57 protein-coding genes, 1 tRNA gene, 1 pseudogene and 1 riboswitch are annotated in these 55,757 nt (G+C 63.1%); of the genes and pseudogenes, 21 read left to right on the forward strand and 38 right to left on the reverse strand.

Translation table 11 applies throughout. From position 1 onward, the window contains the following. Positions 1-409: molybdopterin-dependent oxidoreductase (locus AC1D0I_RS23180; RefSeq protein WP_477397998.1), on the forward strand; the 409-nt coding region annotated here is incomplete at its 5' end. A gap of 57 nt (positions 410-466) precedes the next feature. Here the strand turns inward: AC1D0I_RS23180 and AC1D0I_RS23185 are convergent. Beyond that, on the reverse strand, positions 467-1,468 hold the full coding sequence (locus AC1D0I_RS23185; protein ID WP_477398000.1) for a hypothetical protein: 1,002 nt from the start codon (positions 1,466-1,468) through the stop codon (positions 467-469). Positions 1,469-1,758: 290 nt separating this feature from the next. Then, positions 1,759-1,845, forward strand: a riboswitch (glycine riboswitch). Positions 1,846-1,994: 149 nt separating this feature from the next. Here AC1D0I_RS23185 and gcvT point away from each other — a divergent pair. Genes gcvT through gcvP form a run of 3 tightly spaced genes read left to right on the forward strand, consistent with a single transcriptional unit; the run spans position 1,995 to position 6,297 of the window. Further along, on the forward strand, positions 1,995-3,095 hold the full coding sequence (gcvT, locus tag AC1D0I_RS23190; protein ID WP_477398002.1) for a glycine cleavage system aminomethyltransferase GcvT: 1,101 nt from the start codon (positions 1,995-1,997) through the stop codon (positions 3,093-3,095). A 5-nt stretch (positions 3,096-3,100) separates the two neighbouring features. Further along, complete coding sequence (gene gcvH, locus AC1D0I_RS23195) at positions 3,101-3,469, forward strand: glycine cleavage system protein GcvH (protein ID WP_095088133.1); 369 nt, start codon at positions 3,101-3,103, stop codon at positions 3,467-3,469. A 17-nt stretch (positions 3,470-3,486) separates the two neighbouring features. Further along, positions 3,487-6,297: an aminomethyl-transferring glycine dehydrogenase gene (gene gcvP, locus AC1D0I_RS23200; protein ID WP_477398004.1), complete on the forward strand. Its 2,811-nt coding sequence runs from the start codon at positions 3,487-3,489 to the stop codon at positions 6,295-6,297. Here gcvP and AC1D0I_RS23205 read toward each other — a convergent pair whose 3' ends face one another. The 9 genes from AC1D0I_RS23205 to cpaB form a co-directional block, all read right to left on the reverse strand. After that, entirely contained in the window at positions 6,298-7,473 is a 1,176-nt protein-coding gene (locus tag AC1D0I_RS23205) for a GGDEF domain-containing protein (RefSeq protein WP_477398006.1), read from the reverse strand. 279 nt (positions 7,474-7,752) lie between these two features. Beyond that, complete coding sequence (locus tag AC1D0I_RS23210; protein ID WP_477398008.1) at positions 7,753-8,223, reverse strand: tetratricopeptide repeat protein; 471 nt, start codon at positions 8,221-8,223, stop codon at positions 7,753-7,755. Between the two features lie 200 nt (positions 8,224-8,423). Continuing rightward, positions 8,424-9,389, reverse strand: coding sequence for a type II secretion system F family protein (locus AC1D0I_RS23215; RefSeq protein WP_477398010.1), 966 nt, complete (start codon positions 9,387-9,389; stop codon positions 8,424-8,426). 1 nt (position 9,390) lies between these two features. Then, the gene (locus AC1D0I_RS23220) at positions 9,391-10,356 is read right to left on the reverse strand and encodes a type II secretion system F family protein (RefSeq protein WP_477398012.1); all 966 of its coding nucleotides are present in this window, start codon (positions 10,354-10,356) and stop codon (positions 9,391-9,393) included. A gap of 4 nt (positions 10,357-10,360) precedes the next feature. Then, positions 10,361-11,782: a CpaF family protein gene (locus tag AC1D0I_RS23225; RefSeq protein ID WP_477227357.1), complete on the reverse strand. Its 1,422-nt coding sequence runs from the start codon at positions 11,780-11,782 to the stop codon at positions 10,361-10,363. Next, the gene (locus AC1D0I_RS23230; protein WP_457151890.1) at positions 11,779-12,993 is read right to left on the reverse strand and encodes a CpaE/TadZ family protein; all 1,215 of its coding nucleotides are present in this window, start codon (positions 12,991-12,993) and stop codon (positions 11,779-11,781) included. Before AC1D0I_RS23230 ends, AC1D0I_RS23225 begins: the two co-directional genes overlap by 4 nt. Before the next feature lie 32 nt (positions 12,994-13,025). After that, positions 13,026-13,295: a hypothetical protein gene (locus tag AC1D0I_RS23235; protein ID WP_457151891.1), complete on the reverse strand. Its 270-nt coding sequence runs from the start codon at positions 13,293-13,295 to the stop codon at positions 13,026-13,028. A 4-nt stretch (positions 13,296-13,299) separates the two neighbouring features. After that, positions 13,300-14,745: a type II and III secretion system protein family protein gene (locus AC1D0I_RS23240; protein ID WP_457151892.1), complete on the reverse strand. Its 1,446-nt coding sequence runs from the start codon at positions 14,743-14,745 to the stop codon at positions 13,300-13,302. 32 nt (positions 14,746-14,777) lie between these two features. Further along, complete coding sequence (gene cpaB, locus AC1D0I_RS23245) at positions 14,778-15,704, reverse strand: Flp pilus assembly protein CpaB (RefSeq protein ID WP_245331172.1); 927 nt, start codon at positions 15,702-15,704, stop codon at positions 14,778-14,780. A 237-nt stretch (positions 15,705-15,941) separates the two neighbouring features. On the opposite strand from cpaB, the gene parE reads away from it, so the two are divergent. Together parE and AC1D0I_RS23255 are read left to right on the forward strand one after the other, a co-directional pair. Next, positions 15,942-17,996: a DNA topoisomerase IV subunit B gene (gene parE, locus AC1D0I_RS23250; RefSeq protein ID WP_457151893.1), complete on the forward strand. Its 2,055-nt coding sequence runs from the start codon at positions 15,942-15,944 to the stop codon at positions 17,994-17,996. A 44-nt stretch (positions 17,997-18,040) separates the two neighbouring features. Continuing rightward, entirely contained in the window at positions 18,041-20,107 is a 2,067-nt protein-coding gene (locus tag AC1D0I_RS23255) for an FUSC family protein (protein ID WP_477398014.1), read from the forward strand. Here AC1D0I_RS23255 and AC1D0I_RS23260 read toward each other — a convergent pair. Further along, on the reverse strand, positions 20,104-21,225 hold the full coding sequence (locus tag AC1D0I_RS23260; RefSeq protein ID WP_477398016.1) for a DUF2336 domain-containing protein: 1,122 nt from the start codon (positions 21,223-21,225) through the stop codon (positions 20,104-20,106). The two genes, AC1D0I_RS23255 and AC1D0I_RS23260, sit on opposite strands and share 4 nt — an antisense overlap. Positions 21,226-21,377: 152 nt before the next feature. Here AC1D0I_RS23260 and AC1D0I_RS23265 point away from each other — a divergent pair, with 152 nt between their 5' ends. Next, entirely contained in the window at positions 21,378-21,830 is a 453-nt protein-coding gene (locus tag AC1D0I_RS23265) for a MaoC family dehydratase (protein WP_477398018.1), read from the forward strand. Then, on the forward strand, positions 21,830-22,711 hold the full coding sequence (locus tag AC1D0I_RS23270; protein WP_477398020.1) for an HpcH/HpaI aldolase/citrate lyase family protein: 882 nt from the start codon (positions 21,830-21,832) through the stop codon (positions 22,709-22,711). The genes AC1D0I_RS23265 and AC1D0I_RS23270 overlap by 1 nt, the downstream gene beginning before the upstream one ends. Here AC1D0I_RS23270 and AC1D0I_RS23275 read toward each other — a convergent pair. Together AC1D0I_RS23275 and AC1D0I_RS23280 are read right to left on the reverse strand one after the other, a co-directional pair. Next, positions 22,708-23,316 carry a flavin reductase family protein gene (locus tag AC1D0I_RS23275; RefSeq protein WP_477398022.1) on the reverse strand — a complete coding sequence of 203 codons (609 nt, stop codon included), beginning with the start codon at positions 23,314-23,316 and terminating at the stop codon, positions 22,708-22,710. The genes AC1D0I_RS23270 and AC1D0I_RS23275 overlap by 4 nt on opposite strands. 1 nt (position 23,317) lies before the next feature. Further along, positions 23,318-23,902, reverse strand: a complete 585-nt coding sequence (locus AC1D0I_RS23280; RefSeq protein WP_477398024.1) for a nitroreductase family protein — start codon at positions 23,900-23,902, stop codon at positions 23,318-23,320. Positions 23,903-24,059: 157 nt separating this feature from the next. Between AC1D0I_RS23280 and AC1D0I_RS23285 the strand changes: the two genes are divergently transcribed. Continuing rightward, positions 24,060-25,025: a hypothetical protein gene (locus AC1D0I_RS23285; protein ID WP_477398026.1), complete on the forward strand. Its 966-nt coding sequence runs from the start codon at positions 24,060-24,062 to the stop codon at positions 25,023-25,025. 24 nt (positions 25,026-25,049) lie between these two features. Here the strand turns inward: AC1D0I_RS23285 and AC1D0I_RS23290 are convergent, their stop codons facing one another. Together AC1D0I_RS23290 and thrS are read right to left on the reverse strand one after the other, a co-directional pair. Beyond that, positions 25,050-25,988, reverse strand: a complete 939-nt coding sequence (locus tag AC1D0I_RS23290) for a lysophospholipid acyltransferase family protein (protein ID WP_095087860.1) — start codon at positions 25,986-25,988, stop codon at positions 25,050-25,052. A gap of 84 nt (positions 25,989-26,072) precedes the next feature. Beyond that, on the reverse strand, positions 26,073-28,049 hold the full coding sequence (gene thrS, locus AC1D0I_RS23295; protein WP_477303846.1) for a threonine--tRNA ligase: 1,977 nt from the start codon (positions 28,047-28,049) through the stop codon (positions 26,073-26,075). 248 nt (positions 28,050-28,297) lie between these two features. Here thrS and AC1D0I_RS23300 point away from each other — a divergent pair, with 248 nt between their 5' ends. Continuing rightward, on the forward strand, positions 28,298-29,146 hold the full coding sequence (locus AC1D0I_RS23300; RefSeq protein ID WP_477303848.1) for an SAM-dependent methyltransferase: 849 nt from the start codon (positions 28,298-28,300) through the stop codon (positions 29,144-29,146). On the opposite strand, the pseudogene AC1D0I_RS23305 reads toward AC1D0I_RS23300, so the two are convergent. The 3 genes and pseudogenes from AC1D0I_RS23305 to AC1D0I_RS23315 form a co-directional block, all read right to left on the reverse strand. Continuing rightward, positions 29,124-29,342 (reverse strand): annotated as a pseudogene (locus AC1D0I_RS23305) (class D beta-lactamase); the annotation flags it as partial. The gene AC1D0I_RS23300 and the pseudogene AC1D0I_RS23305 overlap by 23 nt on opposite strands. Positions 29,343-29,475: 133 nt before the next feature. Continuing rightward, entirely contained in the window at positions 29,476-29,844 is a 369-nt protein-coding gene (gene yidD, locus AC1D0I_RS23310; RefSeq protein ID WP_477303850.1) for a membrane protein insertion efficiency factor YidD, read from the reverse strand. Between the two features lie 164 nt (positions 29,845-30,008). Then, positions 30,009-30,167 carry a hypothetical protein gene (locus AC1D0I_RS23315; protein ID WP_477398028.1) on the reverse strand — a complete coding sequence of 53 codons (159 nt, stop codon included), beginning with the start codon at positions 30,165-30,167 and terminating at the stop codon, positions 30,009-30,011. Positions 30,168-30,259: 92 nt separating this feature from the next. Here AC1D0I_RS23315 and AC1D0I_RS23320 point away from each other — a divergent pair, with 92 nt between their 5' ends. Further along, positions 30,260-31,156: a LysR substrate-binding domain-containing protein gene (locus AC1D0I_RS23320; protein WP_477303852.1), complete on the forward strand. Its 897-nt coding sequence runs from the start codon at positions 30,260-30,262 to the stop codon at positions 31,154-31,156. A gap of 6 nt (positions 31,157-31,162) precedes the next feature. On the opposite strand, the gene AC1D0I_RS23325 is transcribed toward AC1D0I_RS23320, so the two are convergent. Further along, entirely contained in the window at positions 31,163-31,609 is a 447-nt protein-coding gene (locus AC1D0I_RS23325; protein ID WP_477303854.1) for an iron-sulfur cluster assembly scaffold protein, read from the reverse strand. A gap of 238 nt (positions 31,610-31,847) precedes the next feature. Here AC1D0I_RS23325 and folE point away from each other — a divergent pair, with 238 nt between their 5' ends. The 3 genes from folE to AC1D0I_RS23340 all read left to right on the forward strand — a co-directional run bounded on the left by folE (position 31,848) and on the right by AC1D0I_RS23340 (position 34,035). Next, positions 31,848-32,483, forward strand: coding sequence for a GTP cyclohydrolase I FolE (folE, locus tag AC1D0I_RS23330; RefSeq protein ID WP_477227371.1), 636 nt, complete (start codon positions 31,848-31,850; stop codon positions 32,481-32,483). A 34-nt stretch (positions 32,484-32,517) separates the two neighbouring features. Beyond that, positions 32,518-32,979: a phosphoribosyl-AMP cyclohydrolase gene (hisI, locus tag AC1D0I_RS23335; protein WP_095087844.1), complete on the forward strand. Its 462-nt coding sequence runs from the start codon at positions 32,518-32,520 to the stop codon at positions 32,977-32,979. 84 nt (positions 32,980-33,063) lie between these two features. Continuing rightward, positions 33,064-34,035, forward strand: coding sequence for a patatin family protein (locus AC1D0I_RS23340; RefSeq protein ID WP_477303856.1), 972 nt, complete (start codon positions 33,064-33,066; stop codon positions 34,033-34,035). Positions 34,036-34,143: 108 nt separating this feature from the next. Here the strand turns inward: AC1D0I_RS23340 and recJ are convergent, their stop codons facing one another. From recJ to AC1D0I_RS23380, 8 genes are all read right to left on the reverse strand, one after another. Beyond that, the gene (gene recJ, locus AC1D0I_RS23345) at positions 34,144-35,928 is read right to left on the reverse strand and encodes a single-stranded-DNA-specific exonuclease RecJ (protein ID WP_477398030.1); all 1,785 of its coding nucleotides are present in this window, start codon (positions 35,926-35,928) and stop codon (positions 34,144-34,146) included. Positions 35,929-36,081: 153 nt separating this feature from the next. Next, the gene (locus tag AC1D0I_RS23350) at positions 36,082-36,306 is read right to left on the reverse strand and encodes a DUF6434 domain-containing protein (RefSeq protein ID WP_095087842.1); all 225 of its coding nucleotides are present in this window, start codon (positions 36,304-36,306) and stop codon (positions 36,082-36,084) included. 96 nt (positions 36,307-36,402) lie between these two features. Beyond that, entirely contained in the window at positions 36,403-37,386 is a 984-nt protein-coding gene (gene glpX, locus AC1D0I_RS23355; protein ID WP_477398032.1) for a class II fructose-bisphosphatase, read from the reverse strand. Positions 37,387-37,588: 202 nt separating this feature from the next. Continuing rightward, a complete protein-coding gene (locus AC1D0I_RS23360) occupies positions 37,589-37,756 on the reverse strand; it encodes a Thivi_2564 family membrane protein (protein WP_477398034.1) in 168 nt (55 codons plus the stop codon). Positions 37,757-37,819: 63 nt separating this feature from the next. Further along, complete coding sequence (locus tag AC1D0I_RS23365) at positions 37,820-38,176, reverse strand: hypothetical protein (protein ID WP_477398036.1); 357 nt, start codon at positions 38,174-38,176, stop codon at positions 37,820-37,822. 137 nt (positions 38,177-38,313) lie between these two features. Further along, positions 38,314-39,627: a homoserine dehydrogenase gene (locus AC1D0I_RS23370; RefSeq protein WP_477398038.1), complete on the reverse strand. Its 1,314-nt coding sequence runs from the start codon at positions 39,625-39,627 to the stop codon at positions 38,314-38,316. A gap of 46 nt (positions 39,628-39,673) precedes the next feature. Further along, positions 39,674-40,891, reverse strand: a complete 1,218-nt coding sequence (locus tag AC1D0I_RS23375) for an LL-diaminopimelate aminotransferase (RefSeq protein ID WP_184873813.1) — start codon at positions 40,889-40,891, stop codon at positions 39,674-39,676. Between the two features lie 59 nt (positions 40,892-40,950). Next, entirely contained in the window at positions 40,951-41,211 is a 261-nt protein-coding gene (locus AC1D0I_RS23380; protein WP_477398040.1) for a hypothetical protein, read from the reverse strand. 215 nt (positions 41,212-41,426) lie between these two features. Between AC1D0I_RS23380 and AC1D0I_RS23385 the strand changes: the two genes are divergently transcribed. The 4 genes from AC1D0I_RS23385 (at position 41,427) to AC1D0I_RS23400 (ending at position 45,801) form a co-directional block, all read left to right on the forward strand. Further along, entirely contained in the window at positions 41,427-43,262 is a 1,836-nt protein-coding gene (locus AC1D0I_RS23385) for a PHA/PHB synthase family protein (protein ID WP_477398042.1), read from the forward strand. A gap of 213 nt (positions 43,263-43,475) precedes the next feature. Then, complete coding sequence (locus AC1D0I_RS23390) at positions 43,476-44,726, forward strand: YcbK family protein (protein ID WP_457151857.1); 1,251 nt, start codon at positions 43,476-43,478, stop codon at positions 44,724-44,726. Positions 44,727-45,021: 295 nt separating this feature from the next. Next, positions 45,022-45,096 (forward strand) — tRNA-Glu (locus AC1D0I_RS23395). Between the two features lie 273 nt (positions 45,097-45,369). Next, positions 45,370-45,801, forward strand: a complete 432-nt coding sequence (locus AC1D0I_RS23400; protein WP_477398044.1) for a pyridoxamine 5'-phosphate oxidase family protein — start codon at positions 45,370-45,372, stop codon at positions 45,799-45,801. A gap of 82 nt (positions 45,802-45,883) precedes the next feature. On the opposite strand, the gene AC1D0I_RS23405 is transcribed toward AC1D0I_RS23400, so the two are convergent. From AC1D0I_RS23405 to AC1D0I_RS23445, 9 genes are all read right to left on the reverse strand, one after another. Beyond that, entirely contained in the window at positions 45,884-46,168 is a 285-nt protein-coding gene (locus AC1D0I_RS23405) for a hypothetical protein (RefSeq protein WP_477398046.1), read from the reverse strand. A 76-nt stretch (positions 46,169-46,244) separates the two neighbouring features. Continuing rightward, positions 46,245-46,403, reverse strand: a complete 159-nt coding sequence (locus tag AC1D0I_RS23410; RefSeq protein ID WP_477398048.1) for a hypothetical protein — start codon at positions 46,401-46,403, stop codon at positions 46,245-46,247. Positions 46,404-46,435: 32 nt separating this feature from the next. Next, entirely contained in the window at positions 46,436-46,840 is a 405-nt protein-coding gene (locus AC1D0I_RS23415) for a TadE/TadG family type IV pilus assembly protein (protein WP_095087747.1), read from the reverse strand. Further along, the gene (locus AC1D0I_RS23420) at positions 46,830-47,270 is read right to left on the reverse strand and encodes a TadE/TadG family type IV pilus assembly protein (protein ID WP_477398050.1); all 441 of its coding nucleotides are present in this window, start codon (positions 47,268-47,270) and stop codon (positions 46,830-46,832) included. Before AC1D0I_RS23420 ends, AC1D0I_RS23415 begins: the two co-directional genes overlap by 11 nt. A gap of 5 nt (positions 47,271-47,275) precedes the next feature. Then, positions 47,276-48,505, reverse strand: a complete 1,230-nt coding sequence (locus tag AC1D0I_RS23425; RefSeq protein ID WP_477398052.1) for a pilus assembly protein TadG-related protein — start codon at positions 48,503-48,505, stop codon at positions 47,276-47,278. A 225-nt stretch (positions 48,506-48,730) separates the two neighbouring features. Then, complete coding sequence (locus AC1D0I_RS23430; RefSeq protein WP_477398054.1) at positions 48,731-49,117, reverse strand: DUF6074 family protein; 387 nt, start codon at positions 49,115-49,117, stop codon at positions 48,731-48,733. A gap of 66 nt (positions 49,118-49,183) precedes the next feature. Continuing rightward, positions 49,184-49,480 (reverse strand): DUF982 domain-containing protein, encoded by a 297-nt coding sequence (locus tag AC1D0I_RS23435; RefSeq protein ID WP_457155586.1) that lies wholly within the window; start codon positions 49,478-49,480, stop codon positions 49,184-49,186. Between the two features lie 135 nt (positions 49,481-49,615). After that, complete coding sequence (locus AC1D0I_RS23440) at positions 49,616-49,855, reverse strand: hypothetical protein (RefSeq protein ID WP_477398056.1); 240 nt, start codon at positions 49,853-49,855, stop codon at positions 49,616-49,618. 112 nt (positions 49,856-49,967) lie between these two features. Continuing rightward, entirely contained in the window at positions 49,968-50,390 is a 423-nt protein-coding gene (locus AC1D0I_RS23445) for a hypothetical protein (RefSeq protein ID WP_477398058.1), read from the reverse strand. 199 nt (positions 50,391-50,589) lie between these two features. Between AC1D0I_RS23445 and map the strand changes: the two genes are divergently transcribed. The 3 genes from map (at position 50,590) to AC1D0I_RS23460 (ending at position 53,364) form a co-directional block, all read left to right on the forward strand. Beyond that, complete coding sequence (map, locus tag AC1D0I_RS23450) at positions 50,590-51,417, forward strand: type I methionyl aminopeptidase (protein WP_095087741.1); 828 nt, start codon at positions 50,590-50,592, stop codon at positions 51,415-51,417. A 47-nt stretch (positions 51,418-51,464) separates the two neighbouring features. Continuing rightward, positions 51,465-52,223, forward strand: a complete 759-nt coding sequence (radC, locus tag AC1D0I_RS23455) for a RadC family protein (protein WP_477398060.1) — start codon at positions 51,465-51,467, stop codon at positions 52,221-52,223. A gap of 418 nt (positions 52,224-52,641) precedes the next feature. After that, the gene (locus AC1D0I_RS23460; RefSeq protein ID WP_477398062.1) at positions 52,642-53,364 is read left to right on the forward strand and encodes a hypothetical protein; all 723 of its coding nucleotides are present in this window, start codon (positions 52,642-52,644) and stop codon (positions 53,362-53,364) included. Between the two features lie 80 nt (positions 53,365-53,444). On the opposite strand, the gene AC1D0I_RS23465 is transcribed toward AC1D0I_RS23460, so the two are convergent. Together AC1D0I_RS23465 and AC1D0I_RS23470 are read right to left on the reverse strand one after the other, a co-directional pair. Next, a complete protein-coding gene (locus AC1D0I_RS23465) occupies positions 53,445-54,305 on the reverse strand; it encodes an NmrA family NAD(P)-binding protein (RefSeq protein ID WP_477398064.1) in 861 nt (286 codons plus the stop codon). A 31-nt stretch (positions 54,306-54,336) separates the two neighbouring features. Further along, positions 54,337-55,623: a serine hydrolase domain-containing protein gene (locus AC1D0I_RS23470; protein ID WP_477398066.1), complete on the reverse strand. Its 1,287-nt coding sequence runs from the start codon at positions 55,621-55,623 to the stop codon at positions 54,337-54,339. Positions 55,624-55,757: the final 134 nt, after the last annotated feature.

Here is a 55,757-nt window from a genome sequence, read left to right on the forward strand (position 1 = left end):
GCTCACCCGCCAAGATTGCGTCGAAGGCTGGATCTGCATCGCCAAATGGACAGGCACGCCGCTGTCGCTGGAGCTCGACCAGGCAGTGGTCAAGCCGCAGGCGCGCTACGTCATGTTCCATTGCCTCGACACGATCGACCGCAGCCTCTCCGGCGACATCAAGTATTACGGCACCATCGACCTGATCGATGCCCGCCATCCGCAGACGATCCTTGCCTATGGCCTGAACGGCAAGCCGCTGCCGGTCGAGAACGGCGCGCCGCTGCGGGCCCGCGTCGAGCGTCAGCTCGGCTACAAGATGCCGAAATATCTCTACAAGATCGAGCTGGTCGACGGCTTCGCCAATGTCGGCGGCGGCAGGGGCGGCTATTGGGAAGACAATGGCTACGACTGGTACGGTGGAATCTGAACCGCACACCGCAAAATAATGATCGGCCCGGGGGCGTAGCGAGCGCTGCCCGCCGGTTCAGGCAACCTTGTCGAGCAACGGCTTAAGCGCCGGGTGAATCTCCGGTGACGCGTGCTTGATCAGCGTCAGCAGCGCACGTTCGTTCTCATACAAAGGCCTGCCTACCCCGATGTGCTCGATCAGCCAGCCGGCTTCGCCGGCATCGATCGTCTCGGCGCGGCGGGCCAGGGCCTCGGCCGCCCTGTTCTTGGCTTCCCACTCGGCTTCGATGTCGCTGGGGGAGCGATAGGCCTCCATGATGCCGGCGAGGCCACCGGAGACCATGCGGCTGAAGAAGCCGCCGATTTCCGGATCGGCGTGCTCGAGGAAGGCGTCACGGCGCAGCGCCACATCGCGTGTCGGTGCCTCATAGCCGGCCGAGCACATGACGAAATTGGCGATCGCCTTGACGAACAGATCGTTCCAGGACGGATCGTTTTGTCCTTGAGCAGTGCGCTCGTTGATCTTGAACAGCACCTCGGCCTCTGGGCGGGTAATGGCGATGTTGCCGTCGCCGCCATGGGCGTGGAGGATCCGGCGCAGCAGCTCGATCTCCGCCTTGGCGATCAGTCCGGGAACCAACGCACCACCGAGCATCAACGGCCCTTTGCCGTCGATGACGGCGTGGGCGACCTGCTCCAGCGCATAGACGCAAAGCTGGCTCGGCGACGATCTTGCTTCTTCCAGCACATGGACCAGCAACTCGAGTTCGGTTCGGCTGTCGACCATGCCGTCACGCGAAATCGTGCGGATCAGCCAGTCGGCATTGTCCTGCGAGATGTAGCCGGACGGCTTCTCCTGGTGGACGATGTAGTCGGTGACGGCCTCGACAAAGAACGGAGGCCATTCCTGGCACTTGTCCTTGGCCGTGGCGTCCAGCGCGAATAGCGCCTCGGCCTCGCCGCGCGTCACCACGCCGTCGCCGAACACTTCATGGCGCAACATGGCCACGTCTTCCCCGGTGATGCGGCTTTTCGAGGCCAGCCCCGCCACCGGCGCGCTCATGATCAATTCGCCCATTTGTCGTCCCCGTCCGCTGCCGGCAAGCGCCTGCCCAAAAGCCTCACCGCCGCCACGATATCAGCAGTGTCTTGAAAAACCGGCAAACGGCGTGGTTAGCGAACACTTGTCAGCCAATGCATGTCACCCAAAAGTGTGCTGCGGTTTTGGGAAAACGACATGCATCAACACAAGTAGCCAAAGCTCATCGCCTGAATCCGTTTCGGCGCGACGCGCTTTAGACGTCGCTGACAGGTGACAATGTGTCGTCGACAGGCTATGGATGACGAGTCGAGGGCTCTTGCGAGTCCTACCTGTTTGCGGGAGAGAACAGCGAAAGCTGTCGCCGAAGGGGAAATCGCCCGAAATCTCTCAGGCAAAAGAACCGTAGACGGGAAAGACACTCTGGAAAGTCGGGGCTTGCCCCCGCGCCGAAGGTGTAAGCGCCGCTGACAGAGTTCCGGTTGCGCGAGTCTCTCAGGCTTCAGACAGAGGGGCACGGACTGGTCGCCATTCGCGACCGATTGCGTGCGACTCTGGAGGTGACATGACGGGCGACGACACCAAACACCTTCCCCTCGAAGATATCCACGTGGCCGCTGGTGCGCGCTTCGGCGCCTTTGCCGGCTGGTCGATGCCGCTGACCTATCCGGCCGGCGTCATGAAGGAGCATCTTCACACCCGCGAGCATGCCGGCCTGTTCGACATCTCGCATATGAAGCTGTTCGAGGTCAGTGGGCCGGAGGCGGTTGCGCTACTCAACCGCGCTTGTCCCCTGGATGCCGGCGCGCTCGAAATCTCGCAGTCCAAACTGTCCTTCTTCCTCACTGAGGCAGGCGGCATCCTGGACGACCTGATCGTCACCCGGCTCGGCGATACCAGGTTCATGGTGGTCGCCAACGCCGGTAACGCCGTGGCCGACGAAAAGCATTTGCGGGCGCTTGCCGCGGATTTTGACGTCAAGGTCGAGCCGCTCGACCGTGTCTTCCTGGCTATCCAGGGCGCTGAAGCCTGGGCTGCCCTTTCCCGCGCCGGCATCGAGACCGGCTCGCTGCTGTTCATGCATGGTGTCGAACCGCGGCAGAACTGGTTCATGAGCCGCTCCGGCTATACCGGCGAGGACGGTTTCGAGATCGGCCTGCCGGAGGCCGATGCGCGCGACCTCGTCGCAAAATTGCTCAGCGATGAACGCGTACTGTGGATCGGCCTCGCCGCGCGCGACAGCCTGCGGCTGGAGGCCGGGCTCTGCCTGCACGGCCAGGACATCACGCCGGAGACCGACCCGGCCAGCGCCGGATTGATGTGGGCGATCCCGAAAGAAATCCGCGCTACCGGCGCTTTCATCGGCGCCGACGCCCTGCGCGCCGCCATCGAACGAGGAGCCGCGCAAAAGCGGGTCGGGCTGAAGCCCGAGGGCCGCCAGCCTGTGCGCGCCGGCGCCGCGCTCTTTGATGCCGACGGCAATCCTGCCGGCCATGTCACATCGGGCGGCTTCGGCCCCTCGGCCGGTCATCCGGTCGCCATGGGATATGTCGCAACGCCACTGGCAAAGCCCGGCACACGGGTTTTCGCCGATGTGCGCGGCACGAAGATCCCAGTCGATATCAGTTCCCTGCCCTTCACACCGCATCGCTACCGCAAAGGATGAATCCGATGGCAACAACCTATTTCACCGAAGATCACGAATGGCTCCGCGTCGAGGGCGGCATCGCCACCGTCGGCATCACCGACTACGCCCAGGAGCAGCTCGGTGACCTCGTCTTCGTCGAACTGCCCGAGACGGGAAAGAAGCTGGCCAAGGGCGATACCGCCGTGGTGGTCGAATCCGTCAAGGCGGCCTCCGACGTCTATGCGCCCGTCGACGGCGAGATCACCGAGGCCAACGGGACGCTGTCGTCGGATCCGTCGCTGGTGAATTCGGCGGCGACCGGTGCCGGCTGGCTGTGGAAGATGAAGCTCGCCGACGAAAGCCAGCTCGCCGGCCTCATGGATGAGGCCGCCTATAAAGCCCATATCGGTTGACATCAGGATCTCGACACATGACCGCAGCACCCTACCCCTTCATGGCCCGCCACATCGGCCCGGGCGTCAACGACACCAGAGCAATGCTCGCCGTCATCGGCGTTCCCTCGATCGAGACGCTGATCAGCCAGGCCGTGCCGAGATCGATCCGCCTCGACCAGCCGCTCGCCTTGCCAGCTCCGGCCAGCGAAGCGGAAGCGCTGGCCGAACTGTCGGCGATCATGGCGAAAAATACGGTGCTGAAGAGCTTCATCGGCGCCGGCTACCACGGCGTCCACGTGCCACCGGTCATCCAGCGCAACCTGTTCGAGAACCCAGCCTGGTACACGGCCTACACGCCCTACCAGGCGGAGATCAGCCAGGGCCGGCTCGAAATGCTGTTCAATTTCCAGACGCTGGTCGCCGAATTGACTGGCCTGCCGGTGGCGTCGGCCTCGCTGCTCGATGAAGCAACGGCGGTCGCCGAAGCGGTCGGCATCGCCTTGCGCCATCACCGCGACAAGCGCACCAAGGTGGCACTTGCCGGCACGCCGCATCCGCAGACGCTGGACGTGGTGCGCACCCGCGCCGAACCGCTCGGCATCGAGATCGACGGCGAGGCGATCGACGACAACACCGCCGCCCTGCTTGTCTCCTGGCCGGACACGTTCGGCGTCTATGGCGACCACAAGGCGGCGATCGACAAGGCACGCGCCACCGGCGCGCTGGTCGTGTTCATCGCCGACCCGCTCGGCCTGACGCTGACCGACGCGCCGGCAAAGCTCGGCGCCGACATTGCCGTCGGTCCGATGCAGCGTTTTGGCGTACCGATGGGCTTTGGCGGCCCGCACGCCGCCTATTGCGCCGTCGCCGACAGGCTGACGCGCTTGATGCCCGGCCGCCTGGTCGGCCAGTCGACCGACAGCAAGGGCCGGCCCGGCTACCGGCTTGCCTTGCAGACACGCGAACAGCATATCCGCCGCGACAAGGCGACCTCCAACATCTGCACCGCGCAGGCGCTGCTGGCCAACATGGCGACCGCCTATGCCATCTGGCACGGCCCCGCCGGGCTGCAGGCGATTGCCGGGCGCATTCACGCGCTGGCCAACCGCCTGGCAGGCGGCCTCGAAGCGGCAGGCGTGTCGGTGATCGGCGCCAGCCGCTTCGATACGGTGACGGTGGAGGCGAAGGGCAAGGCGGCGCAGATAGCCGCTGCGGCCGAAAAGACCGGCCGGCTGCTGCGCGTCGTCGATGCCGACCATATCGGCATCAGCTTCGACGAGACCTCGACCGACGCCGATCTCGACGCAATCGCGGCATTGTTCGGCGCCAAGGCTGGTCCCTCGGCCGACAGCACGGTGCCGGGAAAGCCGCGCGGCAAGGAGTTTCTGACGCAACCTGTGTTCCACGAGAACAAGTCGGAAACCGAGATGATGCGCTTCCTGCGCCGGCTGGCCGACAAGGATCTGGCGCTCGACCGCACCATGATCCCGCTGGGCTCCTGCACCATGAAGCTCAACGCCGCCGCCGAGATGATGCCGGTGAGTTGGCCAAGCGTCGCCAACCTGCATCCGTTCGCGCCGGCCAGCCATTCGGCCGGCTACCGCGCCATGGCCGGCGAACTGGAAGGCTGGCTGTCTGAGATCACCGGTTTCGACGCGGTCAGCCTGCAGCCCAATGCCGGCAGCCAGGGCGAGTATGCCGGATTGCTTGCCATCCGCGCCTATCACCGCTCGCGCGGCGAAGGCCATCGCACCATCTGCCTTATCCCATCTTCCGCACATGGCACCAATCCTGCGAGCGCGGCGATGGCCGGCATGAGCGTCGTCGTCGTGCGCTGCCTGGAGGATGGCAATATCGACATGGACGATATGAGGGCCAAGGCCAATGAGCATTCCAAGAACCTCGCGGCGCTGATGTTCACCTATCCCTCGACGCATGGCGTGTATGAGGAAGGCGCGCGCCATCTCTGCGCCCTCATCCATGAGCATGGTGGACAGGTCTATTTCGACGGCGCCAACCTCAACGCGCTGGTCGGCCTCGCTCGCCCCGGCGACATCGGCGCCGATGTCTGCCACATGAACCTGCACAAGACCTTCTGCATTCCGCATGGTGGCGGCGGCCCAGGTGTCGGCCCGATCGGCGTAAGGGCGCACCTAAAACCCTATCTGCCGGGTCATGTCACCGAAGGCTCGGCGCATGCCGTGTCGGCCGCCCCCTTCGGCAGTGCTTCCATCCTGCCGATCACCTGGATGTACATCCGCATGATGGGCGGTTCCGGCCTGAAGCAGGCGACCGAGACGGCGATCGTTTCGGCAAACTACGTGGCGACGCGGCTCGCACCGCACTTCCCGCTCCTCTACAAGGGCAGACACGATCGCATTGCCCATGAGTGCATCCTGGACACGCGCGTGCTCAAGGAGAGCGCCGGCATCAGTGTCGACGATGTCGCCAAACGCCTGATCGACTATGGTTTCCATGCGCCGACCATGTCGTTCCCGGTCGCCGGCACGCTGATGGTCGAGCCGACCGAGTCCGAGCCCAAGCGGGAACTCGACCGCTTCTGCGAGGCGATGATCGCCATCGCCGGAGAGGCAGCGAAAGTCGCCAAGGGCGAATGGCCTTTGGCCGACAATCCGCTGGTCAACGCACCGCACACCGCCGCCGAGGCGCTGGCCGGCCAGTGGACCCATCCCTATTCGCGTCTGGAGGCGGCGTATCCCGCCGGTGACGCCGACACGGCAGCAAAATACTGGCCGCCGGTGTCGCGCATCGACAATGTTGCAGGCGACCGCAACCTGGTCTGCTCCTGCCCGCCTCTGTCGGATTATCTGGGTGCGGCCGAGTAACTACGCTGAGCGCAAGGCCGGCTTGCCCGGTTCGGCCTTGCTCATGCCTTTGCGGCTGATGACGCAATTTCGCCCGGCGCGCTTGGCGGCATAGAGCGCTATGTCCGCCTCGGCCAGCACCTCGTCGAGGCTGCGGCCATCGGCCTCGCCAAAGCCGATGCCGCCGCTGACCGTGCTGCGCAACGGGCCGAGCGGGGTGGCAACGATTTCGGTGCCGAAGGCAACGCCGATCTTGCTGGCGAGGTCGTAGGCCCTTTCCTCCGTCATCCGCGACATGACGACGGCAAATTCCTCGCCGCCCAGGCGAAAGGCGTCGACGCCGGTCCGGGCATATTTCTTGATGACGGCGGCGAAGCGGCACAGCACCTGGTCGCCGACCGGGTGACCGTAGACGTCGTTCGTCCGCTTGAAGTGGTCGAGGTCGAACATGACGACGGACATGAATGGACCGAAACTCCGCTCGCCATAGAGCGACATTAATCCCCGGCGGTTCATCAACCCGGTCAGCGGGTCGGTCATGGTCTCGGCCTTCAGTTCGATCTGTGCTTGCAGATGGTGGAGGGAGAGCGTCAAGGCGCCGAGCCCGGTCATGCAGGCCACCGCCACGACGGAGTTCAGGCGTTCGGCCCAATTGTCGGGCGCGACCGCGAGCGCCCACTGCCCCTTGCCCAGCAAAACCATGCCACAGAGCGCAAACGACACCGCACAGGTGCCGCTCAGAAACGAAACCACCAGCAGGATCCGGCGATCATGGCTGCCGTTGATCCAGAACATGGCGCCGATCGCCGAGAGCAGCGCCGTCACCGTCGCGTAGGTGATGATGAAGCCGACACCGTCGAGGCCGATGGAGGTCACGGCCGCGCAAATAGTCATGGCGGCGAGCGTCGGTGCAACGGCACGTCTGTGGCTGGGCACGCCGAGATACTGCATGGCCGACAGGCAGAGGATCAGGAACCCCAGGCTGAGCAGCGCAAGCACGATCTGGCAGAGCACCGGATCGGGCTCCTTGGTGTATCGCCAGAACAGGATCACATGCGCGACGAGCACCAGAATGCCGCACGCCACAGTCAGCACAAAGCGTGCCTTGGGCGCGGTGAACCAGATCGCAAACATGGTAGCGCTGAGGCATGTGCCCGACAGCGCGGCCGCGAGCAGGAGCGAACTGAAGTCCAACATGTTGGGCGAGGGCCTCTCGAGAGTCGGCGGTTGCACTGCATTCTAGGTCAGCGGCAGCCCTCGGATACGGGTTTTCAGCCGGTCTTCCGACGCAACCTGCGCATAGGGTTTACAAAGCGTCCATGCCCTGTGTCCCGAAACAGCACCCTGGAGCATGATGCCGAAAAGTGTGAGCGATTTTCGGACGACATCTTTCTCTATCCCTTTGATTTAGAAGCGGATTCAGATTTCAGGTCGATTCGACCTGAAATCATCCGGCTCCAGGACGCGACGACCAGATCAACCCTTGTTCAAGAGGGCGAGATTGGCGTTGACGACCGTCGGATCGGCCATGCCGGCCCTCGCTTCGAGCAGCAGCGCCTTGGCCTTCTTGCGATTGCCACGCAACAGTTGCGAATACCCCATGTTGTTGACGATCTGCGGCTTGCGGCCGGCGACTTTCAGAAGCTGGTCGTACGCTCGGTCGGCGAAGTCGAAGCGGCCAAGTTCGTCATAGGAAGCGGCGAGCCCCATCCAGGCTTCGGCATTGTCGGCCTTCAACTCGACGGCCTTGCGGAAGTGCTGTTCGGCGAGGCCGTAATTGGCGTCGCGAAACTGCGCCTTGCCTTGCRCCAGATCGGAAGTATCGATGTCCTTTGCCACCGGTTGGATGGCCGTGGTCTTGGTGGTGTCGACGCCACTCGTCGTACAACCAGACATCATTAAGACGGCCGCCACCGCAGCCATTGCCGTGAAATTACTGTGACGCATGCCCCTGCCTCATCGCCCGATTTGCCGGGTCGTTCTTCAGGAAACACATTACAGGAAAGGCGATTAAACTTCGGTGCCGAAACACGCTCAAAATTAAGCTTTGGGCACACCAGCCATTAACCACCCGGTGCAGGCCAGAGGATCTTGACCGGGCCGCGTGCAAGACACGGCTTGGACTGGGCGTTCGAGGGACGCGCTTCCTAGCGCTCCGTCATCATTTTGACGATGATCGGGATGATGGCGATCATCAGCACCACCGGCAGGATGCACACCGTTACCGGCACCGACATCTTGGCCGGCAGGGCGTGCGCCTTTTCCTCGGCCAGCGACATGCGCTTGTGGCGCATTTCATCGGAAAAGACGCGCAGCGCGCCCGACAGGCTGGTGCCGAGTTCCTTCGACTGCTGTAGAAGGGTGGCGAAGGAACGCACCTCGTCCAGGCTGAGGCGGTCGGCAAGCGCCTTCAGCGCATCGTCGAGGCTGCGCCCTGCCCTCAGCTCCAGCGACACAAGCTGCAGGTTCTGGCTGAGCGCGGGATAGGTCTTGGCGAGTTCCTTCGAAACGCGCTCGATGCCGGCCTCCATGCTCATGCCGGCATCCGAGCAGACGATCATCAGGTCCATGAAATCGGGAAAGCCGTTGCGGTATTCGCGCCGCTTTTCCCGCACCTTCTGGCTCAGCACCAGCCCAGGCAGGAAGTAGCCGGCCGCTCCCGAAAGGATCACGAACGTCCACCGGCTGGCCATCGTCGCGTCTGGACTGGCCATCCATTGGTTGAGCACAAAGACACTGATGGCCGTGCCGATCATCGCGATGAACCGGACGAGGAAAAACATGCCGACGGCGCGCGGCTCCATGTAGCCCGCCTGGATGAGCGTCATGCGCAGCCGGGCGACATTTTCCGGATCGCTCTTGGCATAGAATTCCTGCGCCCTCTTCACCGCCTTCTCGCGCACGATGCTGGTATTCTTCTTCGGCACCGGCTCGGGCTTCGCGGCCGCCGGACCGTGATCCACCTTGAGCCGGCGCATGACGTCGTTGCGGTCGCCCTTCGCCGCCACCATCGGCCAGGCCACCGCGACGGCGCCCACGGCCAGCAACAGGATGGCTACGGGCATCAACGAGGTCGGCGCAAGCGAGGCGAGGAATTCGATGGAGGCTTGCATGTCAGAACCTGAAATTCGACATCTTGAACATCATCAGATTGCCCAGCATCAGCCATGCGACCGAGCCGCCAATCAGGTACCAGGTCAGCGGCTCACCCCAGACGTTGCGGTAGAAGGCTGGCATCAGCGCCATGATGGCCGCAAACAGCAGCGCCGGTATCGCCGTCAGAATGTAGGCCGACATGCGGCCTTCGGTCGAAATGGCGCGCACCTTGCGGCGCAGCTTGCCACGCTCACGGATCGTCAACGCCAAGCCGTCGAGGATCTCGCGCAGATTGCCGCCCGAACTGCTCTGGATCGAGACGGCGGTGACGAACAGCGGCAGGTCCTCATGGCCGACCCGGTCGAACAGCGAGTTCAAGGCCGAAACCAGGTCCGATCCATAGGTCACCTCGTCGGCGATRACGCCGAATTCACTGCCGATCGGGTCGGGCATCTCGCGCGCCACCATGGAGACCGCCACCGGCACCGGATGGCCGGCCTTCAGGCCGCGCGTGATCAGTTCCAGTGCCTCCGGCAGTTGCGTGCCGAACCGCTTCAGCCGGCGGCCGCGTTTGAAGCGCAGCGTCATCACCGGCAGGATCGGCACAAGCATGACAAACAGGACGAGCCCGAGCAGCGGCGGCAAGCCGTACCACATGGCGGCCAGAGCCGCGGCGAATGCCGCGCCGCAGGTGGTCATCAGGAATTTCGGCAGCGGCATGACCATGCCAGACTGGGTTCGCAAGGCGCGGAACCGTTCCGGCGAGAACAGCGACGTACCCGCGTCAAGGCCGCGCTCCTTGCGCAGTTGCACAAGCACCTGCTCCTGGCTGATCGTGTTTTCCTGCAGTTTCATGCGCCGGTTGATGGCGGTGCGCTTGTCGCTGCGGCCGGCATAGAGCAGGTAGCAGGCCTCGGCGATCAGGATGCCGGTAAGTGCCGCCGCGGCATAGACGACATAGATAGCGCTGAGCCCGTCGAACACCTGACTACTCCTGCGGCCGGCCGGGTTCGAAGTATCGCCCGGGGAACTCGATGCCCATGGCGCGCAAATCCTCGAGGAAACGCGGCCGGATGCCGGTCGCCTCGTAGTGGCCGAGGATCTTGCCGTCGGCGTCCATGCCGGTGCGCACGAAGCGGAATATCTCCTGCATCTGGATGACATCACCTTCCATGCCGGTCACCTCGGCGACGCTGGTCACCTTGCGCTTGCCGTCGGACAGGCGCGTCAGCTGCACGATAAGGTCGAGCGCGCTGGCGATCTGGCTGCGGATGGACTGCACCGTCATCGGCATGCCGGTCATGCCAAGCATCTGCTCCAGGCGCGAAATGGCGTCGCGGGGCGTGTTGGCATGGATGGTCGCCATCGATCCTTCGTGGCCGGTGTTCATCGCCTGCAGCATGTCGAAGGCCTCCTCGCCGCGGCACTCGCCGAGGATGACGCGGTCTGGGCGCATGCGCAGCGCGTTCTTGACCAGATCGCGCTGCTTCAGTTCGCCATGGCCCTCGATGTTGGCGGGACGCGTCTCCATGCGCGCCACATGCGGCTGCTGCAGCTGGAGTTCGGCCGCGTCCTCGATGGTGATCAGCCGCTCATCTTCGGGAATGAAAGCCGACAGCGCGTTGAGCATGGTCGTCTTGCCGGTGCCGGTGCCGCCCGAAATGATCGTCGTCTTGCGGGCATGCACGGCCGCCGCCAGCACTTCGGCCATGTTCTGGGTGATGGCGCCGAACTCGACCAGCTTGTGCAGGCCGAGCTTGTTCTTGGAGAATTTGCGGATCGACACCAGCGGCCCGTCGACCGCAACCGGGCGGATGGCCGCGTTGAAACGCGAACCGTCCAGCATGCGTGCGTCGACCATCGGCTGCGATTCGTCGACACGACGGCCGACCGCGGCAACGATCTTGTTGACGATGCGCAGCAGATGCGCCTCGTCCTTGAACGGGATATGGACCGGCTGCAGCTTGCCCTTCTTTTCGACAAAGCAGTTCTGGTGGCCGTTGATCAGGATGTCGTTGATGTCGGGATCCTTGAGCAACGGCTCCAGCGGACCGAGGCCGACCATCTCGTCGACGATGTCGTCGACCAGCGCGTCAAGCTCGACGGTGTTGATCGCCATCCGCTCTTGCTTGGTCTTTTCCGACACGAAATCAAATACTTGCCGGCGCATCTCATCCTTGGGCAAACGCTCCAGCGCGACTAGGTTGATCTCCTCGAGCAGCAGCCGGTGGATACGCACGCGCGCATCGAGCACCTTGTTGGCATTCTTTGCCGGTGCGGCTTCCGGCTTTGCCGTCAAAGCCTTTCGGTTGGTCGGAATGACGACGGCATGATGCGCGACCGGCACCGGCTCGGCGGCGCGCTGCGGACGCGCATCGCGGTTCTGCAGGGTGGAAAAGCGGCTGGTCATCCGGCCTTCCTCTTAAGCAATCCCCGGCCCATGCCAAACAGCGAGCGCGATTTCGCCCGGGGTTGGACTGCTTCCTCCGGCAGGATGATCTTCTTCAAATCGTTGACGACATTGGCGTTCGGGTCGATCTCGTGCAGCGGCACGCCCCGATCGACTGCCTCGCGCACCAGCCGGTAGTTGTTGGCAATGCCGCCAACGAAATGCTCGCCGAGGATTTCCTGGACGTCCGCCTGCTTGATGCCGTTGTCGAACATCTTCTGCTCGAAACGATTGACGATGACGTTCGGCTTCACTTCCTTGCCGGCGGTCTCGTAGACCGCCTGGATCAGACGCTGCGTGTGGCGCAGGCACGGCACCGTCATTTCGGCGACGATGTAGAGTTTGTTGGAACCGAGCAGCACCGTTTCCGTCCACGGAAACCAGGTGCGCGGCATGTCGATGACGACATTGTCGAAATAGGCCGAAACGAGGTCCAGCATGCGCACCACGACATCGGTCTTGAACGAGCGCATTTCCGCCGGATGCGTCGGCGCCGCCAGCACGCAAAGTCCGCTGGCATGCTTCGACAGCATCACGTCGAGCAGTTGCCGGTCGAGGCGTTCGGGCTGGTTCTCGATCTCGGTGATGTCGAAACGCGGCTCGAGGTCGAGATATTCGGCACAGGCGCCCTGCTGGAAATTGAGGTCGACCACGCAAGTCGACGCGCCGCGCGTCACCGAGTGATGCAACTGGAAGGCGGTCTGCAGTGCCAGCGTTGTGGTGCCGACGCCGCCCGCGGCCGGCATGAAGGTGTAGATCTGCGACTCGGTGTTTTCCTCGCGCCCGGGCCCTTGCAGCGCCCGCACCACGGAGCGCACCAGGTCGGCGGTGGTGATCGGCTTGACGAGGAAATCCGCGACCTTGAGCTGTACCAGGATGCGCACCGCGGCGGCATTGAACTCCTGGGTGACGACGACGACCGGCACCTTGTCCTCCAGCCGGCGCATGATGCGCTGCAGCGACTCGACCTCCTCCAGCCTTGCCGCATCCATGTCGACGATGATGGCGCCGAAATCGGCCTCCTGGATCTCGCCGCGCAGCTCCGCGACATTCTTTTCCACTGTCGACAGCTGGATGACCTCGGAGGCGGCGAATGCGGTCCGCGTGTCCTGCACAAAGGTCCTGTCGGTCGATACGAGCAGGATCTTCCTGGTCTTGATGCCGTTTGCCATTCTGTCAGCCTGTCCGGTCGCCGCCTGTTGGATCAGTTGCCTGTCGTGGATTGCGACGCTTTCGCGCCGGCCGCCTGATCGGGAGTGATGGCCACCACGTCGCCGCGCTGGGCTGGAACGAGAAGCTTTGTGTTCTGGACACCGTATTTCCAGGGATCGACCATCTGCATGACGGTGTCGGCGGCTTGCGCGTTGCCAGCGGCCGGCGTCACCCCTTCGGTGCGCACATAGTCGTCGCTGGTGCAGCCGGCAGCGAAGCCGGCCAGCAGCAAGGCGATGCTCGATCTCAAGACCAGACGCATGTTTTCAGTCCTTCGGCAGGTCGAGGAAATGCCCGACCGTGGTAACGGCAGCCGGCTGCGCGACAGTGCCGCCGGCCATTGCCAACGCGCGATTGGTGTCGGACGTCTTCACTTCGTCGGTGTTGTTGAGAAAATAGTCGGCGTTGCTGGCAGGCTGCGTACCATCGGTCGGCACGATGAGTTTCTTCGACGGATCGACCGGCTTGACCAGATAGGGCGTGACGATCATGACCAGGTCGGTCTCGCGCCGCTGATAGGATTTCGACGAAAACAGCGCGCCAAGCACCGGCATTTTGCCAAGCCCGGGAATGCGCGACGTGGTGATGTCGTTTTGCGACTGCAGCAATCCGGCAATCATGAAGCTCTGGCCATTCTTCAGGTCGACCGATGTCCTGGCGCGGCGCACGATGAAGCCGGGCACCGATATGTTGCCGATATTGTAGGAGGCCGACGCGTCGACCGATGAGACTTCCGGCGCGATATCCAGGCTGACCAACCCGTCCTTCAGCACTGTCGGCGTGAAATCAAGGCTGACGCCGTATTTCTTGTAGCTGACCGAGATCTTGCCGTTGTCCTCGGAAACAGGGATCGGAAATTCGCCGCCGGCGAGAAAGCTTGCCGTTTGGCCGGAACGGGCGATCAGGTTCGGTTCGGCCAACCGACGGGCCAGGCCGCGCTCTTCCAGCGCCTTGATGGCGATATCGATCGACACACCGTCCGACAGCAACCGRCCGATAATCTCGCCGGTCCCGGCCCCCGGCAAGGTACCCGGATCGATGGTGACGTCGCGCCCGCCGAGGCCTAAGGCGAAATTGGCGCTGTATTTGGCGCCGAGATCCTGACCCGCCTGGCGGTTGATCTCGACAAAGCGGACGTTGAGCTGGACTTGCTGCGACGACGAGATGTTGACCGAGTTGATCACCTCCTCGGCGCCGGAAAAACGCGTCGCGATCTTGTTTGCCTTTTCGGCGGCGACCGCGTCATCGGCCTCGCCCGACAGCACGACACGGCCATTGGCCGAGCCGACCTTGATCCTGGCGTCCGGCACGCTGGCGCGGATGGTGCTGGCCAATTGGTCGGTGTCGAGCGTCACCTCGATGTCGACGGTGCCGACGAGTTGCTTCTTCTCATCGAACAGCGCGATGCCGGTGGTGCCGAGGTTGTTGCCGAGCACGTAGAAGGATTTGTCGGTCAGCGGATTGACGTTGGCGATCTCCGGATCGCCGATGACGATCTGGTAGAAGGCGGCGCTGGTCATGATCGTCTTCGGCTTGCCCTTGGCCACCTTGATCGACGCATTCTTGGTCGTCGACACATAGACGATGTCGTTGTCGGCCCTTGCCGAGGCGCCGAAGGCCAGCATCCCTGCGGCAGCCAGTGAAGCCGCCACAGCCACGGTGCGCAACACGCGCAACCGTCCCATGACCCGATATGCAATCAGCCCGAACATTGTCCCGTCCCTCACCCAGTCCCCACTGGTTTCTATTGCTGGTCCGGCGAAGGAACCTGGTATTCCTCTGCCTTCGTGCCGCGCGTCACGATGACCGTCTTGAATTTCGGTTTCTCCGGCTCTTTCGCCACGGCATTGAACAACGAACTGGCCGCGGCCTGCACGTTGGAGGCGACCGATCCGCCGAACGAAGAGATGGTGGTGACGCCGTTCTTGCCGTCATCGCCTTCGCTGGCGGAGCGGAGCGACAGCGACAGCGAGCCGACGGTGCGGGCAAGTGCCACTTTCTTCGCGCCTTCGGTGGTCACCTCGATGGTCACGGAATTGGCAATCTGCGGCGTGGTCTGGCGCTCGTCGGCGCCCTGCCCGACGCTCAGCACCTTGGCGTCGGAGACGACGATTTCGGAGGTGATGGTCGAACCGGCGGCACCTTGCGCGTTCTTGGCCACCTCCTGGATTTCGCCGGCATCGCGGGTCAGCACGACGTCAACCCGGTCGCCCGGCGTGACGAAGCCGCCGACACCGGCAATCTCGTCGGTTCGGATGGTCACCGCTCGCATTCCGGGCGTCAGCATGTTCGAGAGCGTCGCGCGGCCATTTGGCCCCGACAGCTTGGTGAGCAGCACCGGCTCGTTGACCTCGATCGGCGTCAGCACCACGCGATTGCCGTCGCCAAGCAATCCATCGATGGTCGGGAAGGCACCCTGCGGCAGGGAATCCTGCGGCCAGGGAATTTCGCTGAGCTTCGTGCGGTCGAGCTCCATGCCATAGCGCAACGGAGCATTGGCCACCACGATGGTCTTGAACTCGATCTTGGGTGCAACTGGCGCGGGGATCGACGCCGTCTTCGCTTCGCTATCTGCCCTGGCCTGGCTCTTGACCCAGAAATCCGCGGCAAAGATCGATATCGCGCCAAAAACGGCGGCGATGCCGATCATCGATATGGCCTTGCCCCTCACGCCCGAAACCCCTGATGCCCGCAGTTTCTTGTTTTGTTGGGCTCATGCTAGGCGGCATTGTTAAAGAATCAGGAATCCAACGCGGTGGCATTTGACCTATTTCCGCCGGATTGGTTATCGAATGGTTCTCGGCTAGGACGGGCAATTCCCCGAACGGAACAGGAACCTCGGTCGCTTGGCGCTGAAAAGCGTGCCAGTATCGCGAGGTGATTCGCAGCATTGGACTCTATGGCAGGCATGGACGACAACAACGATCTTTTCGGCAATCTGGACAAGCAGCCGCAACCGGTCCGCACACCGGCGCGCCCGGCGGATCCGCTGGTGCAGGCGACCAGGCGTCCCGCCGCGACCAAGGATGGCAGTGAGGGCTATAGCGCCGCCGACATCGAGGTTCTGGAAGGGCTGGAGCCGGTGCGGCGCCGGCCAGGCATGTATATCGGCGGCACCGACGACAAGGCGATGCACCACCTGTTCGCCGAGGTCATCGACAATTCGATGGACGAGGCGGTTGCCGGCCATGCCACCTTCATCGATGTCGAGCTCTCTGCCGACGGCTATCTCGCCGTTACCGACAACGGCCGCGGCATTCCGGTCGATCCGCATCCGAAATTCAAGAAGCCGGCGCTCGAAGTGATCATGACGACGCTGCATTCGGGCGGCAAGTTCGACTCGAAGGTCTACGAGACATCAGGCGGCCTGCATGGCGTCGGCGTCTCGGTGGTCAACGCGCTGTCGGACCATCTTGAGGTCGAGGTCGCGCGCGGCCGCCAGCTTTATCGCCAGCGCTTTTCGCGCGGCGTCCCGGTAACTGGCCTGGAACAGTTGGGCGAGGTTCACAACCGGCGCGGCACAAAAATCCGCTTCCACCCCGACGAGCAGATTTTCGGCAAGGGCGCTGCGTTCGAGCCGGCGCGGCTCTACCGCATGACGCGGTCGAAAGCCTATCTGTTCGGCGGCGTCGAAATCCGCTGGACCTGCGACCCGTCGCTGATCAAGGAAAAGGACCAGACGCCGGCCAAGGCCGAGTTCCATTTTCCCGGCGGCCTCAAGGATTATCTCAAGGCATCGCTCGGCGACGAATTCCAGGTGACGCGCGAAATCTTCGCCGGCAAGAGCGACAGGCAAGGCGGCCATGGCTCGCTCGAATGGGCGGTGACCTGGTTCGGCGGCGACGGCTTCATCAATTCCTACTGCAACACCATCCCGACCGGCGAAGGCGGCACCCACGAGGCCGGCTTCCGCAACGTGTTGACGCGCGGCCTGCGCGCCTATGCCGATCTCGTCGGCAACAAGCGCGCCTCGATTGTCACCTCGGAAGACGTCATGATCTCGGCGGCGGGCATGCTGTCGGTGTTCATCCGCGAGCCCGAATTCGTTGGCCAGACCAAGGACAGGCTGGCGACGATCGAGGCAATCCGCATTGTCGAGACCGCGATCCGCGATCCGTTCGACCATTGGCTGGCCGACAATCCGCAGGAAGCCTCTAAGCTGCTCGAATGGGTGATCGCGCGCGCCGACGAGCGGGTGCGCCGGCGACAGGAAAAAGAGGTGTCGCGCAAGAGCGCGGTGCGCAAATTGCGGCTGCCGGGCAAGCTCGCCGACTGCACGCAGAATGCCGCGGCCGGCGCCGAACTGTTCATCGTCGAAGGCGACTCGGCCGGCGGCTCGGCCAAGCAGGCACGCGACCGTGCCAGCCAGGCCGTGTTGCCGCTGCGCGGAAAGATCCTCAACGTCGCCAGCGCCGGCAATGACAAGCTTGCCGGCAACCAGCAGATTTCAGACCTGATCCAGGCGCTCGGCTGCGGCACGCGGTCGAAATACCGCGACGAGGATTTGCGCTACGACCGCGTCATCATCATGACCGACGCCGACGTCGACGGCGCCCACATCGCTTCGCTGCTGATCACCTTCTTCTACCAGGAGATGCCGGCCCTGGTGCGTGGCGGCCATCTCTATCTGGCGGTGCCGCCGCTCTACTCGATCCGGCAAGGCGGCAAGGTCGCCTATGCCCGTGACGATGCGCACAAGGACGAGCTTCTGCGCACCGAGTTCACCGGGCGCGGCAAGGTCGAACTTGGCCGCTTCAAGGGTCTGGGCGAGATGATGGCCGCGCAGCTCAAGGAAACCACCATGGATCCGAAAAAGCGCACGCTGCTTCGCATCGATGTCATCGACGCCGAGGCTGCCACCAAGGACGCGGTCGACGCGCTGATGGGCACCAAGCCTGAAGCCCGCTTTCGCTTCATCCAGGAACGCGCCGAATTCGCCGAGACGGAAGTGCTGGATATCTAGCCGCCAGCCGGTCCATAACAGGCTCGACTTGCGGAGACCGGCATGTGACCTGGGCGCGGCTGAAAGGCTATTTCGAGACCAGTTTGGCCGGGCTGACGCAACCGACGCGTTCAGACTGGATTTTCTCGCTGCGCACCGTTTCGGCCGGCCTGATCGCGCTTTTGGTCGCCTACGCCCTTGAGCTCGACCACCCGCAATGGGCGATGATGACGGTGTTCATCGTCGCCCAGCCCGTCGCCGGCATGGTGCTGGCGAAGGGCTTCTACCGGCTGCTCGGCACGCTTGCCGGCGGCATAGCGGCGATCGGCATCACCACGATCTTCGGCACCAGCCCCTGGGTGCTGGTGACGGTGCTTGCCGTCTGGATCGGCATCTGCACCTTCGTCTCGTCGCTGCTGCGCAATCCCGAAGCCTATGGTGCAGCCCTTGCCGGCTACACCGCGATGATCATCGGCCTGCCTGCCTTCGGACAGCCGCAYGTCGTCGTCGACCTCGCTGTCGCACGCTGTGCCGAAATCGTGCTCGGCATTGTCTGCGCCGGCCTGACCAGCCGGCTGATCCTGCCCAAACTGGCCAGCGACGCCATCATCTCGCGGTTGAAACACTGCATCCTCGATCTTGCCACTTATGCCGGCGGTGCATTCTCCGGCGGCGATCCGGCAATCCTGTCGGGCATGCACCGAAAGCTGGTCGCCGATACCCAGACGCTTGGCGAGATGCGCGCCTATGCCAGGCTCGAAACGGCGAGCTTCGCGCCGCGCGCCCATCCGGTCCGGCGCACCATCGGGCAACTGCTCTCGGCCCTGTCGGCGGCGCGCGCGCTGCATTCGCACGCCGCCCCGAAGAACGCAGCACTCATTCCGGTGCGCTCGGAGTTGCAGGCTCTGGTTAGCGAGTTGGCGGCTAAACCCGGCGCGCTGGACGACACCGCACCCTGGGTGGCCCGGCTCGACGCGATCTCGGTCAAGGCCCGGCAAATGCCCGATGCCTCGGCCGATCAGAGCGACGACAGGGTCGGCACCATCACCCGCCTCACCATCGCCGCCGATTTCGCCGAGGCGCTCAAGCAGGTGCTGCGCGGTCTCGACGCCTTGCGCGCGCCTGTCACCCGTCTTGTACGGGGCAGCAGGCAACCCGCGCTGGTGGTGCACCGTGACTACCCCGGCGCATCGCGCAATGCCGTGCGCGCTGCTCTTGCCACCTTGCTGGTCACGGCCTTCTGGCTGACGTCGAAATGGTCGGAAACCGCAGGCACGGTCATTCTCGTTGCCGTCGTGTCGAGCCTGTTTGCCGCTCGCCCCGACCCCGTGCAAGTGTCCTGGGGCTTCTTCAAGGGAACGCTGCTGGCGCTTCCCTTTGCCTTTCTCGTCGGTCAGGTCGCGTTGCCCGCTTTGCCCGGCTTCGGCTGGTTCATGCTGCTTGTCGTGCCGATCCTGGTGCCGACGGCGCTCGCCATGGCCAATCCGCGCCATGTCGGCGTGGCGACGGCCTTCGCTATCAACTTCCTCGCCTTCCTCAGTCCGCACCAGGCGATGGCCTACGATCCCGCCCCGTTCTTCGCAGGTTCGGCGTCGGTCCTGGTCGGCATCCTGCTGGCTATCGGTGTCTTCATCCTCGTGCTGCCCGCCGATCCGTGGCTTGCGGCCAACCGCATCGTGCGCGCCATGCGCGAAGATCTGGTTCGACTTTGCCTCCATGAGCGCGTGCCGAGGCGTTCAGCCTTCGAGAGCCTCGCCTATGACCGCATCAACCAGCTGATGCCCCTGGTGCAGAATGCCGGCAGGAAAGGCGATGCGGTTCTGGGCGGCGGCGTCGCTGCCGTCACCGTCGGCTTGGAAGTCCTGCGGCTGCGCGACGCAAGCCAGGGCCATGCCATCCCATCCGAGACCGCGCTTTCGATCGCCAACTTTCTGAGGGGGCTGGCGCGGGAACTGCTCTTCCACGCACCCGGCGATCCGCAAACGTCGACCGTCGCCGTCGCCCGGCAGTATGCGACGAGCATAGCGCAGCGCAACGCCACCGGCGAGCTGCTGCAGATCGCGGCATCGCTGCGCATCATTGCCGCCGCGATGGAAGATTTTCCCGATTTCTTCGCGAGGGATAAAGGCTAGGCCGCAGCGATCGCCAGCGCGTGCCCCCGCGCATTCTCACGCAGCGCATCGAGATGGATCGACTTGACCAGTGTGGCGAGATCGCTTTGCGCTGACTGTCCGCCCAATTCCTTCAGCATCAGCCAGCTGACCTCCTGAACGCCCGCGACACGCTTGCCGTTGGCCACCTCGCGCCAGATTTTCAGCGCGCGCAGGATGATGGAATGCGTGACGGCATCAAGGCCGGCGCTGCGAAACAGCGCCTGCAAGGCCACATCGTGCCCGCCGGCCAGCAGTGCCCTCACCCTTTGTTCGGATTGCTGGCTGAGCGCGACCAGCGCCGAGCCGAAGAAATCGACCTTGCCATGCGTGATGGTGCGGATGAGGAAGCTCGCGGTGAGATCGCCGCGCAGCCTGAGATGCTCGATCAGCGCCGGATGTTCTTCCTGGCGCGTGCCTTCGATCAGCGTCACCGAAGCCTTGACGCATGCGTCGCGCATGACGCGATCGGCTCGCGCCGCGCCCATCAAGGCCATGACCAGCGGCGATGTTTTCAGCATCTCGCCGAGCTTGACGAGCAGCATGTGCCGGCAGTCGGCAGGCAGGCGGGCATCCGATATCAGGGCTTCGCGCACCAGGGGCAGATGGCCGTGGCGTTCGGCCATGCGGCGGAAGCTGAGCGAGGCGATGTCGGCGCCGCTGTTGGCGAGCAACACGGCGCAGGCTTCCGCCTCGCCGATCTCGGCGATGGCCGCCGACAGCGCCATCGAAACGAACGGCCGGTCGGCGATCAATTTTTGCGTCACCTTTGGACTGCTGGCCACACGGTTGATCAGATCGGCGTCGGTAAGCAGCGGCGAACGTGCCAGCACCACGCCGGCGACTTCCGGCTGGTCGCAGGCCAGCGCGCTGATGATCTGCAACGGCGCGTGCTGGCTCATCGACAGCGCTTCGGCCATCGCCAGCCGCACTTTCGACGAAGCGTCGTCAAGCAACAGCGTCAGCGCCGCCTCGGCGGCGCAGCGGTCCTCGAAAGGCAGGTCGGAATTAACGTAGGCCCGAGCAAGCGCATTGGCCGCGGCGGCGCGCTCCGAGACCCTGGCGGTGCAAATCCATCTCAAAAAATGCGAAACAACCATTGCCGCCTGCTTACGCCCCTTGCCAGAACGCTCCTGGCCCCATGCAGACGGTAGGCAGAAAAGGTTTACGAACGGTTCACCATGTTCATTAACTGGCTTGCGAGCCCTGAATGCAGCGCCTATCAACCCCACAGGCAGTAGAGGAGCGGGATATGGCCGGGCTTTATTTGGAAGAGTTCGTCGTCGGCCATGTCTTCCAGCACACGCTGCGCAAGACCGTCACCGAGAGCGACAACATGCTGTTTTCGGTGATGACGCTGAACCCGCAGCCGCTGCATATCGACTTCGATTTTGCCGCCAAGAGCGAATGGGGCAAGCCGCTCGTCAACTCGCTGTTCACGCTCGGCCTGATGATCGGCATCTCGGTCAACGACATCACCGTCGGCACCACGGTCGCCAATCTCGGCATGAAGGAAACGGTGTTTCCGCACCCGGTCTTCCATGGCGATACCATCCGTGTCGAAACGACGGTGATTTCGGTGCGCGAGTCCAAGTCGAAGTCCGACCGCGGCATCGTTGAATTCGAGCATCGGGCCTACAATCAGAACGGCGATCTCGTCGCCAAATGCACGAGGCAAGCGATGATGCTGAAGAAGGCGGGCTGATGCGTTCGCTGCTGTTCGTCCCCGGTGATTCCGAGCGGAAGCTGGAAAAGGGTTTTGGCGCCAGCGCCGACGTGGTCATCGTCGATCTTGAGGATTCCGTGGCGCCGCCCAACAAGGCGCTGGCGCGCGAAATCGCGGCGCGCTTCATCGCCGAACGCAGGGCGCAAACCGGCTCAGTGATCTATGTGCGCGTCAACGATCTGTCGACCGGTATGACAGATGACGATCTGGCTGCTGTTGTTTCGGCCGGGCCCGACGGCATCATGCTGCCAAAATCGAACAGCGGCCTGGATGTGCAGCATCTCTCGGCAAAGCTCAGGGTTCACGAGGCCGAAAGTGGCCTTGCCGACGGCGCGATCAAAATCCTTCCGATCATTACCGAAACCCCGGCAGGCGTGCTGGCGGCGGCCACCTATGCCGGGACAAGCGCACGGCTTGCCGGTCTCACCTGGGGCGCCGAGGATCTGTCGGCGGCGATCGGCGCGCGCACGGCCCGCGACGAGCGCGGCGGCTACACCGACGTGTTCCGCCTGGCCCGCACCATGACCATCCTTGCCGCGGGTGCGGCGGAGGTTGCGGCGATCGACACCGTCTTCCCGAATTTTCGCGACATGGCGGCCTTCGAAGCGGAATGCGCCGAGGCCGAACGCGACGGCTTCACCGGCAAGATGGCGATCCACCCCGATCAGGTGCCCGTCATCAACGCAGCTTTCACGCCTTCGGCCGAAGCCTTGAGACAATCGGCGGCAATCGTCGCGGCTTTCGCGGCTGCGGGAAATCCCGGCGTCGTCGGCATCGACGGCAAGATGGTCGACCGCCCGCATCTGCGACTGGCCGAAAGGCTTCTGGCGCGGGCCAAGGCGGCCGGGATTTCAGCCTAGTCCTTGTTCCAGCGCGGCCGACGCATCGGAAACACCTCGTTGACGCTCGCATAGTCCATGTAGCCGAGACGAGCGACATTGCCGGCCTTGGTGATATCGAACAGGCCATCCGTCAGGAAGGTATCGTCGATGTACACGCCGACCACTTCGCCGGCGACGACGACAGCGCTCGTCGCCGATCCGTCCACCGCCTTTGGACGAAAGACTTCCGTCACCCGGCATTCGAGCGCGGCCGGTGCTGCCGCCACGCGCGGCGGCGCGACGAGGCGTGACGGCGCCATGGCAAGCTCTGCATAGGCGAACTCATTGACGCCGCGCGGCGCGTCGACGGACGTGCGGTTCATCTTTTCCGCGAGATCGCGGCTGACCAGATTGGCGACAAACTCGCCGGTTTCCTGCGCGAAGGTGGCGCTGTCCTTTTCACCTTCGGAGGAAAACCAGACGATGAAGGGCCGCGTCGAAACGGCATTGAAGAACGAGTATGGCGCGAGATTGATCTCGCCGGCCCCGTTCAGCGTCGATATCCAGCCGATCGGACGCGGCGCCACGATCGCCTTGGAAGGATCGTGCGGCAGCCCGTGGCCCTTTGAAGGTTCGTAGAACATTTCAGCCCGCCCACGGCCCCGAATAATCGGCATAGAGCTTCGCCGGATCGGGCCGGGGCCGCTCCGGCGCCGGGCCGGAATAGGAGCCGATATGGACGAAGCCGATGACGCGCTCCTGCGGCGCCAGCCCCAGCAGCGCCCTACCCTCGGGCACATCCGAATACCAGTTGCTGATCATATTGGTACCATAGCCCAAAGCATTGGCTGACATCATCAGGTTCATCGCCGCCATGCCGCCCGACAGGAACATCTCCCATTGCGGGATCTTTGGATTCTCCCTGGGGATCGACACCACGCCGATCACCAGCGGCGCACGCGAGAACCGCGCCAGTTCCTGGTTGCGGYGGCCTTCCGGCAACGGCCCCTCCCGCTGCTCGGCAAGTGCTGCCAGTTGCCTGCCGATCTCGATGCGGGCGTCGCCGCGATAGAGGATGAAGCGCCAGGGTTCCAGCCTGCCATGGTCGGGCACCCGCGAGGCAGCTGTGATCATCGTCGCGATCTCCGCATCGCTCGGCGCCGGCTCCTTCAAATCGGGGATCGGTGCGGAGTTCCGGGTCAGCAGGAAGTCGATGATCGGCGACGCCATGGGCGCAAGTCTCCTAAAACACTCTGTTTTGAGCTGGAGCGCACCATCGGGAATTCGGGCGGCTCGGGCAATAGCGCGGGCGCGCCGGACGGAAGAGTCGTATCGGTTGGACTCTTAAGCCTTGAAATTGCCACCGCCATGGGCTTCAACGCAAGGCATGTTTGAGGGGACACTGCGTCTTTTCCTGGTCTGGTTGGTCGCCTTGCTGTTCATGGCGCCGGTTTCGCTCGCCATGGCACAGACCGCGGATGGCGTTAGCAATCTCAAGCTTCCCGGAATTTCGAGCTACGCGACGCCGAAAGGCGAGAGGTCGCTGGCGCTCGGCAGCGGCGGCGCCATTACCCTGTCCGCCCAGTTGACAGACAAGGGCGCCGACATCACCCGCGGCATCGTCTGGCGCGTCTTCAAGCCCGAGGCCGTCAACGGCAAATTGCCGATGGTCGCCTCCGCGCATGGCGGCACCGCCGTCTTCCAGCTCGAACCCGGCAGTTACCTGGTTCATGCCTCCTATGGCCGGGCCGGCGCTACCAAACGCATCACCGTTGTCGGCAAGGACGCCAAGCGCGAAAGCCTCGTGCTCGACGCCGGCGGCCTCAAGCTCGACGCGGTTCTGTCCGGTGGGGTGCGCATTCCACCGAAGAACCTGCGCTTCTCGATCTACGAAGGCACGGCCGCGCCGAATGGCGAGCGCGCGCTGATCATACCTGATGTCGAACCCAACAGTGTCGTGCGGCTCAACGCCGGCACCTACCATGTCGTCTCGACCTATGGCGCGGTCAACGCGGTCATCCGCTCCGACATCCGGGTCGAGGCCGGCAAGCTGACCGAAGCCACCGTCGAGCATCATGCCGCCGAGATCACGATGAAGCTGGTGCGCGAAGCCGGTGGCGAGGCGATCGCCGACACGTCCTGGTCGCTGCTCAACGAATCCGGCGATCCGATCAAGGAATCCGTCGGCGCCTTCGCCTCGATGGTCCTCGCCGAGGGCGACTACACCATCATTGCCAAGAACCGCGACCGCATCTACCAGAAGGATTTTACGGTCGTTGCCGGACAGAACCAGGAAATCGAGGTTCTGGCCACCGAGGCCGCGGCGATTGATCCCGAAGAAGGTGCTGATTAACCTTCCGCTGCAGGCTTGCCGACTTCAGGCCGCCAGCTTGGTCCGTGCCGGCAGGAACGGAAGCCGGCGACGCGCCACGATTGGCGCCAGGTCGAACACGCCGCGATAAAGGCGGTCGAGCAATGCCTTGCGGTCGCGCAGTGGCTCCAGCTCGCTCCAGCTCAGCACATCACCGACGCGCACCTCGATCGCCTTGCCGGACAATCGCGCGAATTCGCGGATGAGCAGCGAGGTGCGCAGCGTCAGCGACGCCTTGCCGACAAATTTCGCCAGGCGGCCATCGCTCTCGGCCATGTTCATCGGGCCGCTGACCAGATGGAACAGCCGGCCGTTCTGCCCGGAAAAATGCATGGGAATCACAGACGCCTTGGCGTCCTGGACGAGACGGGCCGGAAACATCTTCCACGGCAGGTCGCGCGCCCGGCCAAAGCCCTTCGGCGCGGTGGCGACGCCGCCGGCCGGAAACACCACGATGGTGACGCCCTCTTTCAAAAGCCGCACCGCCTCGTGGCGCACGGCCATGTTGTTCTTCAGCGCGTCCTTGGTCTCTGAAAAGTCGATCGGCAGCGAATAGGGCTCCATCTCGCGGATCTTGAGCAGATCCTTGTGGATCATCACCCGGAACGGCCGCCCCAGCTGCTCTGCCAGCGACAGCACGGCGATGCCGTCGCCGATGCCGAACGGATGGTTGGCGACGATCACCAGCGGTGTATCCGGCAATTGCGCCGGCGGCCATTGATCCGCTGTCCGCACCCGGACGTCGATCAGGTCGAGCATGCGGCTGAAAACGCGCTCGCCGGTCGGCACGACCTGGCGGCGCCAGAAATCATAAAGCGCGGTGTAGCGGTCGCGGCCCGACAGGCCTTCGACCGAATGAATGAACCAGCGCGTCAGCGCCGGCTGGCGCGGATTGGCATAGGAAAGCTCGGGAAAGGACCGTTCGCGCAATTTCAGCTTGAGCATAAGGGCTCGTTACAAGGTTGGCGTGACAGGGATATGAAAATGGCGGTGGATCGCTCCACCGCCATGTCGTCCGGACCATGCAGATCAGGCAGCGCGCTTGCGCCTGCGGTCCGGCGTGATCGCTTCTTCGGTCAATTGCGCGATCGCCTGGGCAAGGCCGAGCGATTCCTGGTCGCGCGAGCCCAACCGGCGCATGTTGACCGTCTGCTCCTCCGCCTCGCGCTTGCCGCAGACGAGGATCACCGGAACCTTGGCCAGCGAGTGTTCGCGGACCTTGTAGTTGATCTTCTCATTGCGCAGATCCGCTTCCGCCAACAGTCCGGCGGCCTTGAGCTTAGCCACCACCTCGGTCGCATAATCGTCGGCGTCCGACGTGATGGTCGCCACCACCACCTGCAGCGGTGCAAACCACAGCGGGAAATGACCGGAATAGTTCTCGATCAGGATGCCGAGAAATCGCTCCATCGAACCGCAGATGGCGCGATGCACCATGACAGGTTGCTTCTTCTCCGAATCCGAGCCGATGTAGAAGGCGCCAAACCGTTCCGGCAGGTTGAAGTCGACCTGCGTCGTGCCGCACTGCCATTCGCGGCCGATGGCATCCTTCAGCACATACTCGAATTTCGGCCCGTAGAAGGCGCCCTCGCCCGGGTTGATCGAGGTCTTGATGCGATTGCTGGACCGCGTCCTGATCGTCTCCAGCACGCTGCCCATGATCGCCTCGGCGTGGTCCCACGCCTCGTCGGTGCCGACGCGTTTGTCGGGCCGCGTCGACAGCTTGACGCTGATCTCGTCGAAACCGAAATCGGCATAGGTCGACAGGATCAAATCGTTGATGCGAAGGCACTCCGACGCAAGCTGCTCCTCGGTGCAGAAGATATGCGCATCATCCTGCGTGAAGCCGCGCACACGCATCAGCCCATGCAGCGCGCCGGATGGTTCGTAGCGATGCACATTGCCGAATTCCGCAAGCTTTACGGGAAGATCGCGATAAGACTTCAACCCATGCTTGAAAATCTGCACATGGCCCGGACAGTTCATCGGCTTCAGTGCGAAGACGCGGTCGTCGTCGGTATCGTCACCGGCAACCGTCACCTTGAACATGGCGTCGCGGTACCAGCCCCAGTGGCCAGAGGTCTCCCACAGGCTCTTGTCGAGCACCTGCGGCGCGTTGACCTCCTGATAGCCCTGTTCGTCGAGYCGGCGGCGCATGTAGTTGACCAGGTTCTGGAACATCTTCCAGCCCTTGGCGTGCCAGAAGACGACGCCGGGCCCCTCTTCCTGGAAATGGAACAGGTCCATCTCGCGGCCGAGTTTCCGGTGGTCGCGCTTCTCGGCCTCCTCCAGCATTGTCTGGTAGGCCTCGAGCTGCGCCTGGTCGGCCCAGGCCGTGCCGTAGATGCGCGTCAGCATCGGATTGTTGCTGTCTCCGCGCCAATAGGCGCCGGCCACCTTCATCAGCTTGAAGGCATTGCCGATCTGCCCCGTCGAGGCCATGTGCGGCCCACGGCAGAGGTCGAACCAATCGCCTTGCGCATAGATCTTGAGGTCCTGATCCTCGGGAATGGCGTCGATCAGTTCCAGCTTGTAGCGCTCGCCCTTGTCGGCAAACACTTTTTTCGCCTTGTCGCGCGACCAGACTTCCTTGGTGAACGGCTTGTTGCGCGAAATGATCTCGCGCATCTTCTTCTCGATCACCGGGAAATCGTCGGGCGTGAAAGGCTCGTTGCGGGCGAAATCATAATAGAAGCCGTTCTCGATCACCGGGCCGATGGTCACCTGCGTCCCCGGCCACAATTCCTGCACGGCTTCCGCCAGCACATGTGCGGTGTCATGGCGGATGAGCTCCAGGGCGCGCGGATCGTCGCGGGTGACGATCTCGACCTTGCCGGACTTGCCCAGCGGATCACTGAGGTCGCGCACGACGCCGTCGATGCTGTAGGCGACCGCCTTCTTGGCCAGCGATTTCGAGATCGACTCGGCAAGCCCGGCACCGGTCATCGCCGCGTCATATTCGCGGACGGAGCCATCAGGAAATGTCAGGGAAACGGAATTCAGCATGTGGTTCTCCTATCCAGTCCCGCAAACGAGCGCGGGTGGTCAACTGCATGTCGTTCAGAGTGTGCAACGCTTTGGGCGACATGCATGGGGGTAAAGCCGGATGCGTCCGGCGGCGGGCGGGTTTTAGAGGCAGCGTCGCGCCAGGTAAAGAGCGCTGATTGGCCTGGCCGTCAGGAAATGTCGCCAGAGACGTCGCAGCCGGTCGTCAAGGCTTGCGAATATCGCCGGCATGGCTTGGAATCCCCGACATGGAAGACGCATCCCCCAGCCGAACCGCCCTGCGCGTCGCGCGCTTGAGGGCTCTCCATCAGATTTCACCAGAGGCGGCACTGTTTCGCGACCCATACGCCATTGCGATTCTCGGTGAAGGTGCTCCCGCCGAGCAACAGCTTGCGCAAGAGGACACCCACAGCCAGCGTATGCGCCTGTTCGTGGCGGCGCGCGCCCGCATAGCCGAGGATTGGCTGGCGGCGGCGGTGCGTCGTGGCATCCGCCAGCTCGTCGTGCTCGGTGCCGGCCTCGACACGTTTTCGCTGCGCAATCCGTACCCGGATCTCTTGGTATTCGAGGTCGATCATCCGGCAACCCAAGCCTGGAAGCGCAGGTGCATCGCCGATGCCGGCCTTGCCGAACCGCCCACCACCACATTCGTACCGGTCAATTTCGAGCGGCAGCGTCTGCCCGAGGAACTGGCATCGGCCGGACTGAAATCGAATGAACCAAGCTTCTTCATTTGGCTGGGGGTCGTGCCATACCTGACGAAAGGCGCGATCTTCAGCACGCTGTCCTACATCGCCACCACCCCGGGTTCGGAGGTGGTGTTCGACTACAGCGAACCGTATCAGAATCGCGATGCGGCCGGACAGGCCGCCCTGGCTTTCTACGCGGCACGCGTCGCTTCTGTCGGCGAGCCGTGGATCAGCTTCTTCGTCCCTGGCGAACTGGCGAAATCACTCTCCGATCTCGGATTCGATGAAATCGAAGATCTCGAAAGCAGCGATATCGCCGTCCGTTTTTCCAGGACACCAAGGCGAGCGCCAACCGACTCCGGCGGCCACATCATCCGCGCGCGTCGATCAGCGACAGCGGCCCCCTGAACGTCGAAGCCGGGTTGAACCTCGGGTCGCACACACCATCCTGGTGAAGCGTCTTGCCGCTCGCGGCGTCGAGGATCAGCGTACACTGCACATCCCCAAGCGGCGCCGATTGCGCGCGCAGCGGAAATCCCAGCAGCCAGGCAAGCAGGAACAGGATTCCGGCAAGGATGAAGGGAAGACGGTCGAAATTACGCATTTGATGCTCGCTCCAGAGGGGTTCGCAAGCGGCTTAGCGAGGTCTCTTATCTCGATTTTGTCTCAAATGCGCAGTGTTTGTGCAGCTTCGCGTTAACCCTACCGGATCGTAAACAGAAAGCTTGGCAGCTCGATCAGCCCTGCGCCCGGCCGCGCTTGCTGCCGATCCGCCAATACCGCCAGGGTGCGAACCAGACGTAGCGATCCACCAGCACCTCCGGCACAAGGTCGATGCCATGCGTCCCGAATGGCCCACAGCGCAACACCCGGAAAAATCCCATCCAGCCGCCGGCCCACAGGCCATGGCGGGCGATCGCCTCATGCGCATATTCGGAACAGGTCGGCAGGTGCCGGCAGGAATTGCCGATAAAGCCCGACAGCGTCAGCTGGTACAGGCGCACAAGCGACGTTCCCAGGACCCGGCCGGGCGTCTTGCGCCACGGACCGGGCCAGTTGCGACCGCGCTTTGGCGCTCCGGCGATACGCCCATGCTGGTGCCCCACCGCAGTCTCCGCTCCAGAGCATAGTCCCGAAAGTGGGAACTGGTTTCCTCGGACAAACGGAAACCGTTTGTCCAGGGACCATGCTCGATATAATCACGTTTCCCACGCGATAGATGTGGGCTTCGGCTGGAGAACGCAATCCCTTCTGCCCACTCGCCATGCCATCAGGGTCGGGAACGACGAAACGGCTGCCGGCCGGCCGAAGGCGCCCACCGATCAGGACTGACCGGCTCCTCGCAGCGCTTTGCATGCCGTCTGTCGTCACGCCATTGAAACGTTACGATCCGCATGACATCGCCGAAGATGCTCAGGATCTGGATCATGACCGTGTCTCCTTTGACTCGGATTAGACCGCCGCTGGCCTTCGCCTTCAAACGAGTATAATTTCCACTTCGGATAATCTAAGGTTATGCGAATGAAGCGCGGACGCCTGCCGCTGACGGCACTGAGGAGCTTCGAGGCGGCGGGCCGGCATCTGAGCTTCAGCAAGGCCGCCGAGGAGCTTTTCGTCTCGCAGGCGGCGATAAGCCGGCAGATAAGAGAACTAGAGGTTCTGATCGGCAGGCCGCTGTTCGAGCGGCTTCATCGCAGGGTTGAACTGACGGAAACAGGACAAACTCTCCTGACTCAGTTAACCACCAGCTTTGACGACATCGATCGCCGGCTATCACAGGTCCTCAGCAAGCCGGCCCAGAGCCCTTTGCGGGTCAGCGTCGAACCGTCCTTTGCTGGCGAATTTCTGATACAGCGACTGAATTCGTTTCAGCAGCGCCACCCGGAGATCGACATTTCAGTCGACGCGGACTCTCGGCTCATAGAGTTTCGCGGACACGAAGCAGAAATCGCGATTCGATACGGAGCCAATGCCCGGTCTTGGCCGCGCACTCAAGCGCGGCATCTGGTCGACGTTCTGGTCACCCCGGTCCTTGCACAGGAGTTGCTCTCGTCGGGCGTGCCTCTGACATCGCCGGCCGACCTGCGGCACTATACCTTGCTCCATGACTACAATCGCGATGGCTGGGCGACATGGTTTCAGGCACTGGGCCTTCCAGATCTCGCCCAGCAGAGAGGACCACTTTATACCGACGCAGCGCTTGCCATGCAGGCTGCGAAACTCGGGCACGGCGTCGCTTTGGGCGACCGCATCCTGAACGGCGCAGACCTTCGGGCCGGTCTCTTGGTTCGTCCATTTGAGATGGAAATCCCTTATGGCGCGTATTGGCTTGTCGCGCCCGATTTCCAGCGCCTCAGCCGACAGGCGGAGATTTTTGCAGACTGGCTCGTCGAAGAGCTTCGCGGGACCGAGGGATAGCGAAGTCTAGGCCGCTTCTTCGGAGCGCTTCTTCTCGATCTGGCCGATCGCGTCGACCACGGCGTCGAAGGTCAGCATGGTCGAGGCATGCCGCGCCTTGTAGTCGCGCACCGGTTCCAGATATTTCAGGTCCGCGAAGCGGCCGTCAGGCGGGGCACCATTTTCCTTCAGCATCTTCAGCATGGCGTCGCGCACCGCGCGCAATTCCTCGGCACTCGCGCCGACGACATGCTGCGCCATGATCGAGGATGACGCCTGGCCGAGCGCACAGGCCTTTACGTCGTGGGCGAAGTCGGTGACCACGCCGTCCTCCATCGTGAGGTCGACGGTGACGGTCGAGCCGCACAGCTTGGAATGCGCCTTTGCCGTCGCGTCAGGATGGTCGAGGCGGCCGATGCGGGCGATGTTTCCGGCAAAACCGAGAATTTTCGCATTGTAGACATCGTTGATCATTATTTTCCAATCCGTCGCCGCCAAGCGAACAGCGATTGCCGCTGTCGTGTCTTCCTTTCGCGCGCCATGACCTTATATAATGCTGGCAGTCCGGTATCGACAAGACAACGAAAGCCAGTGTCCTTGCCGGGGAGTTCACGCCACTTACGGGCTGGAAACCGGGCAAGTTTCCGACACCGAAAGGTCGTGGTCCGTTCAACTCGTTCCTCCGCCGAGAGGGACTACGGGAGACGCCTTTATGGATGCCGTCATCAAGAAGCTCATGCCCCAGTCAGCCTATATGGAGAAGCCGGTTACCGACCGGCCGAGCGAAGCCGAAGTCGAGGCCGCCGTGCACACGCTTTTGCGCTGGACCGGCGACAATCCGGACCGCGAAGGGCTCGTCGATACGCCGAAGCGGGTAGCCAAGGCCTTCCGCGAAATGTTCGGCGGCTACGACATGTGCCCGTCGGAAGAGCTCGGTCGCACCTTCGAGGAGGTCGCCGGCTATGACGACTTGGTCATCGTCAAGGACATCCAATTCCACTCGCATTGCGAACACCACATGGTGCCGATCATCGGCAAGGCGCATGTCGGCTACTTGCCGGACGGCAAGGTCGTCGGCCTGTCCAAGATCGCGCGTGTGGTCGATATCTTTGCCCATCGCCTGCAGACCCAGGAGGCGCTGACGGCGCAGATCGCCGGCGTCATCCAGGATGTGCTCAATCCGCGCGGCGTCGCCGTGATGATCGAGGCCGAGCACATGTGCATGGCCATGCGCGGCATCCGCAAGCAGGGCTCAACCACCCTCACCTCGACCTTCACCGGCGTCTTCAAGGACACGCCCGAAGAGCAGGTTCGTTTCGTCACCATGGTGCGCGGTGGCGGGGTGTAAACCCCTAGCCAATATCGCCAGATAAGGACCGGCGATGTCGGCACTGGAATTTCCGAAAGCTCCCTCGGACAAGAAAGCGTTGGAGGAAGGCGCGGTGTTTTCACCGCGCTTCGACGCGACCGGTCTCGTCACGGTGGTCGTCACCGACGCCGAAGACGGCGTTCTGCTGATGGTTGCGCACATGAATGCGCAAGCGCTGGCGCTGACGCTGGAGACAGGCATCGCCCACTACTGGTCCCGCTCGCGCAACGCGTTGTGGAAAAAGGGCGAAACGTCAGGCAATTTTCAGCATGTCGTCGAGATGCGCACCGATTGCGATCAGGATGCATTGTGGCTGCGCGTCAAAGTGTTGGGCCACGACGCAACCTGTCACACGGGTCGACGTTCCTGCTTTTATCGGACGGTGGGGCTGGTCGACGGCAAGGGGACGCTTGTTGACGACGGCAGCAAGCCGTTGTTCGATGCGGAAACCACGTATCGGAAACCATCAGCTTGAACCTTCTGCCTGACCCAAGTCACATAGATTCACCATTTCGATACGGCCCGCCCTTATATTAGCCGTGGGACAAGGGAGATCATGATGCTCGAGTGGGCGTCATTGCGTAACAAACCAGATGTCAGGGAGGCCAATGGCCTGTCCTCGTCGGGCGGCGCATCCGAAACAAAACCACCAAGGAAGACAGGCATTTCGCTCGCCCTGGGCGGCGGTTGCGCCAGAGGCTGGGCGCATATCGGCGTGCTGCGCGCGCTCGATGAAGCCGGCATCGAAGTCTCGATGATAGCCGGCACCTCGATCGGCGCGCTGGTCGGCGGCTGCTACCTCTCAGGCAAACTGGACGAACTGGAAGAATTCGCCCGCAGCCTGACCAAGCGACGCATTTTTGGCTTGCTCGATCTCAACCTGCGCGGCAGCGGCCTGTTCGGCGGCATGAAGCTCGACGCCCGGCTGCGCGAGCACATGGCCGGCATTCGTTTCGAGGACCTGGCCAAACCGTTCGTCGCAGTCACCTCCGAAATCCGCACCGGTCACGAGATCTGGCTCTCGAGCGGCTCATTGATCACCGCGATGCGCGCCTCCTATGCGCTGCCCGGCGTGTTCGAGCCGGTGAATTGCAACGGCCGCGTGCTGGTCGACGGTGCGCTGGTCAACCCGGTGCCGGTTTCGGTCTGCCGCGCCTATGAGCAGCCGCTCGTGGTGGCGGTCAACCTCCACTACGATCTGTTCGGCCGCGCCGCCGTCATCAAGCACAGCGCCGGCGAGCTGGTCATCGAAAAGGATGCGCAGCGGCCGGGCCGGGTCGATCCCGAGCACCATTCGCATCAGACGCGGCTCGGCATCACCGGCGTCATGGTCGAGGCCTTCAACATCATCCAGGACCGCATCTCGCGCGCCAGGCTTGCCGGCGATCCGCCCGACATGTCGCTGCAGCCGAAGCTCAGCCATATCGGCCTGACCGAATTCCACCGCGCCGACGAGGCGATCAGCCTCGGCTATCAGGCGACGATGGCGCAGATCGGTGAACTGACCCGGCTGCAGTCCGTTCTCGCCTGATTCAGGTTTCCTAAGGCACGGAAACAACCACTTGAAGCGCCGACCAAACGCGAATGGCGCCGGGCGAATTTCGGAAGCAAATACGATCGTAGGCCGCCCACGGTGACCTTACGCACGCGCCACGTCGATGATGCGAAACTGCACCGTGCGGTTGCCGTTCCAGTAATTGCCCGACAGCGAGCCGGCGACATGCACGGTCTTGCCCCGGTTCTTGAACAAGAATTCGCCAAGTGCGGTATCGACGGCGCGAAAGGCTATCGCCTGGATGCGGCCGCCGCTTTCCGACTGCAACTCGACGCGGATGTGGTTGGTGCCAACCGGCCGTGCGTCAGCCAGCCGATGACGCGGCAGCACGAAGACCGGCGCCGCATGCCCGGCACCGAACGGTCCGGCTTTCTCCAGCGCGTCGAGAAGGCCGAGTGTCGCGCCTTCGGCGGCAAGCGCCCCATCGATCGCCAGGCTTTCTTCGCCTTGCAGGCGGAACACGTCGGCCGCCGCCCGCTCTTCGAAAAACGCCCTGAGCTCACCAAGCCTCGCCCGCTCCACCGTGATGCCAGCCGCCATGCCGTGGCCGCCGCCTTTGATGATCAGCCCGGCATCGGCCGCCTCGCGCACCAGCCGGCCGAGGTCGAAGCCCGATACGGAGCGACCCGAGCCGGTGCCGGTGCCGCTGGCATTGAAGGCGATGGCGAAGGCCGGCCGGCGCGCATGGTCCTTCAGCCGTGAAGCGAGCAGGCCGACAATGCCTGGGTGCCAGTTGTTGCTGGCGGTGACGACGATGGCCGGGCCGTTGCCGCCGGCAAGCTCGGCATCGGCCTCGGCGCGAGCCGCCGCCAGCATCTCCTGCTCCATCATCTGCCGTTCCTGGTTTAGCCGGTCGAGCGTCTCAGCAATGGTGCGGGCCTCGACCGGATCGTCGGTGGCAAGCAGGCGACTGCCAAGCGCGGCATCGCCGATGCGCCCGCCGGCATTGATGCGCGGGCCGATCAGATAGGCGAGATGGAAGGTGCTAATCGGCTCGCCGATGCGCGACACCCGTGCAAGTGCAGCCAGCCCTTCGTTCTTCTGCTGGCGCGCCATCTGCAGTCCCTTGACCACGAAAGCACGGTTGACGCCGATCAGCGGCACCACGTCACAGACGGTGGCAAGTGCGGTGAGATCGAGCAGGGAAAGCAGGTCCGGCGGCGTGGCATCTACTGTCCGCCCGCGCAGGATCTTGGCCGTCTGCACAAGGGCGAGGAAGACCACGCCGGCGGCGCAGAGATGGCCCTGTCCGGAAAGGTCGTCATCGCGGTTGGGATTGACGACGGCAACTGCCGCCGGCAAGGCACCGCCGACCTGATGGTGGTCGAGCACGACGACATCGGCGCCGGCTGCATTGGCGGCGTCGATGGAAACGGCGCTGTTGGTGCCGCAATCGACAGTGACGATCAGCGTCGCGCCACGCGAAACCAGTTCGCGCATCGCATCCGGATTGGGACCATAACCCTCGAAAATACGGTCAGGGATGTAGATTTCCGACGGTACCGAGAAATGCGCCAGGAACCGTTTCAGCAAGGCCGACGAGGCAGCGCCGTCGACATCGTAGTCGCCGAAGATCGCCACCTTTTCCCTGGCCATCACCGCAGCCGCGATGCGGGCCGCCGCCTTGTCCATGTCGGTCAGCGACGCCGGATCCGGCAACAGGTCACGGATCGTCGGATCGAGAAACCGCTCGGTCTGCTCGGCGGTGACACCGCGACCGGCAAGCACCCGCGCGACGATGTCGGGCACGCCGTGGCCTTGCGCGATGGCGAGCGCGACCATGTCCTGCCGCTCGGTCAGCCGGTGCTCCCAGGAAACCCCGGTAGCCGACTGCCTGACATCGAGGAAGAGGCGTTTGTCGCCGGTCATGCGGTTTGCCAACTCATGGTTGGCCGCAGGATAGTGCATGTCGCCCAAAAGTGCGCAGCAGTTTTGGGACAACGACATGCACAAGCAACAGCCTAAGGCAGGCAAAGCCAAGCGATTCGCGGTGATGCACCGTCGCGGAAGATGCCAAGAAAACTACGCTTTCCGCTTTTCAGCCTGGCGCCGAAGCCACTCGTCGGCTGCGTCGCCCATGGTCTTGTCCACACCGTCCTTGAGCCAGGCCATGAACGGCCGGTCGAACCTGAACGCATCGCCACATTCGCGGGTGAAAAAGCGGCGCACGTTCTGCGTGTTGCGATAGGACTTCGTGACAGCGGTGGCACGCGAAATCGCATCCGCATGCCAGTCGAACGGTTTCATCCTCAAATCCTTGCGGCCTGCGTCATCCGACGCAACCGCAGGGCTAACAACTGCGATGCTGGTCCGCAAGCACTCAAGCCAACAACGGGAAGAAAGCTAGAACTTATCCAGATCCTGGTGCCTGGCCTTGATCTCGCGCACCGTCCGCGACGACGAGCGCAGCACGATCGTGTGGGTGGTGATGGTGTTGCGGCCGAACTTGACGCCGGCCAGCATGTTACCGTCGGTGACACCGGTGGCCGCAAACAGCACATCGCCGCGCGCCATGTCTTCCGTCCGATAGACCCGCTTCGGATCGGAAATACCCATCTTCGCGGCGCGTGCGACCTTTTCCGGCGTGTCGAGGATCAGCCGGCCCTGCATCTGGCCGCCGGTGCAGCGCAACGCCGCCGCTGCCAGCACACCCTCCGGTGCGCCGCCGGTGCCGAGATAGATGTCGATGCCGGTTTCATCGGGATCGGTGGTGTGGATGACGCCGGCGACATCGCCATCACCGATCAGCCGGATCGCTGCACCCGTGGCGCGCACGGCTTCGATCAGCTTGGTGTGGCGTGGCCGGTCGAGGATACAGGCGGTGATGTCCGACACCGCGACGCCCTTGGCGCGGGCGAGGCTGCCGATGTTGTCGGCCGGTGAGGCATCGATATCGATGACGCCGTCGGCATAGCCAGGGCCGATGGCGATCTTGTCCATGTAGACGTCGGGCGCGAACAGCAGGCTGCCCTTCTCGGCGATCGCGATGACGGCGAGCGCATTGGGCAGGTTCTTGGCGCAGATCGTCGTGCCTTCGAGCGGATCGAGCGCAATATCGACCGCCGGGCCTTTGCCCGAGCCGACTTCCTCGCCGATATAGAGCATCGGCGCCTCGTCCCGCTCGCCCTCGCCGATCACCACCGTGCCCCTGATGGCAAGCCGGTTGAGCTCCTGGCGCATGGCATCGACGGCGACCTGGTCGGCCGCCTTTTCGTCGCCACGCCCGCGCAGCCTGGCGGCAGCGACAGCGGCCCGTTCGGTGACGCGCACCAGCTCCATGGTGAGTATCCGGTCGAGGCCGGCGACAATGTTCTGGGCCACGTTCATCTGGCAATTTTCCTCGTTGATATGCGGCCTCCCGCCGGAGGCGCGTCTCTTTTGTCAAACGAGCATGACAACGGCAAGACCTCGCGGGAGTTTTATCGAATAGCCAGCAATATCAATCGATTAAACCGCATTCTTGAAACGACACCGGCCCGGTCGCAAAGAACGGGCCGGCTTGTAAAGTGGAAAATCGCGCCGCTGCGGCCTAGAAAACCGCAAGGTATTTGAGCAGTGAAATGATGCCGATGATGATGACGACGATCTGGGCGATCTGTCTCATCCGGGCGTCCAGCGGCAAGCGCTGAACCAGATAGAGAACGAGGATGATGACGAGGAACGTGATCAGGATGCTGATCAACATCGATGAAGCCATGGTGCCCTCCTGGCAATAAAATGCTGAAAATGAGCCGGCAAGGCCGGCTCCATCACTCCGCGGTCAATACCAGCGGCGCGAGTTGTCGTTCATCGACTGGCCAATGGCGAGGCCGGCAAGAAAGCCGAGCAGGCCGATCACGCCGATCACAGCCGTCGTCGTACCAGGATTTTCGCGCGCGACGTCCGACACCGCCTGCGCCTGGCTGCGCAACTGTTGTGCGGTTCGCGACGCGCGGGCCGCGGCTGTATCGTACAAATCCGAAGCCTGCTCGCTGGCGTCGTCGAGCAGTTCCGCGCCCCGCGCCGAAATGCTCTTGTTGATCTTGGTGATCTCCTTGCGCAGTTCGGCGATCTGCTTTTCCAGCGTCTTCTGGATGTCGTCGATGTGAGGGCTGTCGGACTTGTTGGTATCGGCCATGAAGCGGTTCCTTTGGTTGCTGACCAAGGAAACGGCGGCCACGCGAATTCGTTCCGGTCGATCGTGGCGGCTTGCCACCAGACCGACGCGCAATACCGGCGGGATTCCTGTCCCGCGCGGCGACCTGAAGAGAGAAGCTACCCTGCCCGCTCGATGCGGATGACCTGCGGCTTGTCGGTCAGATGGCCATCCTTGGTGATCCCGTCGACGGCCTTGCGTACGGCGGCCTCGGTCGTCTCATGCGTCACCAGGATCACCGTCTTCTGCGCGGCCGCCTCGCCGTTGACCGCGTGCTGGACGATCGATTCCAGCGAAATGTCGTTGTCGGCCATGCGCTTGGCGATCGCGGCAAAGACGCCGATGCGGTCATGCACGGTCAGCCTGATGAAGTAGCCTCCGGCATGGCTGCGCATCTGCGCCTTCTTGTAGGGTTTCAGCTCCTTCGCCGGCCGGCCGAAGACCGGACCATGCTGGAAGCCGGGCCGGCTCTTGGCGATGTCGGCGATGTCGCCGATGACGGCCGAGGCCGTGGCGTTGCCGCCGGCGCCGGGGCCGGAGAGCAGCAGTTCGCCCAATATGTCGGTCTCGATCGCCACCGCATTGGTGACGCCGTGCACCTGCGCGATGACCGAGGCGGTCGGTACCATGGTCGGGTGCACGCGCTGCTCGATGCCACTGTCGGTGCGTTGGGCAACGCCCAGCAGCTTGATCCGGTAGCCGAGATCGCCGGCCGCGCGGATGTCGGCCTGGGTGATGTTGGAAATACCTTCCATGTAGATGTCGTTGGCTGCGATTTTTGTGCCGAAGGCAAGGCTGGTCAGGATCGACAGCTTGTGCGCGGTGTCGTGGCCCTCGATGTCGAAAGTCGGATCGGCCTCGGCATAGCCGAGCCGCTGCGCGTCCTTCAGGCAGGCGTCGAACGAGATGCCCTCGGCCTCCATGCGGGTCAGGATGTAGTTGCAGGTGCCATTGAGGATGCCGAACACGCGGTTGACCGAATTGCCGGCCATCGCCTCGCGCATGGTCTTGATGACGGGAATGCCACCCGCCACCGCAGCCTCGTAGTTGAGCAGCACGCCGCGCTTCTCGGCGATCTCGGCCAACGCCACGCCATGCTTGGCCAGCAGCGCCTTGTTGGCGGTGACGACATGACGGCTGGCTTCGAGTGCCGCCTTCACCGACGACCGCGCCGGCCCCTCATCGCCGCCGATCAGTTCGACGAACACGTCGATATCGGCTGTCTGCGCCATCTTGACCGGATCGTCGAACCACGTTGCCGAACTGACATCGACGCCGCGATCGCGTTTCTGGTCACGCGCCGAAACCGCGGTGACGACGATGTCGCGCCCGCATTGCCGGGTCAGTTCCGCCGCCTTGTCGCGCAGCACGCGCGCCACGGACGCGCCAACCGTGCCAAGACCGGCTATTCCAACACGCAATGCTTCAGCCATGGCCGGCGACGTCCCTCAAGTCAGATCGAAATTGTCTGCGGCAAACTTACCGGTGAGCGGAAAGCGGCACCACATTGTTGGGTTGCTTGGCGCTGGCCGACAGGAAGCGCTTGATGTTGCGCGCCGCCTGCCGGATCCGGTGCTCATTCTCGACCAGCGCCACGCGCACGAAATCGTCGCCATGTTCGCCGAAGCCGACACCGGGCGCCACCGCCACGTCGGCGTGTTCGATGAGCAGCTTGGAGAATTCGAGCGAGCCGAGATGACGGAACGGCTCCGGGATCGGCGCCCAGGCAAACATCGATGCCGCGGGGGCCGGGATGGTCCAGCCGGCGCGTCCGAAGGCATCGACCATCACGTCGCGGCGCTTGTGGTAGATGTCGCGCACCTCGGCAATGTCGGCGCCGTCGCCATTGAGCGCGTGTGCCGCCGCCACCTGGATCGGCGTGAAGGCGCCGTAGTCGAGATAGGATTTCACCCGGGTCAGCGCCGAGATCAGCCGCTCGTTGCCGACCGCAAAGCCCATGCGCCAGCCGGGCATGGAGAAGGTCTTCGACATCGAGGTGAACTCGACACAGACGTCGATCGCGCCCGGCACCTGCAGCACCGAGGGCGGCGGATTACCGTCGAAATAGATCTCCGAATAGGCAAGGTCGGACAGGATGATGATGTCGTTCTTCTTGGCGAAGGCGACCACGTCCTTGTAGAAATCGAGCGAAGCGACCAGTGCCGTCGGGTTCGACGGATAGTTGAGGATCAGCGCCAGCGGCTTCGGGATCGAATGGCGGACGCCGCGCTCGAGCGCCGGGATGAAGCCGTCGTCCGGCTCGACCTGCAGCGAGCGGATGACGCCGCCCGACATGATGAAGCCGAAGGCGTGGATCGGATAGGTCGGGTTGGGGCACAGGATCACGTCGCCAGGCGCGGTGATCGCCTGTGCCATGTTGGCGAAGCCCTCTTTCGAGCCGAGCGTCGCCACCACCTGCGTGTCGGGGTTGAGCTTCACGCCGAAGCGCCTGCCATAGTACGCGGCCTGGGCGCGGCGCAGGCCCGGAATGCCGCGAGACGAGGAATAACGATGCGTACGCGGATCGCGCACGACCTCGCACAGTTTGTCGACGATGGCCTTGGGTGTCGGCAGATCCGGATTGCCCATGCCAAGGTCGATGATGTCGGCGCCACGCGAACGGGCGCTGGCCTTGAGCCGGTTGACCTGCTCGAAGACGTAAGGCGGAAGCCGGCGAACCTTGTGAAATTCTTCCATGGCAGTTCCAGACAGCAAAGGGGCCAGATATCTAAGGGCTTTGGGCGCGCGCTATATACTTATTTGCAGGTAGGGTCGAGGGCGGGATCGCATTTGCCTTCGATCTGCTTCAGCGTTTCGTCGCCATGCTTTTTGGCAAGATCCGTGAGCGCCGCCTGGTCGGCCACGTCGGGCTTGCCGTTCTTTGCCGCCTGCGCGCTCTCATCGGCCTTCAATTGCGCGAGTTTGGCGTTCTTCTCGGCGTCGGTGAACTGCGGCGCCGCCACCTGCGGCTTGATGTTCAGGTTCGGAAAGGTGCCGGTATCCTTCGCCCCCGTCATAGGCGCCGGGCCGCTGGTGCTGGAACAGCCGGCAATCCCAATGAGGACGATTGCTGCCCCAATGCGGCAAAAACGTCCGGCACCGAAAAAAACAGTCTCGCCAATGTTAATCGTCATATTGTTTCCTTGGCAGCCGCGGTAGAGCGAGATTGGACCCCGTCGGATGTCCCATGTTAATATGTCAAGAAAACGCTTCGGGAGGAACCCCGCGAACCATGTCCAAGACACCCGATTCGGGCAAAGCGGAAGATGACGAGCCTTCGACCGTCGAGCAATATCTGGTGAAGGACCCGGAACGCTTCGCCCTGAACATGGCGCGCATGATCGAGCAAGCCGGCAAAGCGGCCTCCGCATGGGCCGAGCCGCGCGAAAAAGGCGATGTGCGCGATCACGTCGCCGAGCCTGTCGTCGACATGGTGAAGACCTTCTCCAAGCTCAGCGAATACTGGCTGTCCGATCCGCAGCGCGCGCTGGAAGCGCAGACGCGGCTGTTCTCCGGCTACATGACGGTCTGGGCCAACGCCATTCAGCGCACCAGCAACGCCGCGGAAGCCACCGAAGATGCCGTGAAGCCCGAACGTGGCGACAAGCGCTTCCTCGATCCCGAATGGGGCCGCAACGCCTTCTTCGATTTTCTCAAGCAGGCTTATCTCGTCACCTCGCGTTGGGCGGCCGATCTGGTCGAGCACGCCGACGGTCTGGACGAGCACACCCGTCACAAGGCAGGCTTCTACGTCAAGCAGGTGGCCAACGCCATCTCGCCGTCGAATTTCATCCTGACCAATCCGGAACTGTTTCGCGAAACCGTCGCCTCGAACGGCGAGAATCTGGTGCGCGGCATGAAGATGCTGGCCGAGGACATCGCCGCCGGCAAGGGCGAACTGAAGCTGCGCCAGGCCGACTACTCGCCCTTCGAGATCGGCCGGAACATCGCCACCACCCCCGGCAAGGTGGTTGGCCGCAGCGATGTCGCCGAGATCATCCAGTACGATCCGGCGACCGAGACGGTGCTCAAGCGGCCGCTGCTGATCTGCCCGCCATGGATCAACAAGTTCTACATCCTCGACCTCAACCCGCAGAAATCCTTCATCCGCTGGGCGATCGAACAAGGCCACACCGTGTTCGTCATCTCCTGGATCAACCCGGACGAGCGCCACGGTACCAAGGGCTGGGAAGCCTATATTCGCGAGGGCCTGCAATACGGCCTCGACACGGTCGAGAAGGCCACCGGCGAACGGGACGTCAACGCGATCGGCTATTGCGTCGGTGGTACGCTTTTGGCGGCGGCACTGGCGCTGATGGCGCGGGAAGGCGACGACCGCATCAAGTCGGCCACGTTCTTCACCACGCAGGTCGACTTCACCTATGCCGGCGACCTGAAAGTGTTCGTCGACGAAGAGCAGGTCGCGGCGGTGGAAAAGTCGATGAGCGAAAAGGGCTACCTCGACGGCACCAAGATGGCGACCGCCTTCAACATGCTGCGTTCGGGCGACCTGATCTGGCCCTATGTCGTCAACAACTACATGCGCGGCAAGGATCCCCTGCCCTTCGACCTGCTTTACTGGAATGCCGATTCGACCCGCATGGGCGCGGCCAATCATTCGTTCTACCTGCGCAACTGCTACCTGGAGAACAACCTCTCGCAAGGCATGATGGAACTGGCGGGCCACACGGTCTCGCTCGGCGATATCACCATCCCGATCTACAACCTCGCTTCCAAGGAAGATCACATCGCGCCGGCGCTTTCGGTGTTCCTCGGCTCGAAATACTTCGGCGGCAAGGTCGAATACGTCATGGCGGGGTCGGGCCATATTGCCGGGGTCGTCAATCCGCCGGCATCCAACAAATACCAGTACTGGACCGGAGGGACGCCGACGGGCGATTTCGGTGAGTGGATAGCCAAGGCCACCGACCATCCCGGATCGTGGTGGCCGCACTGGCAAAGCTGGATAGAGGCCAAGGACAACACCCGCGTTCCGGCCCGCAAACCCGGCAAGCATATGAAAACCTTGGGCGATGCCCCCGGCACCTATGTGAAAGTGCGTGTGTAACGGACTGTAATGTCTGGTGAGTTGACGGACCGGCAAAAGCGGGCGAAATGGTGTCGTCAACCACCGCGCGGCCGTAATTCGGCAATAACTGCAAAAATACTTCCAGGCTTGCGGATTTGACACAGGTCTCGTTTCCGGATCGGAGACAACGGTCACTTGGCACCGATATCAGGGCCGCGCCAAGGATATACCGACCGGACATCGAGGGGGAATTTGACTTTGAAATCAGCAGGATGGAGCCTCGCAAAGGGAGAACGCCGCGCCGTCGTGGCAGCGCTCTGCTCCCTGCTTCTGGCCTCCTGCACCTCTGCCGGCGACCCGACGATGTCGGTTGGAATGCCCGGCTACAACGCCACCGCATCGGACATAAGCGCTGCCTCGAATGGCAAGTCGACCACCGTCGTCGATTCGACGCAGACCACGACCGAGCAAACGACCGTGATGACGGCAAGCGATACGGCACTCCCTGAAAAGGTCGCCTATGTGCCCGTGGCCAAGCCGCAGGCCGCCTTTCCGCTGACCACGCCGGCTGGCACCGAGACGATCGCGGGACAAACCCCGCAGTCCCTGCAGCAGCCGGCGCAGACGGCGCAGCAGAACGACGCGGTTGCCCAGCAGATCGCCGCCGCCGATGCCGGCGTGAACGCGCCGAAGCCAGCTGCCGCGCCAGTGTTGGACAATGCGGTCTACGTGACGGCAGGCGAGATGCCGCAGGCCGACGCGCCGAAGAAAAAAGGCTTCCTGGCCTCGATGTTTGGCGCCACACCCGCCTCGGCCGCGCCTTCCCCGCTCATCAACACGAGGTCGGGCGACCAGCCCGCGGCGCAGGCCAAGCCGGCGCCAGCAGCCATAAAACCGATCATCACACTGGCCTCGGCCGATTCCACGGCAAAGCCGCTGCAACTGGCCTCGACCGGTGGCGAGAGCGGCCACATCACTGGTAGCGATGCGCTGCCCGGCGTGCGCCAGACAGCCCTGTTCGAGATCAAACGCAAATCCGGCCTCGATGACGAGAGCGACGTCGACCTCAACGAGGACGAGGGTCCAATCGGCGGCTCCTATCAGGTCGCGTCCGCCGCCGGCATGGCGCGGTTGGCGCCCAACGGCTTGCTCAAGCAGAACGAGAGCGTCGATGTGGCTTGCCTGAAGCCGTCGCTGGTCCGCGTGCTGAAGACGATCGAAGGCCACTACGGCCGCAAGATGATGGTGACATCAGGCTATCGCGATCCGGCCCGCAACCGCCGCGCCAATGGCGCGAAGAACTCGCTGCACATGTACTGCGCCGCCGCCGACATCCAGGTTCCCGGCGTTTCGAAATGGGAACTGGCGAACTACATCAGAAGCATGCCGGGCCGCGGCGGCGTCGGCACCTACTGCCACACCGAATCCGTCCACGTCGACGTCGGCCCCGAGCGCGACTGGAACTGGCGCTGCCGTAGGCGCAGCGGTGGCGGCGACGGCTAATAGCGCCGCGGAGCGGCGCCGAGTCGCTTCGCTCCTTGCTCCGCCCGTGGATGACGAAGCGCGATAGGTGTCTCCGCCGAGCGCCAAGGCATGTACCCTGCGCGGACCAAAGTCTTCCCTCCCTTGCCCTTGCCCACTTTGGCAGGGCCGCCACTCGGCATAATTGGCGGCACACCGGCGCCTCGCCAGGCGCGACAACATCCCTGTTTTGGCAGGCTGGAAAAAAGTTGTCCAAGGCGGCACCTGACGGGTTGCCGGTTGGGCACAACGCCAGTATAAGCCGCTTCGTCTGAGCGCGCCCATCGTCTAGCGGTTAGGACACCGCCCTTTCACGGCGGTAACAGGGGTTCGATTCCCCTTGGGCGTACCAGACTTTTCAAGCACTTAGTGGCTCCCCCTCGTCCGTCGAATATCCGCCGAATAAACGTCCGCGAATTTGCGTGGACGGCACCTGGTTGATTCCGCCGACGTTCCTGCGACTACCGGTAGGTCCGTGCGACATGGACGTGATGTGAAGAGCAGGCCAGGGTCGCTCTCAAACTGTAAAGTCAAAGCCCGCCACCGTCAGGCAGCGGGCGCACAACTATTATGGCTTGGGTGCCGATGATAGGGTCGCGGCCATTCGCGCGGAGGACGTGTCAAAATGCACAGGGACGATCGATGGCAACTTGTTCGCGATTTTCTGGCTAGGCATCAACTCGGGGCTATCAGCACCGTAAATCCGGATGGGTCTCCAGAGGCAGCCGTCATACAGGTGACGTTGGGCGAGGATCTCAACATCGTGTTCGACAGTTTTCCTGGAAGTCGGAAGCTGGCAAATATCGAACGAGACAGCCGGATCGCCATCGTGATCGGTTGGGACGAAAACGTCACCGTTCAAATTGAGGGCCGGGCCCGGCCTGCCAAGGCTGACGAAGAACAGCGGTTAAGGGATGTTCACATAGCGAACTGTCCGCTTGAAGCAGAGTTTCTGAAGCAAGGGGCACAACTATTCACAATTCTGCCCCGCTGGATCCGCTACTCTGATTTCCGGGGCGAACCAATCGTGTTTGAGCTTACCGGCGGCGACTTGTAGGTTTGGGGAATGATCCGGCCCCAGTCAGAAAGCCCGCCACAGTGAGGCAGGCAACCGGCATGATGGTGCCCCCAGCCTAGTTTTACTCCGCAAGCGTTTCTTCGGGCGGCGGTGTCAACACGGTGATGTCCATTCTGGCGATTCTCGATGCAGCGCCACCCTGCGCGTTAGGATCTGTGTCGCCTGTTTCGGCAACCATTGCCTTGGCGCGATGTCCTACGCTGTCGGCGCTCTTGCCTGGCGCGAATCCGTCGACTGTTTCTGGCTTTGTCGCTTTCAGTTGAGTGTCAGGTACCTGCCGATGCTGACTTGCAATAGCCGAAACCATAGCTCCCTCCTTTGGTGAGGACATGATGGTATCTGCCATGGCTGTTGCGAGACTTACCATGCGGACGCCCGCCACCAGAGGCAGCGGGCTTCACTATTCTCATCGGGAATTTTGATCAGATCACCCGCAGCGTTTGAACGATCTGCTGCGCAAGGCGTATGTTTGTCGTCTGCTGCTCGTTGAAGTCGGCATCGTGCTGCTCGCCGCTGTGACACCAATCAATCGCGTGCGCCTTGACGCAATAGCCCTGAGAATCGTACCCGTCTTGCGTCACGCCAAAAGCCCATACCCAGGCAGGCCACGCGCCTAACTGCCGACCAGCGGCACGGTAACGGTGGTCGCATAGTTGATCGGGAAATCGCTGAAGTAGGGGAAGTTGATGGCGAAGGCATAGGTTGCGGTCAGATGCGCCATGCGGAAGCCACCGCTCGCCGGATCGATGGCGATCGTGACGTTCACATCCTTCAAACCCAGGGCCTGCAATTTCTGTGTGGCGATGGATTGGATGTCGGCCTGGGTCAGCGTGTTCTGAAGCTGCAGCGAGCGTGATGATGTCTCCAGCGTATAGCGAACGCTGGACACCGAGTTCATCGCCCAGCCGAAGGCGAAGATCCCGAACAGCAGCATGATGAGAAAGGGCGCGATCAGCGCGAATTCCAACCCGGCGCCACCCGATCGATCCCGTCTGAATGCGCCTGCCCTAGCGGACACGGATAACCTCCGAGTGGCCGATGACGCTGGAGCCGGAAAAAACGCCGAAGGTGAAGGGCGGCACCCAGGTGGCCGATGCCTGGATCTGAACATAGACCGATGGCACCTTCGGCCCACTGCACAAGGCCGAAGCGTCGACCACGGTCGTCCCGCACATGTAAATCCGGCTTAGCGTGACCTGGCCATCCGAGGGCCGCTTCTCCCAGCTCGAAATGGCAACAGCCTGGGTCGCCGTATCATTGGTCGATCCTCCCAGGATCAGGTTTGCGGCAGTCTTCACGCCGGCGCGCATCGACATCGAGTTCGTCATATAGGACCAACCATCGGCGATGCCGAGCAGTGCCACACACAGGAAGGGCAGGACCATCGCGAACTCGACGGCGGCAACCCCCGCATCATCGCGCAGCATCGGCATCGGACGGCGTTTCATGGCGGCTACTCGACCAGTGCCACGGACTGCGTGGCCGGAATGTCGCGCATTCCGAGGCTCGTGCAATCCTGGCTGATGGTTGAGTTGCCGGACCATTGGATCATGTCCGCAACGACCTGTGTGCATCCGTTCTGGCCGGAGAAGTTGCCGAGATAGTTCACCTGCTGCTTGGGGAAATAAAGCGCGCCCGTCAGCAGCGAAGCCGCCGTGCCGTTGAAAGTGCTCTGTCCGCCTGTGCTCGTCCTGTCCCCATACATCAGCACGCCGGAATAAGTGCCTGATGTCGGGGCACTCAAAGAAACGGTGGCGTTGCCGTTCATCGACACGCGCGAGGAGCCAGCGAGGTAAATGGTGACGCCGTCACCAGAGACATTGGCGTTCGCATTCACCTTGAAATCGCCACTCTGGATGACATAGACGCCGGGCTGCAGCGTCACGGTGCCGCTGAGGCTGAGCCCGCTGCAATAGGTGCCGGGTTTCAGCGTCGACTTGTTGGCGTTCTGGCAAGGGTTCGAGGCCGCGGGGGCCGGCAGGTCGGAAAATGGATCGGCGGCAGGCAATGCCTGGGTGATCGGGGCCGCGCAGACGGTCGTGACGGGATTGCTGAGAGAGACGCCGCCCGCCGTTATCAGGCAATCGGCCTGGAGCCCCGCCGAGCCCTGAAGCTTGATGGCGTCAGACGCGATCGAGTTGGACATGACCGAGCAGCCGATGAGCTTGACGCTGGTGTTGCCGGAAAACAATGCCGCCTGCGAAGCCGACGGATCGAGCGCGAGCACGCATGCCTTCGATGCATTGGTGATGAGGGCCACCGCCCTCGCCTGTTCGGGAACCTGGCCCTGCGTGAAGAGCGAGGTGAACATCCGGTCGAGGTTCTGGCCGACGATGACCTCGACCGCCTTCTTCGCCGTGTTCGGCCCGGATGCTGGCGGCGTATTGACGACGATCGTACCGGAGCCCAGCCCATTTGATGCGGCCGACTGGGTTGCGGCCGCGACGATCGTCGGCTTGTCGGAACCTGAGATCTGTTCGAGCGCGCCGGCATAGGCAGCGGCATCGGCGGTCGCCTGCAGCCTCAGGCTGTTGTAGTACCAGTAGGAGGTTTCCACCCCTAAGCCTGCAGCACCGACGACGATCGGCAAGGTCAGGGCGAAGATGGTGGCGACGTTTGCGTTCGTACCCCGGCAAAAGCCGTTCGCTCTAAGCCGAATTCGGGTAAGGCAACTGAGGGTCATGAAATAGATTAGAAAACATGCATGTATGAACGAAGGGCTAAAAAGTTCGGTTCATTTTTGAGCAGTGATCTATTGGCTTCCAAAACAAGCTGTTTGTTGGCTAATCAACGCGCACAGGACAGCTCGGTGAGCAAAAAGCTCGCGCCCGGAGATAGTTTACCATTTGCTAACAGGGCAACTGCGCAGCGAGTTACCCGTGCCCCTGCTTGCCGGATGCCCCGGACTTCAAGCGGAAAGAATTGGTGTCGACCCGGCGGCGGCTCTGGCCGACATCTCGCGCTGTACGGCATGGAAGAATCTGCGCACTTCATCGCTGGCCGCTATTTTGTCTCTGCCGGATCCGACCACGAGATCGAGCAACTCCGACGCCTTGGCCCTCCAGAACGAAGTGGCGGTATCGCCATGCAGGTTGTCGAGTTTGGCGGCGACTTCCCTCACCAACACTGTTTGACGATCAATCGGGAATGCGCGGACTTTTTCTGGGGACATCTTCCGAACCATGAACTGACGCAACGAATCAACCATTGCTGAACAAGCAATGGCGTAGCCGCGAATGTGGAAACGGAAGCTTAACGGCGCTGGCATTGACGCGTCCAGATCCGCCCACGGCATCGCCGTGTCCGTTCAAACGCGATCGTCGGCATTTCAATCGGGGCAGGTGAAAACGGTGGACGGCCCTCAAGCCTGCAGCGTTCTCGCCTCGCCACCACGCTTGCGCGGCATCATCATGTCCTTGGCCATCAGTCCGCTTGCACGACAAAACGCCATGAACGCCCGGCAGGCGTCTTCGGTCTTGACCACGTCCACCGTGGCGCCAAAGCAGGCGTTGAACGCCTTCTGATAGATCGGGCCCTGACGGCGCACAGGCCAGCCCTGAAGAATATCGAGCGCCTGTTCGACGCTGTAGATCTCCTCGACTGGCAGGCCGGGCGCGGGTGCTATGCGCACCGGAACCTCGAATTGCAGTCTGTCCATGTCCCTATCTCCCGAACGGGCGTCCCTACGCCGTTCGTCGTCAAAAGTTGCTTCGATCGCCTTTGGCCCAGAAATGTGTCGTCACTGCGGTCGCGACCCCTTTGTGATCGCGACCGCGCCAAGGGCGCGCCAGGCTTACTGGTTCGCCGGATCTGTCTCAGCGTCGAAAGCCATGCGGGTGGCGGCGATCAGCACAAACACGGTCGGCACGGCGAAGAGGCCCCCGAGGACAAGTGCCGCCATTTCCGACAGGCCGAGCGTCTCGGCAACCGCCCAATAGACGGTTCCGATGCAGATGAGCGCTTGGACGGAGAGAAACGCGGCAGCCGAGGCGGCGCGCGACAGGGTTTTGAATGTCTTGATGCGTTGTTGCATTGAAATGGTTCCGGAMACGACGCGCCGCGCGACCGGTGCACGGCCGACAGCCGCCGCACGGTCACGACGCGAACAGGGATAGATCTGGGGTGAAGCTGCGGTCCTGGACCGCTCAGGCCGCGATGGTAGGCGGCGCGCGCGGCTGATGGGCATTTGCCCGAGGCCCCGAGGGCGCTTCGTATCCTGAAACAGCCGTTTTTGGCGAAGTCCGTTCAAGCCAAGGAAAGACAGCGTCGAGAACCGGCAAAGCGGGATGGCCGCTGGCGAACTTGGCCAGGGCCGGCCGCCCGGCGCGAACCTCCAGCGCTTGCGCCTTGCCGGTGACACGCAGAAGCGCTGCCGCCTCTCCAGACCGTTCCAGGCCGATGCTGGCGCCGCCCGATGCAGCATCCGCGAAGGCTGGCACATCCGGGCGGCCGAGGCACAGCATCGCCAACAGCACCATGCCCATCAGGTATGAGCAGGCTGTCGTCAGCGGCGCTTCGCGCAATCTGGTGCGCCTGGCCGCCGTGAAGGGACCCGGTCTCGAAAACATCACCCGACCTAACGCACGATGGCCGGAAAGGAAAGCAGGCCGGGCGAAACCGGCAAGACATCACCTGATACAGGGCGAATATCCCGAGGTGCGCGGATGCATCAAGCAGTTCGTCCTTGAACCTTTTGCCTCCAAGTGCCAAATCTGGGGAGATTTTCACGTCGGCCTCTTGCAGGGCCCACCCGGCTACACGGACAAAATGGTCACCTATCTCGACGCCGCCACGGCACCACTCAGAAACACCGGCCAGATCCGCCTCTATGGCGAGGAAGGCTTTGCCGGCATGCGCAAGGCATGCGATCTCACGGCGCGCTGCCTCGACGAACTGGTGCCGATGGTCGAGCCCGGCGTCACCACAGAAGCCATCGACCGCTTCGTCTTCGAATTCGGCATGGACCACGGCGCGCTGCCGGCAACGCTCAACTATCGCGGCTACACGAAATCGTCCTGCACCTCGATCAACCATGTCGTCTGCCATGGCATTCCCGACAACAAGCCGCTCAAGGATGGCGACATCGTCAACATCGACGTCACCTACATCCTCGACGGCTGGCACGGCGATTCCTCGCGCATGTACCCGGTCGGCACCATCAAGCGCGCCGCCGAGCGCTTGCTCGAAGTCACCCACGAATGCCTGATGCGCGGCATTGCGGCGATCAGGCCCGGCGCCCGCACCGGCGCCATCGGCGCCGCCATCCAGACCTATGCCGAGGCCGAGCGCTGCTCGGTGGTGCGTGACTTCTGCGGCCACGGCGTCGGCCAGCTTTTCCACGACGCGCCCAACATCCTGCACTATGGCAGCGCCAACGAGGGCGTCGAGATGCGTCCCGGCATGATCTTCACCGTCGAGCCGATGATCAATCTTGGTCGCCCGCATGTGAAGGTGCTGTCGGATGGCTGGACGGCGGTAACGCGCGACCGCTCGCTGTCGGCGCAGTACGAGCACACGATCGGCGTCACCGACACCGGCTGCGAGATTTTCACCCTGTCGCCCAACAAGCTCGACCGCCCCGGCCTGCCGGCCTAGTCTTGTTTTGCCGGTTCTTTCCGGCCCAGGAAAATGCGGAGCAGCTCGTGGGGACCGGAAGCGACGACGACGAGCGAGGCTTCTTCTCCGAAGTGCCGGTCCGGCCGGCGGCGAAAGCAAAGGCGCTCAACGACGAGCCGCACTATCTCGGCCATCGCGACCGCTTGCGCGAGCGCTTTGCCACGGCCGGTCCGGACGCCCTGCCCGACTACGAATTGTTGGAACTTCTGCTCTTTCGCCTGATCCCCCGCGCCGACACCAAACCGGTGGCCAAGGCGCTGCTGGCGCGCTTCGGCACGCTGGCCGAAGTGCTTGGCGCACCGCTTGCATTGCTGCAGGAGGTCAAGGGCATCGGCCCCGCGGTGGCGCTCGACCTGAAGGTCGTCGCGGCGACCGCGCAGCGCATGGCGCGCGGCGAGGTCCATGGCCGCGAGGTCCTCTCCTCTTGGACGCAGCTTCTCGACTATTGCCACTCGGCAATGGCCTTCGAGGAGCGCGAGCAGTTCCGCATCCTGTTCCTCGACAAGAAGAACGCGCTGATCGCCGACGAGGTGCAACAGGTCGGCACCGTCGACCACACGCCTGTCTACCCACGCGAGGTGATCAAGCGCGCGCTCGACCTCTCGGCGACCGCGATCATTCTGGTGCACAACCATCCGTCAGGCGATCCGACGCCATCGCGCGCCGACATCGAGATGACGAAGGAGATCGTCGACGCGGCCAAGCGGCTGGGCATCGCCGTGCATGACCACATCATCATCGGGCGCAAAGGCTATTCCAGCATGAAGGGCCTGCTGCTGATCTAGTGCGATGAGCTACACGCTGGCGAAGTCGTGCACGCCGCGAGAAAGCCAGGCGTTCGCGCGTGACGCGTCGGGTGGCGCCACACTGGATCGCACCCACCGACTTCCCTTGTTTCAACGCCTTTCCAACAACCACGCGACGACTGTTACCGTGCCGCTGGTGGGCAGACTAGGACCATGGTCCGGCCGGTATGGGACTTCAGTGCCGAGACGGTCTCATGGCGTTGATTTATATTGGAATATCAAATGGTTATGGAGTTCATTGGTTGTCAGGCTCGCGCATTGAAACCGCATTTGTCTAAAGTTTATTGCGCACGGTTAGTGAATCCTCATATGACGCTGCTCTAGCGGTTGGGCGGAGGTTCCTCAAGGAGGAGATATCATGACAAACCGAAAAACTCTGTTCGCGGCGCTCGCCGCATTGGCGCTTCTGGCGTCTCCGGCGCTCGCCGGAAACGGGCACGGCAACGGCGGTGGCAATGCTGGCGGCAGTGGTGGAGGCAACGGCAACGGGCACGGCCACGCCGGCGGCAACGGCAAGAGCGGGGCTTCGCATGGCAAGTCTGCGTCGGCTCCGGGGCGGGCGGCCAAGGCGGTAACGGACACAACGACCGACACCACGGTCAATACGAAGTCCGTGCACAAGGACAAGAACATCCATGCCAAGCTTGGCCGGCTGAACTCGCTGCAGCGCAACATCAACGCCTACATGAACTCCAAGAGCAAGAAGTTCGCCGGCATTCAGGCCTTCGTGACGCAGTCCGCGATAGCCAAGAACGCCCAGGTCGCGGCTGACGAGGCGGCCGCCGCAGCGGCCGACGCCCAGGATAAGCTGAATGCCCTGAATGCGCAGATGACCGCGTTGCAGTTGGATCCGTCCGCCACGCCTGCGCAAATCCAGGACCTGAACGATCAGATCACTGCTCAGCAGGCCGTTGTTGCCGACGACAACGCGACGGCCGCCCAGGCCCAGGCGGCGGCTGACGCTGCAACGGTCGGCACCGATCAGGCATCGCTCGACGCGGCGCTGACGGACATGGCCAACAAGCCGGTCGACGCCGATGTCACGGATTGGGCCGAGGGCGTCCTTGCCGGCAAGATCGACCAAATGGCCGACGCGCTCCAGAAGGCGGGGACACCGTAGGTATCGCGACCCAAAACAGCAGTCTAGGAAGACGCCGCCGGGCCTGGCCTGGCGGCGTTGCTGTTTCCTGGTCTCGACTTTCACGTTGAACAAAGCGTCGCGATAATTTCCTCGGGGCCAATGCGTCCCTTGACAGCATTTGCGCCTTTATTGGCGAAGTCGATCCAGCCCTCATTGAAGCCATCGAGCATGCGCATGCGCGGRCCCGGATTTTTCATGCCTTGGGAGAGGAACAGGCCCTCCCAAGTGTCCCGAGGCACCGTTTCGACCCGCACCGGCCGTCCCAACGCCTTGGTGAAGGCGATCGCCAGGTCGTTGGGCGAGACACGACGCGGGCCTTCGAGTTCGACCACGCGCCTGCCCGTCCAATGCTCCTGGATCAGGTCCGCCGCGACCCGCCCCACATCGCTCGTCGCGACCATCGCGAACGGCTTGTCGGCAGGCATCAGGAAGCTCGAGATCACACCTGTTTCGCGTGCGGAGGCGACATCCCACATTGCGTTTTCGAGGAACCAACCCGGTCTCAGGAAGGTTACCGGCAGCGGCAGCGCCGAGAGCGCCTCTTCCAGCATCGTGCGCTGCGACAAGAGGTTGTCCTGCGCTGCATCGGCTCCAATCGTCGACAGGCAAAGCACTCTGTCCGGCAGCGCGGCCTTCAGCGCTTCGACGATGGCGTCGATGACCTTGCGAGCCTCGGGGTAGCCGGGCTCGGGGTCGAACTCCGATGGGGGCAGGATGAAGACCCCCTCGGTGCCGGTGAACGCAGCTGTCAGCGCCGCGGCGTCCTCAAATCCGGCAAGTACGACCTCGCAGCCGCGTGCCGCCCATTCTTCACCTTTGTTGGCGTCCCTGACCACGGCGCGGACAGGCCGGCCCTGTTCCAGCAGGGCGCGGCCGAGCGCTCCGCCGACTTTTCCAGTGATTCCGGTGATGGCATACATCGTCGTTTTCCAATCTCTCGTTTGTCTGGGATCAGGCGAGATCGAACCCGCGGTAGAGACCGCGCTCGAACTCGCCGTAGAGCGCGACGATCCGCTCGTCGAAAAAGGGCAAGACCTGGGTGAACAGCGCGCCGGTGATGTGCTTGACCGGGTCGAGCCAGAAGTAGCAGTTGAGCAGGCCTGCCCAGGCGATGCTGCCGGCGGAGCGCCCGTTCGGTCCCGGCTGCGTGTTGATGTCGAAAGACAGGCCCCATTTATGCGGCTGTTCCGGGAACTGGTCGAAGCTGCGGGAATAGGACGGCTGCGCCGAGCGCATCTGCTGGACGTTCAGCTCGCCGATCTGGTTCTGCATCATCATGGCGACCGTCTCCTGACGCAGGATTCGGACGCCATGCAGCGCGCCTCCGTTCAGCAGCGCCTGCAGGAACGCCATGTAGTCTCGCGGCGTCGAGAAAGCACCGCCGCCGCCCATGAAGAACTCCGGCCGCTGCGGCATCTCGAAGGGCGCCGGCTCCAGCCCGCCGTCGGCGCGGCGATTGTGAAAGGTGGCGACGCGCCGCTTCTGCCCGGCCCCGATCAGGAAGCCTGAATCCTTCATGCCGAGCGGCGCAAAGATGTTCTCGCGAAAGTAGATCTCGAGCGACTGATCCGACACCGCCTCGACCAGCTTGCCGACCCAGTCCATGCTGATGCCGTATTCCCACCGCTCGCCAGGCTCGAATTCGAGCGGTGCCGCGAAGGCAGCATTCTTGCAGGTCGCGATGTCGGGCATACCCGTCGCCTTCTCGTAGCGGGTCAGAGCCTCGCTCCAGATCGAGTAGGTGTAGCCGGAGGTATGCGTCAGCAGATGGCGCACCTTGATCGCACGCCTGGTCGGCCGCAGTCGCGGCGTTCCGTCCTCGGCAAAGCCGTCGAGAACCTGCGGCGCGGCCAGTTCAGGCAGGTATTTCGCCGCGTCGTCATCCAGATGCAGGCGGCCCTGCTCGATCAGCTGCATGCAGGCCGTCGCCGTGAAGGCCTTGGTCATCGATAGCAGCCAGAACACCGTGTCGAGCGTCATCGGTGCGCCCGTTGCAACGTTCGCCTTGCCGAAGGCACCCTCGTAGACAATGCCTTTCGGTGTTGCCGCGACGGCGATGACACCGGCCACGTCGTTCTTTGAGACGCCGTCCCGCAAGGCGGCGTCGATCGCCTTGAACCGCACGGACGAACCGGCCGCCGTTGTTCTGGCCAAAGCGGAGCTGACCGTATCGAGAGCCAGAATGGCTCCCAGCATTCCGCCGCGCTGAAGCATCGTCCTGCGTGTGAGGTGGTCCATGGCTAACTCCTTTCCGGATCGAAGGAAATCCGATTTGCTCGGCCGTTCGCCCCGGCATTGCCAGGACGTCACCCTTGTAAGTCGTGCCATGACGTGATTCACACGCATAAGGATCAGTGTTAAAGTGACTCAGA

This window comes from Mesorhizobium sp. P2_D1 (genome assembly GCF_056404455.1).

Bases quoted from the DNA above. Each gene is read 5' to 3' on its own strand.
- AC1D0I_RS23185 (WP_477398000.1), bottom strand. From the start codon at position 1,468: ATGGGCGAATTGATCATGAGCGCGCCGGTGGCGGGGCTGGCCTCGAAA.
- gcvT (WP_477398002.1), top strand. From the start codon at position 1,995: ATGACGGGCGACGACACCAAACACCTTCCCCTCGAAGATATCCACGTG.
- gcvH (WP_095088133.1), top strand. From the start codon at position 3,101: ATGGCAACAACCTATTTCACCGAAGATCACGAATGGCTCCGCGTCGAG.
- gcvP (WP_477398004.1), top strand. From the start codon at position 3,487: ATGACCGCAGCACCCTACCCCTTCATGGCCCGCCACATCGGCCCGGGC.
- AC1D0I_RS23205 (WP_477398006.1), bottom strand. From the start codon at position 7,473: ATGTTGGACTTCAGTTCGCTCCTGCTCGCGGCCGCGCTGTCGGGCACA.
- AC1D0I_RS23215 (WP_477398010.1), bottom strand. From the start codon at position 9,389: ATGCAAGCCTCCATCGAATTCCTCGCCTCGCTTGCGCCGACCTCGTTG.
- AC1D0I_RS23225 (WP_477227357.1), bottom strand. From the start codon at position 11,782: ATGACCAGCCGCTTTTCCACCCTGCAGAACCGCGATGCGCGTCCGCAG.
- AC1D0I_RS23230 (WP_457151890.1), bottom strand. From the start codon at position 12,993: ATGGCAAACGGCATCAAGACCAGGAAGATCCTGCTCGTATCGACCGAC.
- AC1D0I_RS23235 (WP_457151891.1), bottom strand. From the start codon at position 13,295: ATGCGTCTGGTCTTGAGATCGAGCATCGCCTTGCTGCTGGCCGGCTTC.
- parE (WP_457151893.1), top strand. From the start codon at position 15,942: ATGGACGACAACAACGATCTTTTCGGCAATCTGGACAAGCAGCCGCAA.
- AC1D0I_RS23260 (WP_477398016.1), bottom strand. From the start codon at position 21,225: ATGGTTGTTTCGCATTTTTTGAGATGGATTTGCACCGCCAGGGTCTCG.
- AC1D0I_RS23265 (WP_477398018.1), top strand. From the start codon at position 21,378: ATGGCCGGGCTTTATTTGGAAGAGTTCGTCGTCGGCCATGTCTTCCAG.
- AC1D0I_RS23270 (WP_477398020.1), top strand. From the start codon at position 21,830: ATGCGTTCGCTGCTGTTCGTCCCCGGTGATTCCGAGCGGAAGCTGGAA.
- AC1D0I_RS23275 (WP_477398022.1), bottom strand. From the start codon at position 23,316: ATGTTCTACGAACCTTCAAAGGGCCACGGGCTGCCGCACGATCCTTCC.
- AC1D0I_RS23285 (WP_477398026.1), top strand. From the start codon at position 24,060: ATGTTTGAGGGGACACTGCGTCTTTTCCTGGTCTGGTTGGTCGCCTTG.
- AC1D0I_RS23290 (WP_095087860.1), bottom strand. From the start codon at position 25,988: ATGCTCAAGCTGAAATTGCGCGAACGGTCCTTTCCCGAGCTTTCCTAT.
- AC1D0I_RS23300 (WP_477303848.1), top strand. From the start codon at position 28,298: ATGGAAGACGCATCCCCCAGCCGAACCGCCCTGCGCGTCGCGCGCTTG.
- AC1D0I_RS23315 (WP_477398028.1), bottom strand. From the start codon at position 30,167: ATGATCCAGATCCTGAGCATCTTCGGCGATGTCATGCGGATCGTAACG.
- AC1D0I_RS23320 (WP_477303852.1), top strand. From the start codon at position 30,260: ATGAAGCGCGGACGCCTGCCGCTGACGGCACTGAGGAGCTTCGAGGCG.
- AC1D0I_RS23325 (WP_477303854.1), bottom strand. From the start codon at position 31,609: ATGATCAACGATGTCTACAATGCGAAAATTCTCGGTTTTGCCGGAAAC.
- folE (WP_477227371.1), top strand. From the start codon at position 31,848: ATGGATGCCGTCATCAAGAAGCTCATGCCCCAGTCAGCCTATATGGAG.
- hisI (WP_095087844.1), top strand. From the start codon at position 32,518: ATGTCGGCACTGGAATTTCCGAAAGCTCCCTCGGACAAGAAAGCGTTG.
- AC1D0I_RS23340 (WP_477303856.1), top strand. From the start codon at position 33,064: ATGCTCGAGTGGGCGTCATTGCGTAACAAACCAGATGTCAGGGAGGCC.
- recJ (WP_477398030.1), bottom strand. From the start codon at position 35,928: ATGACCGGCGACAAACGCCTCTTCCTCGATGTCAGGCAGTCGGCTACC.
- AC1D0I_RS23350 (WP_095087842.1), bottom strand. From the start codon at position 36,306: ATGAAACCGTTCGACTGGCATGCGGATGCGATTTCGCGTGCCACCGCT.
- glpX (WP_477398032.1), bottom strand. From the start codon at position 37,386: ATGAACGTGGCCCAGAACATTGTCGCCGGCCTCGACCGGATACTCACC.
- AC1D0I_RS23360 (WP_477398034.1), bottom strand. From the start codon at position 37,756: ATGGCTTCATCGATGTTGATCAGCATCCTGATCACGTTCCTCGTCATC.
- AC1D0I_RS23365 (WP_477398036.1), bottom strand. From the start codon at position 38,176: ATGGCCGATACCAACAAGTCCGACAGCCCTCACATCGACGACATCCAG.
- AC1D0I_RS23370 (WP_477398038.1), bottom strand. From the start codon at position 39,627: ATGGCTGAAGCATTGCGTGTTGGAATAGCCGGTCTTGGCACGGTTGGC.
- AC1D0I_RS23375 (WP_184873813.1), bottom strand. From the start codon at position 40,891: ATGGAAGAATTTCACAAGGTTCGCCGGCTTCCGCCTTACGTCTTCGAG.
- AC1D0I_RS23380 (WP_477398040.1), bottom strand. From the start codon at position 41,211: ATGACGGGGGCGAAGGATACCGGCACCTTTCCGAACCTGAACATCAAG.
- AC1D0I_RS23385 (WP_477398042.1), top strand. From the start codon at position 41,427: ATGTCCAAGACACCCGATTCGGGCAAAGCGGAAGATGACGAGCCTTCG.
- AC1D0I_RS23400 (WP_477398044.1), top strand. From the start codon at position 45,370: ATGCACAGGGACGATCGATGGCAACTTGTTCGCGATTTTCTGGCTAGG.
- AC1D0I_RS23405 (WP_477398046.1), bottom strand. From the start codon at position 46,168: ATGGCAGATACCATCATGTCCTCACCAAAGGAGGGAGCTATGGTTTCG.
- AC1D0I_RS23420 (WP_477398050.1), bottom strand. From the start codon at position 47,270: ATGAAACGCCGTCCGATGCCGATGCTGCGCGATGATGCGGGGGTTGCC.
- AC1D0I_RS23425 (WP_477398052.1), bottom strand. From the start codon at position 48,505: ATGACCCTCAGTTGCCTTACCCGAATTCGGCTTAGAGCGAACGGCTTT.
- AC1D0I_RS23430 (WP_477398054.1), bottom strand. From the start codon at position 49,117: ATGCCGTGGGCGGATCTGGACGCGTCAATGCCAGCGCCGTTAAGCTTC.
- AC1D0I_RS23435 (WP_457155586.1), bottom strand. From the start codon at position 49,480: ATGGACAGACTGCAATTCGAGGTTCCGGTGCGCATAGCACCCGCGCCC.
- AC1D0I_RS23440 (WP_477398056.1), bottom strand. From the start codon at position 49,855: ATGCAACAACGCATCAAGACATTCAAAACCCTGTCGCGCGCCGCCTCG.
- AC1D0I_RS23445 (WP_477398058.1), bottom strand. From the start codon at position 50,390: ATGTTTTCGAGACCGGGTCCCTTCACGGCGGCCAGGCGCACCAGATTG.
- map (WP_095087741.1), top strand. From the start codon at position 50,590: ATGGTCACCTATCTCGACGCCGCCACGGCACCACTCAGAAACACCGGC.
- AC1D0I_RS23470 (WP_477398066.1), bottom strand. From the start codon at position 55,623: ATGGACCACCTCACACGCAGGACGATGCTTCAGCGCGGCGGAATGCTG.